At 72.4% G+C, this 53,264-nt stretch carries 51 protein-coding genes, 3 tRNA genes and 2 pseudogenes (1 of these 56 only partly in view); 27 read left to right on the top strand and 29 right to left on the bottom strand.

Annotation, left to right across the window (positions count from 1 at the left end; all coding sequences use genetic code 11):
* Positions 1-1,231 carry the 5' portion of a HAMP domain-containing sensor histidine kinase gene (locus ACZ5Y0_RS03125; RefSeq protein WP_469126893.1) on the bottom strand. Its footprint begins 170 nt before the window's first position, so the window shows 1,231 of its 1,401 coding nt (coding positions 1-1,231); it begins with the start codon at positions 1,229-1,231; its stop codon lies off the left edge, out of view.
* Positions 1,228-1,959: a response regulator transcription factor gene (locus ACZ5Y0_RS03130; RefSeq protein WP_469126894.1), complete on the bottom strand. Its 732-nt coding sequence runs from the start codon at positions 1,957-1,959 to the stop codon at positions 1,228-1,230. Before ACZ5Y0_RS03130 ends, ACZ5Y0_RS03125 begins: the two co-directional genes overlap by 4 nt.
* A gap of 144 nt (positions 1,960-2,103) precedes the next feature.
* Here ACZ5Y0_RS03130 and ACZ5Y0_RS03135 point away from each other — a divergent pair, with 144 nt between their 5' ends.
* Positions 2,104-2,622 carry a hypothetical protein gene (locus ACZ5Y0_RS03135; protein WP_469126895.1) on the top strand — a complete coding sequence of 173 codons (519 nt, stop codon included), beginning with the start codon at positions 2,104-2,106 and terminating at the stop codon, positions 2,620-2,622.
* A 7-nt stretch (positions 2,623-2,629) separates the two neighbouring features.
* Here ACZ5Y0_RS03135 and ACZ5Y0_RS03140 read toward each other — a convergent pair whose 3' ends face one another.
* Together ACZ5Y0_RS03140 and ACZ5Y0_RS03145 are read right to left on the bottom strand one after the other, a co-directional pair.
* Positions 2,630-3,499 (bottom strand): spermidine synthase, encoded by an 870-nt coding sequence (locus ACZ5Y0_RS03140; protein ID WP_469126896.1) that lies wholly within the window; start codon positions 3,497-3,499, stop codon positions 2,630-2,632.
* A 65-nt stretch (positions 3,500-3,564) separates the two neighbouring features.
* Positions 3,565-3,951, bottom strand: a complete 387-nt coding sequence (locus tag ACZ5Y0_RS03145; RefSeq protein ID WP_469126897.1) for a hypothetical protein — start codon at positions 3,949-3,951, stop codon at positions 3,565-3,567.
* A 266-nt stretch (positions 3,952-4,217) separates the two neighbouring features.
* Between ACZ5Y0_RS03145 and ACZ5Y0_RS03150 the strand changes: the two genes are divergently transcribed.
* The gene (locus tag ACZ5Y0_RS03150; protein WP_469126898.1) at positions 4,218-5,678 is read left to right on the top strand and encodes a hypothetical protein; all 1,461 of its coding nucleotides are present in this window, start codon (positions 4,218-4,220) and stop codon (positions 5,676-5,678) included.
* Positions 5,679-5,889: 211 nt separating this feature from the next.
* On the opposite strand, the gene ACZ5Y0_RS03155 is transcribed toward ACZ5Y0_RS03150, so the two are convergent.
* Positions 5,890-6,486, bottom strand: coding sequence for a histidine phosphatase family protein (locus ACZ5Y0_RS03155; protein WP_469126899.1), 597 nt, complete (start codon positions 6,484-6,486; stop codon positions 5,890-5,892).
* A gap of 189 nt (positions 6,487-6,675) precedes the next feature.
* On the opposite strand from ACZ5Y0_RS03155, the gene ACZ5Y0_RS03160 reads away from it, so the two are divergent.
* The 7 genes from ACZ5Y0_RS03160 to ACZ5Y0_RS03190 all read left to right on the top strand — a co-directional run bounded on the left by ACZ5Y0_RS03160 (position 6,676) and on the right by ACZ5Y0_RS03190 (position 13,203).
* Complete coding sequence (locus ACZ5Y0_RS03160; RefSeq protein ID WP_469126900.1) at positions 6,676-7,629, top strand: phosphatase PAP2 family protein; 954 nt, start codon at positions 6,676-6,678, stop codon at positions 7,627-7,629.
* Positions 7,580-8,701, top strand: a complete 1,122-nt coding sequence (locus tag ACZ5Y0_RS03165; RefSeq protein WP_469126901.1) for a hypothetical protein — start codon at positions 7,580-7,582, stop codon at positions 8,699-8,701. The genes ACZ5Y0_RS03160 and ACZ5Y0_RS03165 overlap by 50 nt, the downstream gene beginning before the upstream one ends.
* Positions 8,692-10,344 carry a hypothetical protein gene (locus ACZ5Y0_RS03170; protein ID WP_469126902.1) on the top strand — a complete coding sequence of 551 codons (1,653 nt, stop codon included), beginning with the start codon at positions 8,692-8,694 and terminating at the stop codon, positions 10,342-10,344. Before ACZ5Y0_RS03165 ends, ACZ5Y0_RS03170 begins: the two co-directional genes overlap by 10 nt.
* Positions 10,341-11,681: an AAA domain-containing protein gene (locus tag ACZ5Y0_RS03175; protein ID WP_469126903.1), complete on the top strand. Its 1,341-nt coding sequence runs from the start codon at positions 10,341-10,343 to the stop codon at positions 11,679-11,681. The genes ACZ5Y0_RS03170 and ACZ5Y0_RS03175 overlap by 4 nt, the downstream gene beginning before the upstream one ends.
* Before the next feature lie 334 nt (positions 11,682-12,015).
* On the top strand, positions 12,016-12,384 hold the full coding sequence (locus ACZ5Y0_RS03180; RefSeq protein ID WP_469126904.1) for a hypothetical protein: 369 nt from the start codon (positions 12,016-12,018) through the stop codon (positions 12,382-12,384).
* Positions 12,385-12,527: 143 nt separating this feature from the next.
* The gene (locus tag ACZ5Y0_RS03185) at positions 12,528-13,139 is read left to right on the top strand and encodes a bifunctional DNA primase/polymerase (protein WP_469126905.1); all 612 of its coding nucleotides are present in this window, start codon (positions 12,528-12,530) and stop codon (positions 13,137-13,139) included.
* Positions 13,130-13,203, top strand: a tRNA-Lys gene (locus tag ACZ5Y0_RS03190). The genes ACZ5Y0_RS03185 and ACZ5Y0_RS03190 overlap by 10 nt, the downstream gene beginning before the upstream one ends.
* 53 nt (positions 13,204-13,256) lie before the next feature.
* On the opposite strand, the gene ACZ5Y0_RS03195 is transcribed toward ACZ5Y0_RS03190, so the two are convergent.
* Positions 13,257-14,513 (bottom strand): M6 family metalloprotease domain-containing protein, encoded by a 1,257-nt coding sequence (locus ACZ5Y0_RS03195; protein WP_469126906.1) that lies wholly within the window; start codon positions 14,511-14,513, stop codon positions 13,257-13,259.
* 316 nt (positions 14,514-14,829) lie between these two features.
* On the opposite strand from ACZ5Y0_RS03195, the gene ACZ5Y0_RS03200 reads away from it, so the two are divergent.
* The gene (locus ACZ5Y0_RS03200) at positions 14,830-16,677 is read left to right on the top strand and encodes a putative bifunctional diguanylate cyclase/phosphodiesterase (RefSeq protein WP_469126907.1); all 1,848 of its coding nucleotides are present in this window, start codon (positions 14,830-14,832) and stop codon (positions 16,675-16,677) included.
* Here the strand turns inward: ACZ5Y0_RS03200 and ACZ5Y0_RS03205 are convergent.
* Together ACZ5Y0_RS03205 and ACZ5Y0_RS03210 are read right to left on the bottom strand one after the other, a co-directional pair.
* A complete protein-coding gene (locus ACZ5Y0_RS03205) occupies positions 16,656-17,804 on the bottom strand; it encodes an LLM class flavin-dependent oxidoreductase (protein WP_469126908.1) in 1,149 nt (382 codons plus the stop codon). The genes ACZ5Y0_RS03200 and ACZ5Y0_RS03205 overlap by 22 nt on opposite strands.
* A gap of 143 nt (positions 17,805-17,947) precedes the next feature.
* Entirely contained in the window at positions 17,948-18,679 is a 732-nt protein-coding gene (locus ACZ5Y0_RS03210) for a maleate cis-trans isomerase family protein (protein ID WP_469126909.1), read from the bottom strand.
* 775 nt (positions 18,680-19,454) lie between these two features.
* Here ACZ5Y0_RS03210 and ACZ5Y0_RS03215 point away from each other — a divergent pair.
* The 4 genes from ACZ5Y0_RS03215 to ACZ5Y0_RS03230 all read left to right on the top strand — a co-directional run bounded on the left by ACZ5Y0_RS03215 (position 19,455) and on the right by ACZ5Y0_RS03230 (position 23,214).
* Positions 19,455-20,405 (top strand): D-2-hydroxyacid dehydrogenase, encoded by a 951-nt coding sequence (locus ACZ5Y0_RS03215; protein ID WP_469126910.1) that lies wholly within the window; start codon positions 19,455-19,457, stop codon positions 20,403-20,405.
* Between the two features lie 17 nt (positions 20,406-20,422).
* Complete coding sequence (locus ACZ5Y0_RS03220; RefSeq protein WP_469126911.1) at positions 20,423-21,814, top strand: amidase; 1,392 nt, start codon at positions 20,423-20,425, stop codon at positions 21,812-21,814.
* A 470-nt stretch (positions 21,815-22,284) separates the two neighbouring features.
* Positions 22,285-23,043, top strand: a complete 759-nt coding sequence (locus ACZ5Y0_RS03225) for an IclR family transcriptional regulator (protein WP_469126912.1) — start codon at positions 22,285-22,287, stop codon at positions 23,041-23,043.
* A 94-nt stretch (positions 23,044-23,137) separates the two neighbouring features.
* A tRNA-Lys gene (locus ACZ5Y0_RS03230) sits at positions 23,138-23,214 on the top strand.
* 356 nt (positions 23,215-23,570) lie between these two features.
* Here ACZ5Y0_RS03230 and ACZ5Y0_RS03235 read toward each other — a convergent pair.
* From ACZ5Y0_RS03235 to ACZ5Y0_RS03245, 3 genes are all read right to left on the bottom strand, one after another.
* Complete coding sequence (locus ACZ5Y0_RS03235; RefSeq protein WP_469126913.1) at positions 23,571-24,176, bottom strand: lytic polysaccharide monooxygenase auxiliary activity family 9 protein; 606 nt, start codon at positions 24,174-24,176, stop codon at positions 23,571-23,573.
* A 120-nt stretch (positions 24,177-24,296) separates the two neighbouring features.
* Positions 24,297-25,409: an SPFH domain-containing protein gene (locus ACZ5Y0_RS03240; protein ID WP_469126914.1), complete on the bottom strand. Its 1,113-nt coding sequence runs from the start codon at positions 25,407-25,409 to the stop codon at positions 24,297-24,299.
* A gap of 259 nt (positions 25,410-25,668) precedes the next feature.
* Positions 25,669-27,024, bottom strand: a complete 1,356-nt coding sequence (locus ACZ5Y0_RS03245) for a peptidoglycan-binding protein (RefSeq protein ID WP_469126915.1) — start codon at positions 27,022-27,024, stop codon at positions 25,669-25,671.
* Positions 27,025-27,212: 188 nt separating this feature from the next.
* On the opposite strand from ACZ5Y0_RS03245, the gene ACZ5Y0_RS03250 reads away from it, so the two are divergent.
* Positions 27,213-27,286: transfer RNA gene (locus tag ACZ5Y0_RS03250), tRNA-Lys, on the top strand.
* Positions 27,287-27,356: 70 nt separating this feature from the next.
* Here ACZ5Y0_RS03250 and ACZ5Y0_RS03255 read toward each other — a convergent pair.
* From ACZ5Y0_RS03255 to ACZ5Y0_RS03275, 5 genes are all read right to left on the bottom strand, one after another.
* Positions 27,357-28,016 carry a class F sortase gene (locus ACZ5Y0_RS03255; RefSeq protein WP_469126916.1) on the bottom strand — a complete coding sequence of 220 codons (660 nt, stop codon included), beginning with the start codon at positions 28,014-28,016 and terminating at the stop codon, positions 27,357-27,359.
* 2 nt (positions 28,017-28,018) lie between these two features.
* Positions 28,019-28,555 (bottom strand): hypothetical protein, encoded by a 537-nt coding sequence (locus tag ACZ5Y0_RS03260; RefSeq protein WP_469126917.1) that lies wholly within the window; start codon positions 28,553-28,555, stop codon positions 28,019-28,021.
* Positions 28,556-28,657: 102 nt separating this feature from the next.
* Positions 28,658-29,437, bottom strand: coding sequence for an HAD-IIA family hydrolase (locus ACZ5Y0_RS03265; RefSeq protein WP_469126918.1), 780 nt, complete (start codon positions 29,435-29,437; stop codon positions 28,658-28,660).
* A gap of 360 nt (positions 29,438-29,797) precedes the next feature.
* A complete protein-coding gene (locus tag ACZ5Y0_RS03270; protein WP_469126919.1) occupies positions 29,798-30,640 on the bottom strand; it encodes a hypothetical protein in 843 nt (280 codons plus the stop codon).
* A gap of 122 nt (positions 30,641-30,762) precedes the next feature.
* Positions 30,763-31,905: an ROK family transcriptional regulator gene (locus tag ACZ5Y0_RS03275; RefSeq protein ID WP_469126920.1), complete on the bottom strand. Its 1,143-nt coding sequence runs from the start codon at positions 31,903-31,905 to the stop codon at positions 30,763-30,765.
* 48 nt (positions 31,906-31,953) lie between these two features.
* Between ACZ5Y0_RS03275 and ACZ5Y0_RS03280 the strand changes: the two genes are divergently transcribed.
* Entirely contained in the window at positions 31,954-33,021 is a 1,068-nt protein-coding gene (locus ACZ5Y0_RS03280; RefSeq protein ID WP_469126921.1) for a Gfo/Idh/MocA family protein, read from the top strand.
* A complete protein-coding gene (locus ACZ5Y0_RS03285) occupies positions 33,018-33,530 on the top strand; it encodes a heme-degrading domain-containing protein (protein ID WP_469126922.1) in 513 nt (170 codons plus the stop codon). The genes ACZ5Y0_RS03280 and ACZ5Y0_RS03285 overlap by 4 nt, the downstream gene beginning before the upstream one ends.
* A gap of 250 nt (positions 33,531-33,780) precedes the next feature.
* Here the strand turns inward: ACZ5Y0_RS03285 and ACZ5Y0_RS03290 are convergent, their stop codons facing one another.
* The 4 genes from ACZ5Y0_RS03290 to ACZ5Y0_RS03305 all read right to left on the bottom strand — a co-directional run bounded on the left by ACZ5Y0_RS03290 (position 33,781) and on the right by ACZ5Y0_RS03305 (position 36,814).
* Positions 33,781-34,638, bottom strand: coding sequence for a fumarylacetoacetate hydrolase family protein (locus ACZ5Y0_RS03290; protein ID WP_469126923.1), 858 nt, complete (start codon positions 34,636-34,638; stop codon positions 33,781-33,783).
* Between the two features lie 138 nt (positions 34,639-34,776).
* Positions 34,777-35,490, bottom strand: coding sequence for a YidC/Oxa1 family membrane protein insertase (locus ACZ5Y0_RS03295; RefSeq protein WP_469126924.1), 714 nt, complete (start codon positions 35,488-35,490; stop codon positions 34,777-34,779).
* A 97-nt stretch (positions 35,491-35,587) separates the two neighbouring features.
* Positions 35,588-35,902 (bottom strand): DUF6412 domain-containing protein, encoded by a 315-nt coding sequence (locus tag ACZ5Y0_RS03300; RefSeq protein ID WP_469126960.1) that lies wholly within the window; start codon positions 35,900-35,902, stop codon positions 35,588-35,590.
* A gap of 114 nt (positions 35,903-36,016) precedes the next feature.
* Positions 36,017-36,814, bottom strand: coding sequence for a class E sortase (locus ACZ5Y0_RS03305; RefSeq protein WP_469126925.1), 798 nt, complete (start codon positions 36,812-36,814; stop codon positions 36,017-36,019).
* Positions 36,815-37,145: 331 nt separating this feature from the next.
* Here ACZ5Y0_RS03305 and ACZ5Y0_RS03310 point away from each other — a divergent pair, with 331 nt between their 5' ends.
* The 3 genes from ACZ5Y0_RS03310 (at position 37,146) to ACZ5Y0_RS03320 (ending at position 41,324) form a co-directional block, all read left to right on the top strand.
* Entirely contained in the window at positions 37,146-38,621 is a 1,476-nt protein-coding gene (locus ACZ5Y0_RS03310; RefSeq protein WP_469126926.1) for a glycoside hydrolase, read from the top strand.
* A 134-nt stretch (positions 38,622-38,755) separates the two neighbouring features.
* Positions 38,756-39,766 (top strand): SEC-C domain-containing protein, encoded by a 1,011-nt coding sequence (locus ACZ5Y0_RS03315; protein WP_469126927.1) that lies wholly within the window; start codon positions 38,756-38,758, stop codon positions 39,764-39,766.
* 226 nt (positions 39,767-39,992) lie between these two features.
* Positions 39,993-41,324, top strand: a complete 1,332-nt coding sequence (locus ACZ5Y0_RS03320; RefSeq protein WP_469126928.1) for a DNA cytosine methyltransferase — start codon at positions 39,993-39,995, stop codon at positions 41,322-41,324.
* Here ACZ5Y0_RS03320 and ACZ5Y0_RS03325 read toward each other — a convergent pair.
* Genes ACZ5Y0_RS03325 through ACZ5Y0_RS03340 form a run of 4 tightly spaced genes read right to left on the bottom strand, consistent with a single transcriptional unit; the run spans position 41,250 to position 45,722 of the window.
* Positions 41,250-41,717 carry a very short patch repair endonuclease gene (locus ACZ5Y0_RS03325; RefSeq protein ID WP_469126929.1) on the bottom strand — a complete coding sequence of 156 codons (468 nt, stop codon included), beginning with the start codon at positions 41,715-41,717 and terminating at the stop codon, positions 41,250-41,252. The genes ACZ5Y0_RS03320 and ACZ5Y0_RS03325 overlap by 75 nt on opposite strands.
* A 44-nt stretch (positions 41,718-41,761) precedes the next feature.
* Positions 41,762-43,579: a DEAD/DEAH box helicase gene (locus ACZ5Y0_RS03330; RefSeq protein WP_469126930.1), complete on the bottom strand. Its 1,818-nt coding sequence runs from the start codon at positions 43,577-43,579 to the stop codon at positions 41,762-41,764.
* Positions 43,576-44,994, bottom strand: coding sequence for a ParB N-terminal domain-containing protein (locus ACZ5Y0_RS03335; RefSeq protein ID WP_469126931.1), 1,419 nt, complete (start codon positions 44,992-44,994; stop codon positions 43,576-43,578). Before ACZ5Y0_RS03335 ends, ACZ5Y0_RS03330 begins: the two co-directional genes overlap by 4 nt.
* Before the next feature lie 17 nt (positions 44,995-45,011).
* Positions 45,012-45,722, bottom strand: a complete 711-nt coding sequence (locus tag ACZ5Y0_RS03340; RefSeq protein WP_469126932.1) for a hypothetical protein — start codon at positions 45,720-45,722, stop codon at positions 45,012-45,014.
* A 243-nt stretch (positions 45,723-45,965) separates the two neighbouring features.
* Between ACZ5Y0_RS03340 and ACZ5Y0_RS03345 the strand changes: the two genes are divergently transcribed.
* Positions 45,966-47,045: a hypothetical protein gene (locus tag ACZ5Y0_RS03345; protein ID WP_469126933.1), complete on the top strand. Its 1,080-nt coding sequence runs from the start codon at positions 45,966-45,968 to the stop codon at positions 47,043-47,045.
* On the opposite strand, the gene ACZ5Y0_RS03350 is transcribed toward ACZ5Y0_RS03345, so the two are convergent.
* Entirely contained in the window at positions 47,042-47,680 is a 639-nt protein-coding gene (locus tag ACZ5Y0_RS03350; RefSeq protein WP_469126934.1) for an ATP-binding protein, read from the bottom strand. The genes ACZ5Y0_RS03345 and ACZ5Y0_RS03350 overlap by 4 nt on opposite strands.
* A 220-nt stretch (positions 47,681-47,900) precedes the next feature.
* Here ACZ5Y0_RS03350 and ACZ5Y0_RS03355 point away from each other — a divergent pair, with 220 nt between their 5' ends.
* From ACZ5Y0_RS03355 to ACZ5Y0_RS03370, 4 genes and pseudogenes are all read left to right on the top strand, one after another.
* Positions 47,901-48,746, top strand: a complete 846-nt coding sequence (locus ACZ5Y0_RS03355; protein ID WP_469126935.1) for a helix-turn-helix domain-containing protein — start codon at positions 47,901-47,903, stop codon at positions 48,744-48,746.
* Entirely contained in the window at positions 48,746-48,958 is a 213-nt protein-coding gene (locus tag ACZ5Y0_RS03360) for a DUF397 domain-containing protein (protein WP_469126936.1), read from the top strand. Before ACZ5Y0_RS03355 ends, ACZ5Y0_RS03360 begins: the two co-directional genes overlap by 1 nt.
* 15 nt (positions 48,959-48,973) lie before the next feature.
* Positions 48,974-49,159, top strand: a pseudogene (locus tag ACZ5Y0_RS03365) (Scr1 family TA system antitoxin-like transcriptional regulator); the annotation flags it as partial.
* Positions 49,156-49,368 carry a DUF397 domain-containing protein gene (locus tag ACZ5Y0_RS03370; RefSeq protein WP_469126937.1) on the top strand — a complete coding sequence of 71 codons (213 nt, stop codon included), beginning with the start codon at positions 49,156-49,158 and terminating at the stop codon, positions 49,366-49,368. The pseudogene ACZ5Y0_RS03365 and the gene ACZ5Y0_RS03370, both read left to right, overlap by 4 nt.
* 67 nt (positions 49,369-49,435) lie before the next feature.
* On the opposite strand, the gene ACZ5Y0_RS03375 is transcribed toward ACZ5Y0_RS03370, so the two are convergent.
* The 3 genes from ACZ5Y0_RS03375 to ACZ5Y0_RS03385 all read right to left on the bottom strand — a co-directional run bounded on the left by ACZ5Y0_RS03375 (position 49,436) and on the right by ACZ5Y0_RS03385 (position 50,984).
* Positions 49,436-49,798, bottom strand: a complete 363-nt coding sequence (locus ACZ5Y0_RS03375) for a hypothetical protein (RefSeq protein WP_469126938.1) — start codon at positions 49,796-49,798, stop codon at positions 49,436-49,438.
* Between the two features lie 121 nt (positions 49,799-49,919).
* On the bottom strand, positions 49,920-50,426 hold the full coding sequence (locus tag ACZ5Y0_RS03380; RefSeq protein ID WP_469126939.1) for a DUF2267 domain-containing protein: 507 nt from the start codon (positions 50,424-50,426) through the stop codon (positions 49,920-49,922).
* Positions 50,427-50,540: 114 nt separating this feature from the next.
* Positions 50,541-50,984 (bottom strand): Hsp20/alpha crystallin family protein, encoded by a 444-nt coding sequence (locus ACZ5Y0_RS03385; protein ID WP_469126940.1) that lies wholly within the window; start codon positions 50,982-50,984, stop codon positions 50,541-50,543.
* Between the two features lie 159 nt (positions 50,985-51,143).
* Here ACZ5Y0_RS03385 and ACZ5Y0_RS03390 point away from each other — a divergent pair, with 159 nt between their 5' ends.
* Positions 51,144-51,446 (top strand): hypothetical protein, encoded by a 303-nt coding sequence (locus ACZ5Y0_RS03390; RefSeq protein WP_469126941.1) that lies wholly within the window; start codon positions 51,144-51,146, stop codon positions 51,444-51,446.
* 160 nt (positions 51,447-51,606) lie between these two features.
* Here ACZ5Y0_RS03390 and ACZ5Y0_RS03395 read toward each other — a convergent pair whose 3' ends face one another.
* Positions 51,607-52,575: a GlxA family transcriptional regulator gene (locus ACZ5Y0_RS03395; RefSeq protein WP_469126942.1), complete on the bottom strand. Its 969-nt coding sequence runs from the start codon at positions 52,573-52,575 to the stop codon at positions 51,607-51,609.
* Between the two features lie 162 nt (positions 52,576-52,737).
* Between ACZ5Y0_RS03395 and ACZ5Y0_RS03400 the strand changes: the two are divergent.
* Positions 52,738-53,175, top strand: a pseudogene (locus tag ACZ5Y0_RS03400) (hypothetical protein); the annotation flags it as partial.
* Positions 53,176-53,264 lie beyond the last annotated feature (89 nt).

Below are 53,264 nucleotides of genomic sequence, written 5' to 3' on the forward strand. Positions count from 1 at the left end.
TCGACTCGGCGAGCCGGCGCACGATGTCCAGCCCCAGCCCGGTCGACCCGGCGCTCCCGGAGCCCCGGCCGCGGGCCATCGCCGCCTCGGGGTCGGGGATGCCGGGGCCCGCGTCCGAGACCAGCACGATCACCGCGTCATCGCCGTTGTGCAGGTCGACCGCGAAGGCCGTGCCCTCGGGGGTGTGCCGGAAGACGTTGCCGAGCAGCGCGTCCAGGGCGGCGACCAGGTCGGCGCGGGCCACGGGGATGCGCACCGGCCGGTCCGCTCCGGCCACCCGCACCCTGCGGCCCTCGTCCTCCGCGAGCGCCGACCAGAACGCCATCCGCTCCCGGACGACCGCGGCGGCGTCGCATCCGGCTCCCGGTCCGGCGGCCGCGGTCTGCGGCTTGGCCTCGCGGGCGGTACGGATGATGGTGTCGACCTCGCGCTCCAGCTGGGCGACCGCGGCGCGGGTCTGCTCGGCGGCCGGGGAGTCGCCCAGCGAGGCCGCGTTGAGCCGCAGCACGGTCAACGGGGTGCGCAGCCGGTGGGAGAGGTCGGCGGCCAGTTCCCGCTCGTTGGCCAGGAGCTGGACGACCTGGTCGGCCATGGAGTTGAACGCGGCCGCCGCGAAACGCAGTTCGTTGGGCCCGTCCTCCGGGACGCGGGCGCCCAGTTTCCCCTCGCCCAGTTGGTGCGCCCCCTCGGCCAGTCGCTGGGCGGGCCGCACCATGCGCACGCCCAGCCGGTCGGCGACGGCCACCGAGCCGACGACGAGTGCGGCGCCGACCGCTGCGAGCACCGCCCAGGCCGTCGCCACCCCGTTGCTGACCTCGGACTCGGGGACGTAGACCTCGACGACGACGGTGCCGAAGCTCAGTGCGACGGGTTGGAGCAGCGCGGAGCCGCCGGGCACCTCGGCGGTGGAGGCGCGGCCCAGCTCGCGGACGGCCGCGATGTCGGCGCCGGTGGCGCGCCGCCGGCCGAGGTCGAGGGCCTGCCGGCCGTCGGCGGCCGGCAGGTGCACGGCCATGCCGTCGTCGGAGCCCGCGGAGGCAACGACCCGCTCCAGCTGGTCGCGGTCGGTGGTGATGGACAGCGCGGGGACGACGACGGCGGCCTCCCGCTCGGCGTTGGAGAAGGCGCGGTCGCGGGCCATCTCCTTGATGACCAGACCGAGTGGCACGGCGAAAGCGACCACGACCATCGTGGTGACCGCCAGACAGACCTTGACCAGGGCCCATCTCATCGTGGCTCCCCGGAACGCGAAGGCGGAGCGGCGGGCGGCGCGGCGGGCGGCTCCAGCTTCACGCCGACGCCCCGCAGGGTGTGCAGATAGCGCGGGCGGGCCGCCGTCTCGCCCAGTTTGCGGCGCAGCCACGAGAGATGGACGTCGATGGTCTGGTCGTCGCCGTAGGACTGCTGCCAGACCTCGGCGAGCAGCTCGCGACGCGGAACGACGACGCCGGGGCGGCCGGCGAGGAAGGCGAGCAGGTCGAACTCGCGGCGGGTCAGGTCGAGGGGGACGCCGTCCAGTTCGGCCTGGCGGCGCAGCGGGTCGACGGTCAGTCCGCCGACGCGCAGCACGCTGGACGGCGGTGCCGCACCGGCGCCGGAGCGGGAGCGGCGCAGGACGGCCGCCATGCGCGCGGAGAGGTGTTCCACCGAGAACGGCTTCGTCAGATAGTCGTCCGCGCCCGCGTTGAGCAGCCGGACGATCTCCGTCTCGTCGTCGCGGGCGGTGGCGATGATGACGGGTACGTCCGTGATGCCGCGCAGCATCTTCAGCGCCTCGGAGCCGTCCAGGTCCGGCAGGCCGAGGTCCAGCACGACCACGTCGAAGCGGAGATGGGCGACCTCGCGCAGCGCCTCCAGTGCCGTGCCGACGCTGCGCACGGTGTGCGCGGCGTCGGTGAGGTGCCGGATGAGCGCCGAGCGGACGAACTGGTCGTCCTCGACCACGAGCACACTTGCCATGCGCCGCAACCTACGCCATGCGGCCGGGGCCCAGCCGGGCCTGTGGACGACTCCGTTCCTGTGGACAACCGCCGGATCAGGGGCGGGGCTCGGAGTGGACATCCGTGCGACACGGGTCCGGCGGGTGAGGCAGGATGGCCCGCGATGCGCAGAGGACTCGTACACGTACTGGCCTGGACGCTCGCCACGGGCGCGGCGGTCACCCTGTCGTGGTGGGGTGTCCACACGGTCATGGCGGGCACGGCGTACGACCCGCCGCGTGCCCTGCCGTTGACGGCGGGCGACGTGCCCGTCCAGGAGTCGAGGCCACCGACGGCCTCGGCCACCGGACACCCGGCGCCGCGGCCGTCCCCGCCGCCCGCCTCGCCGTCTGCGCCCCGCACCCCCGACCGTCCGGCGGCCTCGTCCCCCTCCGGGCCGACGGCTTCGCCCAGCCCTTCCGGCCGGGTCAGGAGCTACGACACCGACGGGGGGCTGGCGGTCTTCGATCTGGGGAAGGCCTCGGCCTCGCTCGTCTCCGCGACGCCGGGCGCGGGCTGGTCGATGCAGGTGTGGAAGACGGAGTCCTGGATCCGGGTGGAGTTCGCCTCGGGTGCGGACCGCGTGTCGGTGTTCTGCACCTGGCACGACGGGCCGCCGCGCGTGGAGGTCGGTACCTACTGAGCGGGCCCTAGCGGAAGACCGACGGCGGCGGGGCCGGTGACGCCACCGCCGAGGCGTCGACGACCGGTACGGCCCCGCCGGTGAAGTCGGTGAGGCCCTTGCCGTGCTCGACGCGGCCGGGGTGCGGGTCGGAGGCGGCCCTGCGGGTCAGTTCGGCGGTCGGCAGCGGCAGGTCGGAGGCGACGAGGACGGCGTTGCCGAACCGTCGGCCCCGCAGCACCGTGGGGTCGGCGACCAGCGCGAGTTCCGGGAAGCGGGCGGCGGCGGTGGCGATCTGGCCGCGCAGATGCGCGAGCGGCGGGCCGTCGGCCAGGTTGGCGGCGTAGAGACCGGTGGGCTTGAGGGCCCTGCGGACCTCGTCGAGAAACTCGGTCGAGGTCAGGTGCGCGGGGGTGCGGGCCCCGCTGAACACGTCGGCGATGACGAGGTCGGCCCAGCCGTCCGGCACTTTGCCGAGCCCCTCCCGCGCGTCCGTGGACCGGATCCGGATCCGGGCGCCGGGGTCCAGGGGCAGTTCGCGGCGGACCAGTTGGACGAGGCGCGCGTCCCGCTCGACGATCTGCTGGGTGGAGCGGGGGCGGGTGGCGGCGACGTACCGGGCGAGGGTGAAGGCACCGCCGCCGAGGTGCAGCACGTGCAGCGGCCGGCCGGCCGGGGCGGCGAGGTCGATGACGTGGCCGAGCCGCCGCTGGTACTCGAAGGAGAGGTACCCGGGGTCGTCGAGGTCCACGTGCGACTGGGGCGCACCGTCGATGAGCAGCGTCCAGGCCCGCGGCCGGTCGCGGTCCGGGACGAGCTGGGCGACCCCGCCGTCGACGGCCTCGCTGACGGTCGCGTCGCTGTCGCGTCCGCGCCGGGAGTTCCTGGACCTCGCCATGAAGGCATTTTCGCAGGGTGGCGAGCCGGGTCGCGCACCGGCAGCCGCTCGGGGACACCCGCCGGCTAACGGCAGCTGTCCGCCGCCTTGATGAGCCGTGCCGCTTCGCCCAACGCCCGCTGGAGCACGGCCGGGTCCGTCGCGAGGTCGGTCTCGCCGGGCGGGAGCAGCCAGTGCGAGCCCTCGCCGGGCGGTTCGGGGGCGAGGCTCAGTCCCCGTCCGTCGGTCTCCGTGCAGGTGCTGCCGGGGACGTCCCAGGCGGCGGCGGTGCCCGGCGGCACCAGGAAGGCGAGGGTGTCGTGTCCGTCGTCGTGGAGTACGGGTCCCACGGCGTCGGCTGCTCCGCGACGCAGGATGTCGACCGCCTCCAGCCCCTGCCGGGTCGGCACCGTCACCAGATCGCATGCCGTCTCCGACGACACGAGGGGATCGTTGCTCCGGCTGGTCTCCACTCCCGGCCTCCCTCACGAAGTCACTGTGCAAGTCCACCGGGTTCAACGCGGCGGACCGTCAACGGCTACGCGGAAGTCCGCCGTAAAGGATGGCAGTTCATGGCAGATCGTGGAGGAGATATCCGGTTTGTAGCCAAACACTGCGTGGCGGGCCGGTCACAGAAGGTACGTTCATGCCCGCCGGAAACAGGGTGATCACGCCGATGGGTCGGTCAACGCACACCGCTTCCGGCATGGTTCGACGGTTCGCACGAGAGGACCCGGCCATGGCGTCGTCACCGGTGACCCCACCTCGGCCCGACCGGCCGGCACGGCCCAACATCGCCTTCCGGCGGCTGCGCGGACAGCGCTCGCCGGCCGAGTTCGCCGCGCTGGTGCGGCGGGCCGCGCGCGAGATCGGGGAGCGGGTGAGCTGCGACGCGCGCTATGTCGGCCGCGTCGAGGCGGGGGAGATCCGCTGCCCCAACTACGCGTACGAGCGGGTGTTCCTGCACATGTTCCCCGGCCGCACGCTCACCGATCTGGGGTTCGCCCCCCGCTCGTCCGTCCGCGGACGGGGGGCGCGCGAGCCTGAGGACGCGCCGGACACACGCACCACGATCCGACAGCTCACCACGCATGACGCGCCGGACACCGGTGAGACGTGCGGGGCGTACGAGCCGTATGACACGCAGGACCCGTACGACACGCACGACAACGACGAGGAGAGCGACGTGCTGCGTCGCGCATTCATGACCGGCGGAGGCGCCACGGTGGCCGCCGCCTCGATGGGCCCCCTGGCACTCGCCCTGGACGCGTCGGCGGCGGAACGCCCGGTACGGCGCGCCGGGACGGGCGAGGCCGGCGCCCTGGAAGAAGCGGTCCGCCAGATCCGGCTGCTGGACGACCGGCACGGCGCCGACGGGCTCTACCGGCGCGCGGCGACACCACTGCGCGCCGCGTACGCGCTGCTGGACGCCGGAGCGGTACGGCAGGCGACCGCCGACCGGCTCCACTCGGGGGCGGGCGAACTGGCCATCTCGGTGGGCTGGCTGGCACACGACTCGGGCCGGTTCGACGACGCCCGCTCGCACTACGCAGAGGCGCTGGCGACCGCCCGCATGACCGGCGACCAGGCTCTGGAGGCGCACGCCTTCTGCAACACCGCGTTCCTCGCGCGGGACGCGGGCCGCCCGCGCGAGGCCGTCCGGGCGGCGCAGGCCGCACAGCGCGTCGCCCGCCCGCTGGGCTCCGCCCGGCTGATGTCGCTGCTCGCGCTGCGCGAGGCGGGCGGCTGGGCCGGACTCGCCGACCGCACCGGCTGCGAGCAGGCACTCGCGCGTGCCCGCGCCCTGTACGAACGAGGCCCCTCGGACGCCGACCCCGAATGGATGAGCTTCTACGGCGAGGCCGAGCTGGAGGGCCTGGAGGCGCAGTGCTGGTCCACGCTCGGGGACTGGCCGCGGGCGGCCCGGCACGCGCGGCGGGCGGCGCGACTCCAGGATCCCCACTTCGCGCGGAACATCGCGTTGTACACCGCCGAGCTGGCGGACGACCTCGCGCGCGGGGGGCGGCCCGACGAGGCGGCGACGGCCGGGATGCGGGTGCTGGACCTGCTGGACCAGGTGCAGTCCTCGCGGATCCGGACGATGATCGCGGGGACGGCGCGGGTGCTGCTGCCCCACCGGCGCGCCTCGGGCGTGTCGGAGTTCCTGGAACGGCACGCCTCGGCGCCGCGCGAGGCGTGACCGCCACCGGCGCCCCGGTCACACGCCGGACAGGGTCCGTCGTGCGGAATCCGGGCCGGCTCGGAGAGCGGGGTCCGTGGCCGGGGACACCCCCGCGCCTTCGCGGCAGGGGGGGTCGTGCGGGCGGGGAGCCGGGGGTCCTGACGACCGGCGACGGCACGGCGAGGCGCCGTGCCGTGATCCGCGAGTCCGGCGATCCGGACGGGGAGTCCTAGCCGGCCAGGTGACCCAGGTCGTTCCAGCTCTCGATCGCCGGTTCGCCGTACGCCCAGCCCAGTACGGACAGCGACGTCGGGTTGAGGCGGATACGGGCGGCGAAGTCCAGCGGGAGGCCCAGCCACCGCGCTCCGATCGAGCGCAGGATGTGCCCGTGGGCGAACACCAGCACGTCCCGGTCGGCGGACCGGGCCCACGCGACGACCTCGTCCGCGCGCGCGGTGACCTCCGCGAGGCTCTCGCCCTCCGGGACCCCGTCGCGCCAGATGAGCCACCCCGGCCGGGCGGCCTGGATCTCCGCGGGGGTCAGGCCCTCGTAGGCCCCGTAGTGGAACTCCATGAGCGTGTCCCACGGCGTGGCCCGCTCGCCGAAGCCGGCGAGTTCGCAGGTCTCACGCGCGCGTGCCAGCGGGCTGGTGCGGACCTCGGCGTCGGCAAGACCGTCGAACGGCGCCCGGTGCAGCCGCTCGCCCAGCAGCTTGGCGCCACGCCGGCCCTCCTCCAGCAGGGGCACGTCGGTCCTGCCGGTGTGCTTGCCGGACAGCGACCACTCCGTCTGTCCGTGCCGGGCCAGCAGGATGCGCGGTGCCATGGAGAACCCTTCCGGGAGAGTGCGGGGGTGGAACACCTCCATCATCGCGCACCCTGAACAGGGGCAACCTGGCGGGCGGTCCCAGCGTCTTTGAGTGCCGGGGGCACCCGGAAGGGGGCGCCCGCACAGGCCGTAAAGTGGCACCTCCGTGCCATGGGCGCCGCAGCGACAGAAGGGGGAGGCGATCGGATGCCGCAGACCGAGACACCAGGCACCGAGGCGGCCTCGCCGGTCAGGCTGCGCTGGTGGACGGAACTGCCCCTGATCGTGCTGGTGTACGCCTGCTACTCCGCGGGCCGGCTCCTCGCGCGCGGCGACGTCACCAGTGCCGTGGACCACGGCCTGGCGATCCTGCGGATCGAGAAGTTCCTGCACATCAACGCCGAGCACCCACTGAACCGGCTGTTCCGGACCGAGCCGTGGATCGGGGTGCCGGCCGACTTCTGGTACGCCTCGCTGCACTACGTGGTCACCCCGGTGATCCTGGTCTGGCTGTTCCGCTCCCGCACGGTGCACTACCGGGCGGCCCGCACCTGGCTGATGACGTCGACGTTCATCGGTCTGATCGGCTTCACCCTGCTGCCCACCTGTCCGCCCCGGCTGCTGTCGGCGGACCACGGTTTCGTGGACACGATGGCCCAGTACAGCTCGTACGGCTGGTGGGGCGGCGAGGCGAGCGCCCCGCGCGGCCTGGGCGGCATGACCAACCAGTACGCGGCCATGCCGAGCCTGCACGTCGGCTGGGCGCTGTGGTGCGGGGTGATGCTGTGGCGGCACGGAGGCACCCGCGCGGCGAAGATCGCCGGCGTGGTCTACCCGCTGGTGACGACGATCGTGGTCATGGGGACCGCGAACCACTACTTCCTCGACGCGGTCGCCGGCGCGGCCGTGATGGGCGCTGGACTGCTGCTGGCGCCGCTGGTGACGCGCCGCGCGGACCGCGTCGCGGGCTGGGCGGCGGGACGGTTCCGGCACGTCCCGGTGGCCGCTCGGAGCACGGAGACCTCGATTGTCAGTGGCGGATGCCAGACTTCCCCGGGTGAGCGAATTCCACGGCAGCGCGAGTCACGGTTCGGGCCCGGAGCCGAGCCGGGTGCCACCCCCTCGGACGCGGGGGACGGCGCTCCGGCGGCGGCTCGCTGACCTGCGCGGTCCCGACGTACCCGCCAAGGCGCTGGACGCCCGCGCCCTGGCGGCACTCGCCGCGAACCCGGGATGCAGCCGACGCGCGATCCTCGATGGCGCCGGGGTGGACAAGGCGGCGCTCGCCGACGCGCTCGGCTCGCCCTCGGCGTTCGGCCAGTCCCAGTTCGCCCTGACGCGCGGCAACGCGTTCGAGGCGAAGGTGAAGGCCGACGGCGGCGCCGACCTGCTGCGCCTGGTGCACGAGAAGCTCGACCCGCGCGCGGAGCCGCCCACCGGGGCCAGCGTCCCGGATCTGTCCGCGATCGGTCCCGAGGGCCGTACGGCGCGGACCGCGCTGGCGCTGCGCGAGGCCGGCCAGGCGGCCGGCGCCTGGACCCTGCTCGACCATCCGATGCTCGCGCTGGACGTCGCCGGCTCCCCGGCCTTCCTGGAGCCGGACGCGGTCGTGGTGCACCCGGACGGCAGCTGGACGGTCGTGGAGATCAAGTCGTTCCCCCTGCTGGACGGCTCCGCGGACCCCGCGAAGGTCGGCGCCGCCGCCCGGCAGGCCGCGGTGTACGTGCTGGCCCTGGAGGCGGTCGCCGCCCGGCTCGACCCCGCGCCGCGGGTGCGTCACCGCGTCCTGCTGGTGTGCCCCAAGGATTTCTCCAACCTGCCCGCCGCGTCCGCCGTGGACATCCGCAAGCAGCGCGCGGTGACCCGACGTCAGCTGGCCCGGCTCACCCGCATCGAGGACATCGCCACCGCCCTTCCCGAGGGCACCTGCTTCTCGCCCGAGCTGCCGCCCGAGCAGCTCACGGCGGCCGTCGAGGCCGTCCCGGCGGCGTACGCGCCCGAGTGCCTGGCCGCCTGCGAGCTGGCGTTCCACTGCCGGGACCGCTCCCGCGCGGCCGGCGCGGTCACCACCCTCGGCCGCCCCGTCCGTGCCGAGCTGGGCGGCCTGACCACGGTCGAGGACGTGTTGGCCGCCGCGCGCGGAGAGGCCGGCGATCCGGACGACCCGGCGGTGGCGGCCCTGCGCCGCGCGGCCGTGCTGCGCGACGAGGCCCTGGGGGCGATGTGTCGCTGATCGCCACGCTGGCCCGCCTGGAGGCCGTCGCCACCGGCCGCGCCCAGCCCGCCGCCACCGTCCGCCACCGGCATCTGTCCGAGCGGCCGCTGGTGTTCGTGCCGCTGACCACCGCGGGTGAGGCCGGCGCCCCGCTCGGCGCACTCGTCGGCACCGACCGGGACGCGCCCCGGCTGCTCGTCGTACCGCAGCCGCGCGACCGCGACCTGAGGTTCGCGTTCCTCGCCGAGCTGGCCGACGTCGTGCTGCCGTACATCGACTCGTACGCCGACGACGTCGAGGCCGCCGAGCGCAACGAGAGCGACCCGGAGACCGGAAAGCGCGTCAAGGTCGAGGTCGAGCTGTGCTCCGACGCGCCCCAGCTGATCGTCCCGAGCCGCGCGGGCGTGGAGTACGTCCGCCTCCTGGGCCGCTCCATGCGCTTCCGCCGCACGGCGGAGCAGGACCCGGAGACGCCGTATCCCGCGCCGCCGCGCGTGCCGTTGCTCGGGCGGTGGCTGACGCACTTCGGGGAGCGGTCCCGGGTGCCCGGCTCCTCGCTGCTGCTCGCACTCACGGAGGTCCTGGGCCGGCACTGGGCGACCGGCCAGTCCAGCCTGGAGGACCAGCACCTGGGGGCGCTGCTCGCCTGGATCTCCCCACCCCCGCCCCCGGCTCCGCCCGAGCGGGGGGACCCCCAGCGGGCGCGGACCGGCGCCGAGGCCGCGCTGCGCGCCGAGCTGGCCCGCGACGGCACCGGCCAGCTGCTGTGTCCGCCGGCCGGTCCGGCGACCGACCCGGCGTTCGACAACAAGCTGCTCGCCCCGGCCATCGAGCGCTACGACCGCGCGCGTACCGCCCTGGCGGCCGCCGAGGACGGCCTGGAGGCCGACGACCGGCTGGGCGAGCTGACCGCCGCCGAGCGGGCGGTCCGCGAACTCGTGCTGAGCCGGACCCTGCCCACCTGGGAGAAGGTGTGGCAGGGCATCGACCTGCTGCGGGAGCTGCCCGAGGGGGCGCATGTCGAGGGGCGGTGGACGCGCGACCGCTGGTCGTTCACCGGCCACCGCGACCGGGTCGTGGCGGGCGAGCCCCCGCAGCCCCGCCGCGACGACGCGGTCACCGCCGCCAACAAGCTGGCCACGCGGGAGCGGGAACAGGCCCGACTGGAAGCGCAGGAGGCCCTCGACGACCCGCTGGTGATGGCGGGGCGGCGGCTGGCCGGGGAGGCGTTCGCGGGCGAGGTCGTCGACGTGGTCATGGCGTACAGCGAGGGCAAGCGCCCCAGCCCGCGCCCGCTCGTCACCGTCCGCACGGACGACCGGCCGCACCTCGGGGAGCGGGTGAAGGTGTTCCGGTCGCTGGGCGGGAAGCCGCAGGCGGCGGAGTTCGTGCGGCGGGACCGCCCGGACGGGCCCGACGGCCCCGAGGACGAGGGTCTGCTCGTGCTGCGGATCGTCGACAGGATGGGCCGCGGCAAGGAGCCGGAGGCAGGGTCCGTGCCCGAGAAGGGCGACCGGCTGTGCTTCACCCTGTTCGAGCACGAGCAGCGCGGCGGCGCCAAGCTGCCCGACCCGGAGGACACGCCGTGGACGCACGGCGGGCCGCCCGGGGAGCCGCTGCCGGAAGCCGCCGATTCCGTCACCGAGGAGGACACGCTGTGACCACCGAGGCCGTCGTCGACCCCGGGACCGCCGCCGCCCGCGCCACCGACGCGATCCTGCGCGACACGTTGCACGGCACCGCGCGCGGGGTCGTCGTCGACTCCCCGCCGGGCGCCGGCAAGTCCACGCTCGTCGTCCGCGCGGCGCTGGAACTGGCGGACGCGGGACGCCCGCTGATGGTGGTCGCGCAGACCAACGCGCAGGTCGACGACCTGGTGCTGCGGCTCGCCGAGAAGAACCCCGAGCTGCCCGTGGGCCGCCTGCACAGCAGTGACGCCGACGCGTACGACAAGGCGCTGGACGGCCTGGCGAACGTTCGGAAGTCGGCGAAGGCCGGTGACCTGGCCGGGCTGCCGGTCGTCATCTCCACGGCGGCGAAGTGGGCACATGTGAAGGCCGACGAGCCGTGGCGGCACGCGATCGTGGACGAGGCCTACCAGATGCGCTCGGACGGACTCCTCGCCGTGGCCGGCCTGTTCGAGCGGGCGCTGTTCGTGGGCGACCCCGGGCAGCTTGACCCGTTCGCGATCGTGGGCAGTGAGCAGTGGGCCGGCCTGTCCTACGACCCGTCGGCCTCGGCGGTGTCGACGCTGCTGGCGCACAACCCCGATCTGCCGCAGCACCGGCTGCCGGTGTCCTGGCGGCTGCCGGCGTCGGCGGCCCCGCTGGTCTCGGACGCCTTCTACCCGTACACGCCGTTCCGCAGCGGCACGGACCGCGGCGACCGCGCGCTGTCCTTCGGCGTCGTCTCCGACGGCTCCGGGCCCGACCGGGTGATCGACGAGGCGGCCGAGTCAGGCTGGGGCCTGTTGGAGCTGCCCGCCCGGCACACGCCCCGCACCGACCCGGAGGCGGTCCGCGCGGTCGCCACGGTCGTGCGGCGCCTCCTCGACCGGGGCGGCGCGGCCACCTCCGAGCGCTCCCCCGTCCCCACCGCCCTGACCGCCGACCGGATCGCCGTCGGCACCGCCCACCGCGACCAGGCGGCGGCCGTCCGCGCGGCACTGGCCGAGCTGGGCGTCACGGACGTCACCGTCGACACGGCGAACCGGCTCCAGGGCCGGGAGTACGACGTCACGGTGATCCTGCACCCCTTGTCCGGCCGCCCCGACGCCACCGCCTTCCACCTGGAGACGGGCCGCCTGTGCGTCCTGGCCTCCCGCCACCGCCACGCCTGCGTCGTCGTCTGCCGGGCAGGAGTCCCCGACCTCCTGGACGCCTACCCGTCGACGGAACCGGTCCAACTGGGAACGATCGTGAAGTTCCCGGACGGCTGGGAGGCGAACCACGCGGTGCTGGCACACCTGGCGGAACACCGGGTGACCTGGACGCCCTGAGGGGCCCACACGCCGCCCGGCCCACCCTCGGACCGGGTCCGGAACACCGCCGGAGGCGGCCGACGCACACGGCCCCGACGGCCGAAGGCCGACCACGCGCCGCCGGCGCACCCGGCGGACCACAGGTGACTCGGGCCGGGTGAGAGGGCGGTTCGCCGGCTGGGCGCATCTTGCCCTGCGCCAGGTGGCTTGGAAGTGCCGGTGACTGGGGAACATCGCCGGGGGCGAACGGCTTGAGAAGGCCGGGGCCCCGGCCCCCTTGCGTCATCGGGGGACAATGGAGGGTGGTCCGCTTGCCGGTGGTGCCATCACGACCGTACGAGGAGGAGAAGACATGGCGGAGCCCACGCCGGGTCGGAACGAACCGCGGCTACGCCCCGCGCCCCTGCTCTTCGAGCCCGCCGAGGCGGCCGGTGACCCGGAGCACTTCTTCGACCTGGAGTCGATAGACGATCCCGGGGCGCTGCTGACGCGGGCCACGGAGCTGACCCAGGCCTTCCGCGCGGCGGCCGACCGGGCGATGGAGTTCCAGGCCGTGGCGGCGGCACAGCTCGCCGACCCGCGCCGGTTCGACCGGCTGACGACGGCGGACATCGCGGACCGGGCCGAGTGGACCGAGGACTACGCGAAGAAGATGGTCGAGTTCGGGCGGGACCTGATGCGGGGCGACATCGAGGGACTCGGGCACGCCGACCCCGTCTGACGGGCCGCGGGACCGGCACCGATCACACCGCGTCAGGCTTCGGCATATGCCAGGCGGGCAAGATACTCCCTCCCCGCACGTCTCGTCCCGGATTCCCGCAACCCTCCGGGATCACCCGCTCACACCCGGTAGACCTTGGTGGCATGAGCAGCGCATGGGACGCCCCTGACACCGACCGCCGTGACACCCGCGGAGCCACCCCGGACGGCGCCGCCTGGCTGGCGTCCGCCGGCCCGTTCCCCCGCAGCACGCTCGCCCTGTGGCAGGAGCGTCCGCACGCCCCGGTCGTGCTGCCCTGCGGTTCCGTCTTCGACGTGGTGAGCGCGCCCGCGATGTTCGGGCGGCTGATGCTGGACCGGCTGTGGGACGAGGGGCCGGGCGCCGGGCCGGTGGCCGCGTTCCGCGGGCGGATGCTGCTGTTCGCCGCTCCCGGCACCGCCCAGCGGCTGCCCTCCCTCCTGGAGTGGGAGGAGTGGAGCGCCCACGGCCGCCAGGACGGCCGTACCGCGACCGTGCCGCCGCTGCTGTGCCACGGCAACGGGGACGCGATCACCGTGCCGGCCCCGCTCGCCGCGGAGGTGACCGGCACCTCCGCCCGCTGGGTCACCGCGCCGGACACCCGGCACCCCTGGCTGCCGGGCCCGGAGACCCTGCTCTGGGCGGCCGTCCGGGCGGCCCGTACCGCCGTGCGGATATCGATTTCTCACGCCTCGGATGCGGATGCTAAGGTCTACGACGTCAGCAGGCGCCGCTAGCTCAGTTGGTTAGAGCAGCTGACTCTTAATCAGCGGGTCCGGGGTTCGAGTCCCTGGCGGCGCACAGACAGCAAGGCCCCTCGCGCAAGCGAGGGGCCTTTCGCGTGCCGCCGGTGGCTACGCAGTGATCCGTACCGTCCACGCCCCCGCCGCCGTGCGCCCCTCCACCTCCACCCGGACGCCCTCCTCCGGGACCGTGAAGCTCTCGCCGGCGCCGACCGGGGCGTCGGCGAGGGGCGGGTAGACCGAGTCGCCCCAGCAGGCGTCGGTGCCCGGGTGGGCGTCGACCACCTCGACCGGACCGCGGCCGGACTCGGCGCCGCTCTGGACGCGGTAGACGAGCACGCCGGAGCGGCAGGACGCGCGGTCGTTGCCGATCCGGCCGCGGGCCTCGAAGGCGAGCGCGCTGTGGGCGCCGGTGCGTACGACCGCGAGTTTGGTGCCGTTGCCGAGTCCGAAGGCCGGCGAACCGGACGCCCGGCTCACCGGTACGCCCGGTCCCGCGCCCAGCGGCTCCAGCGTCAGCCGCGTCGCCGTCCCCCGCGGCACGCACACCACCTGGCGCGGTTCCAGCCAGCCCAGCTTCCACTTGTGCCAGGCGAACAGGTCCGGAGCGAGGCCGAACTGGCTGCCCATCAGGTCCCAGTCGCCGACGTGCGTGTCCCAGTCGCCCTTGCCGTCCGTGGGGCGGTGGTAGAGGTCGGGCAGGTCGAACACGTGCCCGGTCTCGTGGGCGAGGACGAGCCGGTCCGGCGGATGCTGCTCGAAGACGGTGACGACGCGCCGGATGTCGGTGCCGTCGGCGTGCAACGGATGGTCCATGTTGACGACCTTGGTGGCGTCGGAGTCCACACCGGGGGCGTCCGGGTCGGCGACGAAGTAGACGACGTCGTAGCGGGAGAAGTCGACCTGGCGGTCGGCCGCGGCGAGGGCGTCACGCAGGTAGGCGCCGCGGTGATCGGCGTTCCAGTCCCGCCGTATGGCGTACGCGGTGGACGGCTTCGGCATCCGGATCCAGCGTTTCAGGTGGTGCGGGCGCAGGGTGAACCTGCCGTAGGAGGCCTGCTGGAAGTAGCGGCTGGTGGCCGGGAAGTGATCCGCGGCGAGTTCGGCCGGGGGAATCATCGGCACCCAGTCCGGGAACGACAGGAAGATCATCACCGCGTCGAGGGCGCGGGCGGGCCGTGGGTAGGCGGCGTTCCAGGTGTCCAGCCCCTCGGAGTGGTGGGCGTCCGTGCGCTTCAGGGCGCAAGGGGTGGCCGAGAAGGGTTCCGCGGCGGGGGCGCTGATGAGGCAGGTCGCGGCGAGTGCTGTCAGGGTGGTGAACATGGCCGCGGTGCTGCGCAGTCGGGGGCGCGGGAGCTGTCGCGGCACAGAGACCTCCGGGGGCGGTTCACGGGGCACCGCCACCCAGCCTCTGAGAATTTGTCGCATTACGCCCTGTTTGCCTGCCCCAGACGAGTGAGGGCGGGAAAACGGGGGCATCATTGCCGACACCCCCGGAATACTCACGGAACGTCACAAGCGGTCGGCCGCCCGCAGAACCGGTCCACCTGGGGGCAGAAACGATCTGTCAGAAACGCCGGTTGTTCCGGGACACTGGGCAGTGGCTGCGCACGTCCGGGACAGCCTCTATGATCGGCAGACTTTCCTGCGCGGACAGAGATCGAGTGCACTGCGGGAGCGAGCGGTGAGCGGAACGTCCGAAGGGCCGACGCCCGCGGCAGACCTCGACCGGTCGGCCGTCACGGTGAGTGACATCAAGGCATCTCCTGGTGGAGGTGCCGCCGAGAGCGGCGACGGTGGGCCACCGGCCTACCGTTCCGTCTTCGCGGCCGCCCCCCTGGCCATGGCCGTCGTGGACCGGGAGGGCCGGGTCACCGACGCCAACGGGGCCCTCGGGGCGCTGCTCGGCGGCGGGTCCGCGGGGCTGGTCGGGCGGTCCGCCGCCGACCTGCTGGACCTGGCCTCCGACGCGCGCACCTGGCACGCCTACCAGGAGGTGCTCCGCGGCCGCCAGGCGAAACTACGCTGCACACGGCGACTGAAACGGCCCGACGGGCGCTCGCTGTGGGCGCAGGTCACGGTGGCCCCGCTGGACGGCGGTCCGGGCGGCGTGCTGCTGTCGGTCACCGACGTCAGCGGTCAGCGGGAGTTGCAGGCCCGGCTTCGGCACCTCCAGATGCACGATCCGGTGACCCGGCTGCCCAACCGCGCGCTGTTCTTCGAGCGGGTGACGGGCGCGCTGGAGGCGGAGTCGTACGAGCAGAGCGGGACCGGCCGGATCGGGCTGTGCTATCTGGACCTGGACGGCTTCAAGGCGGTCAACGACACGCTCGGCCACCGGGTCGGCGACCGGCTGCTGGCCGCGGTCGCCGAGCGGCTGACCACGTGCGCGGAGGTTGCCGGGCGGGCCCGGCCGAGCGTGCCGCTGGTGGCGCGGCTCGGCGGGGACGAGTTCGCGCTGCTGGTGGAGGACTCCACGGGCACCGAACAGCTCGCGGATCTCGCCGAGTCCGTGCGGAAGGCGCTGCACGCGCCGTTCGACCTCTCCGGGCAGCGGCTGAACGTGTCCGCGTCGATCGGGGTCGTCGAGCGGCACGCGGCCGGCACCACGGCCACCGGACTGATGCAGGCCGCCGACACCACGCTCTACTGGGCGAAGGTGGACGGCAAAAACCGCTGGACGCTGTTCGACCCGGAACGCAACGCGCATCTGATGACCCGACAGGCGCTGGCCTCCACCCTGCGGCCGGCCATCGAGCGGGGCGAGTTCCGGCTCGACTACCAGCCCCTGGTGGGGATGTCGGACGGCCGGCTGCGGGGGGTGGAGGCGCTGGTGCGCTGGGACCACCCCCGTTTCGGTCTGCTGTCGCCGAATCGGTTCGTCGCGCTGGCCGAGGAGGACGGCTCGATCGTGCCGTTGGGCCGTTGGGTGCTGGCCACCGCCTGCCGGCAGGCGCGTGACTGGCAGTTGGCGCACCCGGACGACCCACCGCTGTTCGTGAGCGTCAATGTGGCGGTGCGTCAGGTGTGGGACTCGGACCTGGTGGCTGATGTGGCGGAGATCCTCGCCGAGACGCAACTTGACCCGGAACTCCTTCAGTTGGAGCTGACGGAGTCCGCGGTGATGGGCTCGGCGGGGCGGCCGTTGCAGGCTCTCCAGGCGCTGAGCGACATGGGTGTGAACATCGCGATCGACGACTTCGGCACCGGCTACTCCAACCTGGCCTATCTGAGCCGGCTGCCGGTGTCGGTGCTCAAGCTCGACGGGTCGTTCGTGCGGGGCTTCCAGTACGAGGGCACGGAGGCGTCGCCCAATCCGGCCGACGAGGTCGTCGTCGAGGCGATGATCGACCTCGCGCACCGGCTCGGGCTGACGGTGACCGCGGAGTGCGTGGAGACGTCCGCGCAGGCCACCCGGCTGCGCCGGATCGGCTGCGACACCGGACAGGGGTGGCTGTACTCCCGCCCGGTGCCGCCGGACCGTATCTCCGAGCTGATGGCCGGAGCGTCCTACGCCGTCGGCAACCCGTAGGCGTCCGCGACGAGTTCGTAGGAGCGCAGGCGCAGGTCGCCTCGGTGGGCGTGGCTGGTGAGCATCAGCTCGTCGGCGCCGGTGCGCTTGTGCAGGCCGTCGAGCCCGGAGCGGACCTCGTCTGGTGTGCCGTGAATGATGTTCGCGGTCCAGGAGTCGACGAACTCCTTCTCCAGCGGGGTGAACTCGTGGGCCTCCGCCTCCTGCGGGGAGGGGAACAGGCCGGGCCGGCCGCCGCGCAGCCGGACCATGTTCAGGCCGGTGGCCAGGACCTGGCGGCGCGCCTCGCGCTCGTCGTCGGCGGCGAGCACCGACACACCGATGAGGGCGTACGGCTCGTCGAGGACCGCCGACGGACGGAAGGACTCCCGGTAGAGGTCGAGGGCCGGGACGGTGTTCTGCGCGGAGAAGTGGTGCGCGAAGGCGAACGGCAGGCCCAGCAGGCCGGCCAGCCGGGCGCTGAAGCCGGAGGAGCCGAGCAGCCAGACCGGCGGGCGGTGCCGCGACTGCACGCCGCCGGGGGAGGTGGCCTGGACCGGCCCCGGGACCGCGTGGATGCGACGGTAGGGGTGGCCGTCGGGGAAGTCGTCGTCGAGGAACCGGGTCAGCTCGGCGAGCTGCTCGGGGAAGTCGTCCGCACCCTCGTTCAGCCGGTCGGTGCGGCGCAGGGCGGCGGCGGTGGCGCCGTCGGTGCCGGGGGCGCGGCCGAGGCCGAGGTCGACGCGTCCGGGGGCCAGGGCCTCCAGGGTGCCGAACTGCTCGGCGATCACCAGCGGGGCGTGGTTGGGCAGCATGACGCCGCCCGAACCGAGCCGGATGCGGTCGGTGTGGGCGGCGAGATGGGCGAGGATCACGGCGGGCGAGGAGGAGGCGACGCCCGGCATGGAGTGGTGCTCGGCGACCCAGTAGCGGTGGAAGCCGCGGGCCTCGGCGAGCCGGGCGAGACCGACGCTGGTGCGCAGGGCGTCGGTGGCGGTGTGCCCGGAACCGACGGTGACCAGGTCCAGAACGGAGAGGGGGACGGGTGCGGTGCCGTGCGTCGCGCCGCGGATCCCGTCGGCCGACGGGTCCCCGGGCGTCGTTCCACCCGCCCTGTTCTCGCCTGCCGCCGTCTCGTCTGCCGCCACGGGTTCCTCCTGCGTCTGTGCCTGCGCTGTCCTCCGGACGCTAACAGGAGGGTGTCCCCGGTTATTCCCGGCCGGTCGCGGGCGGGTGTTCCGGGCCCCGCCCGCTCAGGCCGGCACGATCGGCTCACGCCGGCACGATCGGCTCACGCCTGCACGATCGGCTCCCGAGTGAACAGCGCTCCCAGGCCGGGCGCGTTGACCCGCCGGTCCGTCAGCCGCAGCGCCTCCCAGACGGTGACCTGGCTGGCGGTGAGGACCGGTTTGCCCAGGTCCTTCTCCAGGTCGGGGAGGTAGGCCGCCGTGCGCAGGGCGGTGTCGGGGAGAAGGACCGCCTCCGCGTTCGGGGTGTCGGCCTCGCGGGCCAGGGCGAACACCTCCGCCTCGCCCCAGGTACCGACCTCGGCGGCCGTGACGGGGGCGGCGCCGCGCAGTGCCGTGACCTCGACCCCGCCCGCCCGAAGGAACTCGGCGAAGAGTGCGGCGACGTCGTCGGGGTAGGTCGCCCCGACCGCGACCCGGGCCGCGCCCAGCTCGTTGGCCGCGTGGACGAAGCCGAAGGAGGTGGAGGAGGCGGGCGTCCCGGCGCTGCGGGCCAGCGCGCGCACCTGCTCGTGGGCGCCCTCCCAGCCGTGCACGAAGCCGCCACTGGCGCAGGCCCACACGATCGCCTCCGCGCCGGACAGCCGCAGCTGTTCCACGCCGGCCGCGAGGCGCTCGGGCGCGCCCAGCTGCCGCAGGGCGTCGAGGCGGTGCGCGTCCTCGTCGATGTCCGTGTGGGAGATGTCCACCCGGATGTCACTGCCCAGGAGCTGCTCGATGCGGGGGTAGTCGTCCTCGGCGGAGTGGCCCGGGTAGAGGAATCCGAGTGTGGTCATGTCCAGCCTTCCTGCTGTCTTCCGGCAGAGCGGGGGCCGGTTCCGCGCCCCCTCGTCCAGCAGGGCCGGTACGGCCCCACGGCTCGGGTACCCAATCGGCGCAGCGCCGCCCACCCGGTCACCTGGATGGCCGAGATGACGGGTATGCGTCATTCCGCCTCGCTCCGGGGGATGGCGCCACCTGTCGGGAGGCGGGTGCGGAAGACGAACAGCGCTTCGGCGACCGTGCCGCTCGGGAGGCGGTGACCCGGAGGCCTGCCTCCCGCCCACGGTTCCGCCCGTCGCCACCGTCCGCCTCGCACAGCGCCCCCTTCCCGGCGCCCGCGCCGCCGGAGCTGCCGCGGGCGCGGGCGACTGGCGCGACGGCGATCAGGGTGCGGGACGGCGTCGCCGAGCGTGTCGTGCTCGCCGACCCGGCGGGCCGGGTGCGGACCCGCCTCGACGGGCACGTACGGCCGGCATGGGCGTCAGGCGGAGGGGACGTGGTCGGGCACCCGGCGCCGCGGCGCACGGTCCAGGCGAAGCCGGACGGCGCGACCACGCCGAGGCCGCACCGGCCCGGGGCCGCCGAGAAGGGTGACCTCCACGGCCGCCGCCCCCGCCGGGAGGCAGGGCGGCGCAACGGGCCGGGCGGACGGCCGTGTTGACGACGGTGGGTTCGGGTGCCAACGTGGTCAATCCGCGCACGTCGGACCCTTGGTCACGACCGGGGAACGAGGCCCTTGCCACGGCCGGGGAATCGGACTTTTCGGCCCGGCCGGGGAAGGGGCATCGGATGACCGCGCTTCCCACCCTCCTCGTCCTCGACGCCGAGCCTCCGCCCCGCCTGGGCCGGCTCACCGGGCGGGCGCGGGTGGTGCGCACCGACGGGGCGGGGCTGGCCGGCCGACTGCCCGAGGCCGACGTCCTGCTGGTGTGGGACTTCGCCTCGCACGCGGTGCGCGCCGCCTGGCCCGGCGAGGGTCCGCGGCCCCGCTGGGTGCACACCGCGAGCGCGGGCGTGGACCATCTGCTGTGCCCGGAGCTGGTCGCGTCGGACACCGTGGTGACGAACGCCCGCGGAATCTTCGACGCGCCGATCGCGGAGTACGTCGCCGCCCTGGTGCTGGCGATGGCGAAGGACCTGCCGCGCACCTGGGAACTCCAGCGGGAGCGCGAGTGGCGGCACCGGGAGAGCCGGCGGGTGGCCGGGACGCGCGCGGTCGTCGTCGGTTCGGGGCCGATCGGCCGGGAGATCGCCCGCACCCTGAAGGCACTCCGCGTCACCGCGGCGGTGGTCGGCCGGGTTCCGCGCACCGGTATCCACGGCCCCGAGGACCTGGACCGGCTGCTCGCCCGCGCCGACTGGGTGATCGCCGCGGCTCCGCTGACGGAGCAGACGCAGGGCATGTTCGACCTGCGCCGGTTCGGCGTGATGCAGCCGTCGGCGTGCTTCGTGAACGTCGGCCGGGGGCAGCTCGTCGTCGAGGACGCGCTCGTGCGGGCGCTGGAGAGGCGGTGGATCGCGGGGGCAGCGCTGGACGTCCTCACCACCGAACCCCTGGCCGCCGGCAGCCCGTTGTGGCGGGTGCCGGGGCTGCTGGTCTCCCCGCACATGAGCGGGGACACGGTCGGCTGGCGGGACGAACTCGGCGCGCAGTTCGTGGAGTTGTTCGAGCGGTGGGCGGCGGGCCGGCCGCTGCCGAACGTGGTCGACAAGCGGCGCGGGTACGTGCCCGGACACTGACATCCTCTGGAGGGTGCATGACGGACCTGACCACCTTGACCGCGGGACGGCTCCTGGACGGCTACCGCAAGGGCGAGTTCGGCCCGGTGGAGGCGACCCGTGCGGCCCTGGAGCGGGCCGAGCGGGTCCAGCCGGAGGTGAACGCGTTCGTGCGGATCCTGGCCGAGGAGGCTCTCGCGCAGGCCCGTGACGCGCAGGAGCGGTGGCGGCGCGGGGAGCCGCGGGGCGCCCTGGACGGGGTACCGGTCACGGTGAAGGACATCCTGCTGCTGAAGGGCCATCCCACCCTGCGCGGCTCGACGTCGGTCGATCCGGGCGGGCGTTGGGAGGAGGACGCGCCGTCCGTGGCCCGGCTGCGGGAGGCGGGCGCGGTGTTCCTCGGCAAGACGACGACCCCCGAGTACGGCTGGAAGGGCGTCACCGACTCGCCGCTCACCGGCGTCACCCGCAACCCGCACGACCCGACCCGTACGGCGGGCGGTTCCAGCGGGGGCAGCGCGGCCGCCGTGGCGCTCGGCGCGGGCCCGCTGTCCCTGGGCACGGACGGCGGGGGCAGTGTGCGCATCCCGGCCGCCTTCTGCGGGATCTTCGCGCTGAAACCGACGTACGGCCGGGTCCCGCTCTATCCGGCCAGCGCCTTCGGGACGCTCGCGCACGTCGGTCCGATGACGCGGGACGCGGCGGACGCGGCGCTGCTGCTGGACGTGATCGGGGTGCCCGACTCCCGCGACTGGTCGGCGCTGGGCCCGGCCGGCGGGTCGTTCACGGCGGCGCTGGGCGGGGGTGTGCGCGGGCTGCGGGTGGCGTACTCGCCGTCGCTCGGCGGCCAGGTCGCCGTGCGCCCCGCGGTCGCGGCGGCGGTCCGGCGGGCGGTGGAGCGGCTGGCCGCGCTCGGCGCGTACGTCGAGGAGGCCGACCCGGACTTCACCGACCCGGTGGACGCCTTCCACACCCTGTGGTTCGCGGGGGCGGCCCGGGCGACGCAGCGTCTCGGGCCGTACCAGCGCGAGTCGCTGGATCCGGGGTTGCGCGTGATCAGCGCGCAGGGAGCCCGGTTCAGCGCCCTGGACTACCTGGCCGCGGTGGACGTCCGCATGGACCTGGGCCGCCGCATGGGCCGCTTCCACGACTCCTACGACCTGTTGCTCACCCCGACCCTGCCGGTCACGGCGTTCGAGGCGGGAGTGGAGGTGCCGAAGGGGTCGGGGCATCGGCGCTGGACGGGCTGGACGCCGTTCACCTACCCGTTCAACCTCACCCAGCAGCCTGCCGCGACCGTCCCCGTGGGCACGGACGGGGACGGGCTGCCGGTGGGCCTCCAGATCGTGGCCGCGCGCCACCGTGACGACCTGGTGCTGCGGGCGGCGCACGCGCTCCACGAGACGGGGGCCACGTGCGGCGCGAACTGAGCGTCTCCCCCGCCGCCCCGCACCGCCCCGTCCGCCACGGCTGGTCGCAGGCCCCCGCCATCACCGCCGGGCGCTCGCCGGGCCGCGGCCGGACGATGCCCGCAACCCCACCGACGTCGCCGTTCAGCGGCAGGCCGTCGCGCTCGTGGAAGGGAGCCGGGTCGGCGGCAGGGGTACCGGCGCGAACCTGGCGGCCGTAGCCGTAGGCACAGGAGCGGCGGAGCCAGGGAATTTCTCGGCGCCGTGTCGTGAGAGCCGTCGCGGCTACGGCCCGTGACCGCCCGATCACCGCAGGCCCCGGCTCCGGGGAATGCCTGCGGCATATGCCATTGGGTCGGAGTCGCAGTTGAGGGCAATGGGGGCCGCGCCGCAATCTCATCAACACCCTCTCCCCGGCGGCTACCCGCCGGTTATCGTGGTCGTGATTCACCGTCCGGATCACGGCCAGGAAAAGCGACCGGGGGGAAACCGTGGCGCTGAAGCACGAGCCGAAAACTCCGCACCACCCGGCCCAGGACGCCCTGCGCGTCCTGGAGACGGTGGCCCGGCACACCACAGGCGTCACCGACGCCGAACTCACCCGCGAGACCGGCCTCGGCACGGAGCGACTGACCCCGCTCCTGCGGATGCTGCGCCGCGAGGGATACGTCGAGCAGGTCGCCGACGGCGCGTACGTCACCGGCGACGCCCTGACCCGCCTGGCGTCCGCGCACCATCACGAGGAGGCACTCCGGGACCAGCTCCAGCAGACCCTGGACCGGCTGCGCGACGTTGTCGGCGCCGCCGTCTACTTCAGCCGCTACGTCGACGGCGAGGTCACCGTCACCCAGTACTCCGAGGGCCCGGCCACGCCCGCGGTCAACGAGTGGGTGGACTTCCGCTCCTGCGCCCACGCCACCGCGGTCGGCAAGAGCCTTCTCGGCCAGCTCGACCACAACGGCCGGCGCGACCACCTCTCCCGCCACAAGATGGCCCGCCTCACCTCGCGCACCATCACCAGCGACAGACTGCTCCTCTCCCGCCTGGAGTCCCAGCCGGCCACGGTGCCGGTGCTCGACCTCCAGGAGTACGCCGTCGGCACGGTCTGCGCGGCCGTCCCGATCACGGCCGGCTCCACCGCGGGCTCCCTGGCCCTGTCCCTGCCCGTCGAACGCGCCCACCGGCTGCGTCAGGCCGCCGACACCCTGAACAGGAGCGCGACGCGGGTCCTGCTCTCGATGGCCCTCTAGAAGAGCGGCCCTCACTACCTGGTCCCGAGCACCCTCGCGGACCAGGTAGTATTTTCTTCGTCGCCGGCCGCCGAAGGCGGAGGGCGGGAGTCATGCGCCGCTAGCTCAGTTGGTTAGAGCAGCTGACTCTTAATCAGCGGGTCCGGGGTTCGAGTCCCTGGCGGCGCACCATGACGATGGGGGCCTTGTTCGCGGAAACGCGAACAAGGCCCCCATCGTCATGTCAGCGTGGAGGACATCGCCACGCGCACCGGGCTCTCCCCCGCTCGCGGCCACGACCGCCTTGCGGCTTCGCCGCGCGCTGCGGGGGCCCGTCGGCCGTGCTCCGAACCGCCTCGCGAACGCCGCAGCGTCCCCCACCCCCGCCTCGGTGCCTGAGCCGAGCCGCAGCCCGTGGTCCCGGTCGTCCGGGCCGCCGGGTCGGTGGCCGACACGCGCCCGCCCCGTCACGAGGTGCGAGGCGAGCGCGTGCGCCCGTGCCGGTGGTCCCGGCCCCGGCGCACGCCGCCCGCCCCGCTCCGCGGCACTCAGAAGGTGACGTCGGAACAGGCGTAGAACGCGTTCGCCGTGTCGGCGATCGTCCACACCGCGACGATCACGTGGTGTCCGCTCAGCCCGGACGGCAGGGTGCCGCTGTGGGAGAGGGTCTGCGGCGGGCGCTGACCGCCGTAGGGCACCGTGAGGAACGGCGTCAGGTTGAGGTCGGAGCGCGCCAGGTTGTGGTTCTGGTTCCAGCCCGGCTTGGTGACGTAGTACTTGAAGTCGGTCGTGGCGTGCATGGCGGTGAACTGCCAGCGAAACGAGTAGGACTGCCCGCCCGTCACCCTGGTGGTCGGCCAGGCTCCGCCCGAGGGGGTCTTCGGGCTGTCGAGCTGGGCGAACGGGGCGTTGTTCGCCGAACAGATCCGCCCGTCGGCGGGGCCGGCGGCCGGGAAGCCCTTGGGGCCCTCGACGCTCTGCGGCTCCCACTGGATGTTGCCGCAGTTGGTGACGGAGCCGTTCTGGCAGAGCTTCTGCCTGCTGACGGGTAGGTCGGTGTAGCCGTGTCCGCTCGCGCCTCCGGCGGTGAGCACGAAGGCTCCCGCCGTGGTGAGGCCGAGCGCGGCGGCGTACCACTTGGTCTTTTTGCGCATGCTGCCGCTCCTGGAGAACGTGGGGAGATTCCGTGAGCCGTGCAGGTCTAGACCAAGTTCGAGATTATTGCCGATGGTTGAACATGTCCATACCAACGTGGGGACATGTTCGACGGGCCGTCAGGGCGGCTGCTCCCCCCGCCCCGAGCAGAACGCCACCGTCAGGTCCTTCACCAGCGCCTTGCGTTCGTAGTCGTCGAGTTCGACCAGCCCGCGCATGGTCAGCCGGGTCACCGTGTCCTCCACCGAGTCCACCACCGAGGTCAGCACCGAGGCCCGCTGCTGGGCGTCCAGCGCGGCGATCCGGCGCCGGTGCATCGCGGCGGCCACCTCCGGGGCGTACTCGACGCGCAGCGGTTGCACCGAGAACACCTCCAGGCCGATGGCGCCGGCGTCCCCCGCCACCCGCCGGGTCAGCGCCTCCCCGGCCGCCGCGACCGCACCCCGCCCGGCCCCCGGCGTCTCCACCGGGACGCGGGCGAGCGCCGCCTCGACGCACTCGCGCAGATACGTCTCGTGGTCCTCCACACCGAGGGTGGCCCGCGCGGTGTCCCGCACCCGCCACACCACGAGCGCCACCACCCGCAGCGCGACCCCGTTGCCGTCGGCCGCGGGCATCGCCTCGCTGCGCCAGTGCCGCAGCCGTACGTCGACCCGGCGGCGCAGCAGCAGCGGGTTCACCCACAGCAGGCCGGTCCGCCGGACCGTCCCCCGGTAACGACCGAACAGGCCGAGCACCCAGGCCCGCCCGGTCCGGCCGCGCGCCAGCCCCCCGAAGCCGAACAGGCCGAGGGCGCCCGCCCCCGCGTACGCCGCCCACTGCACCGGTCCGAGCCCCGCGCCGGCCGACGCGGGCAGTGCGAACGCCTCCACCGCCACCGGTGGCAGAACACCCGCCCACCAGGAGGTGGCGGCGCAGCCCGCCACCCCGCCCACCCCGGCGGCCACCCCCACCGCGCCGGGCAGCACACGGGCGGGCCGCTCGACGAGCGCGGGGTCGACCTGCGCCACCGGCCGGGCCTTCGCCGGAGTCGGCCGGCGAAACCTCGGCTGCTCGCCCGTGCCCGCCCGGCTGCCCACCACGGTGGGCCCCAGCGGCACCGGCCTCGGCTCGGCTTCGTCGCGGAACAGCAGATGGACGGGGATCTCGGTGGTCGCCTCGTTGTGGATCAGCCGGGCGGGCCGTGCCGGCCCTCCCTCCGATTCGGGCGTCTGAGAAGTGGTCGTGCTCATGCGTGCCTCCAGCCTCCGCGCCAGATACGCCATGTCAGTGGATGGGGACGACCGGGGTCGCCGGGAGTGGTCGGGACGACCGGGGTCGCCGGGGGCGGTCCGGTCGACGGGGGTCGCCGGGAGTGGTCGGGACGGGACGGCCAGGGGCGGTCCGGCGACCGGGGCCGCCGCGCGGTCCGGACGACCGGAGCGGTCAGGACTGCCCGACCGACCGGAGCCGCCGGGCAGCCCGGACGTTCGAGGTCGTCGAGCGTCCGGGCTACGAGAACAGCCGGCGCCAGGTCTCCGGCCCCGGATAGCCGTCGGCCGCCCCGCCGCGCCAGCCCTGGGCGCGTTGGAAGGCCTCGACGCCCCGCCGGTCCGCCTCGCCCCAGCGTGGTCCGGGTCCCTTCGTGTAGTACCTGCCGAACCCCTTCTTCACCAGCTGCCTCCCCAGCTGGGTGACGTGGGCGTTGTCCGCGCCGGGCCGGAACACGGCCCGGCCGGGATAGGCGGGGACACGCGGGGCGGGGGCGGGCGTGCCCGTCGCTCCGGACGCGATGTCCCTGCCCTTGCCGGTGGTCAGCAGCGACCAGGTCGACGGGCCGGGCAGCCCGTCGGCGTCGGCGCCGCGCCAGCCCTGGGCCAGCTGGAAAGCCTGAGTGGCCCGCCGATCGGCGTCCGTCCAGCGCGGGCCGGGGCCCGAGGTGTAGAACCGCTTCGCGCCGCGCTCGGCGAGGAGGCGGCCGAGCCGGGTGACGTGCTCGTTGTCGGCGCCGGGTCCGAAGGCCGCCGGTCCGGGATACGGGGGCGCCTCGGCGCCGGATCCCGGGTTGGCACCGTCCCCGCCGCCTCCCTTCCCCGGTGGCACCTCCGGCACGCCCGGAGCCGCCGGATCAGGGAGCAGGCCCTTGTGGCGGTAGGGGACGTACCGGCTGGAATTGGTCCAGTAGGCGTAGGGGGTGGCGAGCCGGCGGGTGGCCGGGCGGGTCTGCTCGTAGGCGATGTAGTAGCCGTGCGTGTGGTCCGTCCAGCCGCCGAAGAGGACGACGTGGGAGCCGTTGGTCGGATCGGCCGGGTTGTGGAACAGCAGCATGTCGCCGGGCTGGAGCTCCGCCTTGGTGATCCGGGTCGCGAACGTGGGAAGACTGCCCGTCCACTCGTTGCCCGGCAGGCTCCAGGCCATGGAGACGAAGCCCGAGCAGTCCTGCCGGTACCCGTCCGACCAGTACGCGCTCATGCTGTACGGCACCTTCGCCGCGACCCACCTTTTGGCGCGGTTGACGATCTCCGTTCGGGTGGTCGTCGGCAGCCTGACCGTGTCGGCGGGCTTGCCGCCGGGCCCGTGCAGCGGTGCCTTGCCGCCCTGCGGAGTCTCGGGTCCGTCGTCCGCGGGGGCGCCCGGCCGGTCGGGGGCCTGCTGAAGGGCGGCCGGGGCGGGGGCCGCGTGACCGGCTCCAGCTCCGGCTCCGAGGGCCGCGGAGGCCGCGGCCGCGATGACGACGGTGCGCCGGGCGGCCGGATGGCCGCCGATTCCGCCAGCCGGGAAAGCCGCTGCGACTCGCCTCCGGGCGACACATCCGGGGCATTCGCAGTCGCTCGCGGGATCGAATTCCTCGAACACCGGAGCCGCCATGCGATTCCCCTCACACTCCCCATGAAAATGTCCGCGACTGTGCACGTTCGCCAGTCTTCACCAACCACTTTGCGGACGCGCCTGCTGACGGTCCGAATGATGTACGCGGGCCCCTCCCGGGGGGTGCGGGGCAGGTCCGGGGGTCGGAAGCACCTCCCCAGGTCATGTAGAGTTACCGTCGTCAGCAGGCGCCGCTAGCTCAGTTGGTTAGAGCAGCTGACTCTTAATCAGCGGGTCCGGGGTTCGAGTCCCTGGCGGCGCACAGACACGGAGAAGCCCCTCGCGCGAGCGAGGGGCTTCTCCGCTGTTCCGGGCAGCCGCCCGGGGGGCCGTCACCGCGTGGTGCCGGTCAGGTACGCCGAGACGATCACGTTGGCCGTGTAGCTGCGGCTCGCCCGGTCGAAGGTGCCGGCGCAGGTGATCAGCCGCAGCTCGGCCCGGCCGGACTCGCGGGTGCCGTAGGCCCGGCGGGCGTCGAAGGCGTCGCGCTGGACCACCTCCACGTCGTCGACGGTGAACTCGGCGACCCTGCCGTCGGCGCGGACCACGCGGATCGTCTCGCCCGCCACGAGGGTGCTCAGCCGGTAGAAGACGCCGGGGCGGGTCTCGGTGTCGACATGGCCGACCATCAGCGCGGTACCGGCGGCTCCGGGCTTCGCACCGGCCGCGTACCAGCCGACGACGCCCGCCTGGTCGTAGGGCGGAGCGGCGATCCCGCCCTGGGCGTCCAGGCCGCGGGCCACCACCGGGGCCTGCACGCCCAGCCGCGGGATGTCCACGCGCTGCGGCAGCGCGGCGCCCAGCGGTCTGGCGGCGGGCGGCAGCTCGGTGTCGGCGGGCCGGCCCACGGCGGCCATGTCACCCGTGGCGGTGCCGGACACGCCGGGTGGTACGTCGGTCAGCTCCCGTCCCCACAGCCACAGGCCCGAGAGCAGGAGTGCCCAGGCCAGGAAGATCAGGAGACGGCCGGAGGAACGTTGCCGTTCGGACATGGTCATTCCGTCCCACGGCGCCGCCGCGTCCCGCGCAGCACCACGGCGACGGCGGCGGCGCCCACCAGGAGCAGACCGGTGACCGCGTGGGCGAGACCGGGGCCTGCCACGCCCGGCTCGTCGACGGCGGCCAGCGGCGCCGCACCTCCGCCGCCCGCCAGGACCGGCGCGACCGGGGACGCGGGCGTGGCGGGCCGGGCCGTGGCCGCGACGACCTTGAGCGCACCCTTGACCTCGAAGTCGGCGCAGGTGATCGTCACGCCGTAGGAGCCGGGGTCGATCGAGGTGCGGACGCGGGTCTCACCGGACAGCGAGCCGCCCGAGCCGACCAGGTAGGCGTCGGAGACGAACGCCTCGGACTCCGCGGTGACCTTCTCGCCCGAGCAGCCGGTGACCTCGAGCGCGACCTCGTCGCCGGGGGCCGGGACCGCCGGGAGCACCGAGACCCCGCCCGCCGGGTGCGCGGCGGACGCCGTCGGGGTGAGCGTCGCGGCGACGGCCGCGACACCCGCACAGATCGTGACTTTCAGTGAACCCATCGTGAACCTCCCGTACCTGGAGGCTCCCTCTCGCGCCGGTGCCCCGCATCTCCAGCGGGGCACCGCTGCTCCGTTCGGGTCACTGTTCCCCGGCGGCAGGTTTCAGATCCGGTCGACGAGGTCCGCGATCGAGTCGACCACCTTCGACGGGCGGTACGGGAAGCCGTCCACGTCCTCGGGCCGGGTCAGTCCGGTGAGCACCAGGAACGTCTGCATCCCGGCCTCCATCCCGGCCAGTACGTCGGTGTCCATGCGGTCGCCGATCATCGCGCTGGTCTCGGAGTGGGCGCCGATCGCGTTCAGCCCGGTGCGCATCATCAGCGGGTTGGGCTTGCCCGCGAAGTAGGGCTGCTTGCCTGTCGCCTTGGTGATCAGCGCGGCCACCGCGCCGGTCGCGGGCAGCGGGCCCTCGGTGGAGGGGCCGGTCTCGTCCGGGTTGGTGCAGATGAAACGGGCACCGCCGTTGATCAGCCGTACCGCCTTCGTCATCGCCTCGAAGGAGTAGGTGCGGGTCTCGCCGAGGACGACGTAGTCCGGCTCGTGGTCGGTGAGGATGTAGCCGATGTCGTGCAGCGCCGTGGTCAGGCCGGCCTCGCCGATGACGTACGCCGAACCGTCGGGCCGCTGGTCGTCCAGGAACTGGGCGGTGGCCAGGGCCGAGGTCCAGATGTTCTCGATCGGCACCTCGAGGCCCATGCGGCGCAGGCGGGCGTGCAGATCGCGCGGGGTGTAGATCGAGTTGTTCGTCAGCACGAGGAAGGGCCGCCCCGACTCGCGCAGCTTCTTCAGGAAGGAGTCTGCGCCGGGGATCGGGACCCCCTCGTGGATGAGCACCCCGTCCATGTCGGTGAGCCACGACTCGATGGGCTTGCGGTCTGCCATGTGGTGCGTCTCCTGGCGTGCGTACGGGCGGTGCGGGGCGCCGGAACCACGGCGTACCGACGCCCCCAGCCTAATCAGGACCGCGTGATCCGGAACCGGTCGATCACCGGTGAATGAGGCGGTGGGCTCGGTGTTCTCCCCGGAGAGCCGTCGCAGGGCGGGGACACGGGTCGCCGCGGGGCAGTCGTCGAGGCCCGCGGCGGAGGATTCGTAGAGGCCCGCAGCGGGGTCACCATGGCAGCCGCGAGGCAGTCGCGAGCCGCCGCGGACCAGTCGCGGGAGCGCCGTACCGCGCCGGAGAGCCTCGGAGAGGCTCAGCGGCGCTTGCCGTCAGCCGCGCTCGCCGTCAGCCGCGTGCCGTCAGCGGCGCTTCCGGGCCACCACCAGGGCGACGCCCGCGGCGAGGAGAGCGGCGGTGACGGCGAGAACACCGGCCGGTGAGGAGAGACCGGTCAGGGCCAGCTCCTGGGCCTCGTCGGCCAGGGAGGGCGGGGCGGAGGGGGAAGCGTCGGGGGTGGGGGTGGGAGCGGTGGCGGTCGACCGGGGGGCGGACTCGGAGTCGCGCTCGCTCTCTCCCTCCGTTTCGGGCTCCGTACCCGTTTCGGACTTCGCCTCGACGGCGAAGCGGTAGTCGTTGGACTGTCCGACCCATTCGCCGTCCTCGCCCTGTCGCTGGACCACCGCCGCGTTGGCGGTGACCTGGTTGGGCACGGCGTCCGAGGTGAGCGACAGGCGCAGCTTCACGGTGAGGGTCCGGCCCGGGGGCACGGTGAAACCGGGGAAGGCGGTGGGTCCCTCCGAGGGCTCGGAGGATTCCCCCGGTTCGCCGGGGGCGTCCGCGAGGGCTCCGACGAGTTCGTCCTCGTCGGTCGTCTCGAAGCGGACGGGGCGCGGGTGGCCGTCGTCGGCGTAGAACTCCAGCTGGGGCTGGGACGGCTTCAGGGCGTGCGCGGAGTCGACGAGGACGACGACCGGATGCACGCCGGCGCAGGTACGGGGGGTGGTGTTGGTGAGGTCGAGGAACCAGGTGCCGTAGCCGCCCCCGGCACGGTAGGAGGCGGGGCCGCCGTGGAGGCGGGTGGTGAGCGGAAAGTCCCCCGCGTCCGACGCGGCACAACGCGGCCCGGCTTCCGCGTGGGCGGGCACGGGCAGCAGAACGGCGGCTGCGGCGAGGCAGAGGGAGACGGGTGTGCACAGTCGCATGAACACGTGAGCCTGCCGGAGGGACCGGCCGAGCGCGGGTTGCCGCACCGTACGGCCGTGCGAATGCATCCGTTCGGCGGGGCGTCGGCTCCCCCGGCGGAGTCTTCTGCCGCACGTTCGTGTCACACGTCCGTGCGCCCGAACACCCGCCCCAGCAGCAGGTGGGCCGCGCCCTTTGCCACCTCGCCGGGCGCGAGCCGTACCGGCACGGCGGGCTCCGGAGAGCCCTCTCGGGCGGCTCGGGCGGCGAGGACCGCCGCGACTCCGCGGACGAAGGGATCCGGGGTGGCGGTGATCGTGCGGCCGCCGAGGAGGATCTGGTCGATGTCGAGCAGACCGGCGAGGTTCGCGGCCGCCGCGCCCAGTACACGGGCCGCCTCGGTCACGTCGCCCCGGCCGATGGCGGCGAGGCACAGTGCCTCCACGCAGCCGCGGTCGCCGCAGGGGCAGGGCGGGCCGTCCAGCTGGATGACCTGGTGGCCGAACTCCCCCGCGCCGGTGCGGGTACCGCGGTGCACCCTGCCGCCGATGACCAGGCCGGCGCCGAGCCCCGTACCGAGGTGGAGGTAGGCGAAGGAGCCGGGTTCACCGCCGACGGCGAGGCCGAGGGCGGCGGCGTTGGTGTCCTTGTCGACGACGACCGGCACGCCGAGCCGCCGCGCGAGCGCGTCCCGCAGGGGGAAGCCGTCCCACTCCGGGAAGCCGGTGACGCGGTGCAGGACGCCGTGGGTGTGGTCGAGCGGGCCGGGCAGGGCGACCCCGACCCCGAGCAGCCTGGAGACGGCCGCGGACCCCACCTCGCCGACCCCGCGTTCCACCGCCCCCAGCACGGCTTCCGCCCCGGCCCCCAGGTCCAGTGGGCCCCGCCGCTCCCTCACCACGCTCCCGTCGAGGTCGGCGAGGACGATCCGCAGTTCGTCGCGGTCGAGGTGGACGCCGATCGCGTGGGCGGCTCCGGGCACCAGCCGCAGCACCGTGCGCGGCTTGCCCCCCGTGGAGGCGCGGCGGCCGGCCTCCGCGGCGAGGCCCTCCTCCCGCAGCCGGGCGGTGATCTTGCTGACGGCCTGCGGGGTGAGGCCGGTGCGCTCGGCGAGTTCGAGCCGGCTGATGCCGTCCGGTCCGGCCGTGCGCAGCAGGTCGAGCACGAGCGCGGCGTTGTGACTGCGCACGGCGAGGAGATTCGCGCCGACGGCGCCGCCCGCCCCGCCACTGGCGCCGTCCGTGCCGTTTGCCGTGCCGCCGTTCGTCCTGTTCACGCGCCCCATTCTGCCCCGCGCTTGCACTTTGGCAACAGCGTTGCGAAAGTAGGTCGCATGACTGGTACCCCCCTCCGCGTGGGCCTGATCGGCTACGGCCTCGCGGGCTCCGTCTTCCATGCCCCGCTGATCGCCGCCACCGAGGGCCTCGCCCTCGACACGGTGGTCACCTCGAACCCCGAGCGGCAGGAGCAGGCCCGCGCCGAGTTCCCGGACGTGCGCGTCGCCGGCACCCCCGACGAGCTGTTCGCCCGTTCCGGGGACCTGGACCTGATCGTCATCGCGTCCCCGAACAGGACGCATGTGCCGCTCGCCCGGACCGCCCTCGAAGCGGGCCTCGCGGTCGTCGTCGACAAGCCGGTCGCCGGTACGGCAGCCGAGGCGCGGGAGCTGGCAGGCCTCGCCGAGAAGCGCGGACTGTTCCTCTCCGTCTTCCAGAACCGTCGCTGGGACAACGACTTCCTCACCCTGCGCGGCCTCCTCGCGGAGGACGCGCTGGGCGACGTGTGGCGTTTCGAGTCGCGGTTCGAGCGGTGGCGGCCGCAGCCCAAGGGCGGCTGGCGGGAGTCCGGCGATCCGGCGGAGATCGGAGGTCTGCTGTACGACCTCGGCAGCCATGTCGTCGACCAGGCGCTGGTCCTCTTCGGTCCGGTCACGCGGGTCTACGCCGAGTCGGTCGTCCGTCGGGCCGGCGCGGAGACCGACGACGACACGTTCCTCGCGCTCACCCACGCGAACGGCGTCCGCTCCCACCTCTACGCCTCGGCGACGACCGCGCAGCTCGGCCCGCGCTTCCGGGTGCTGGGCTCGAAGGCCGGCTATGTGAAGTACGGCCTGGACCCGCAGGAGGCGGCGCTGCGGGACGGCGAGCGGCCCGGCGCCGGCTGGGGCACGGAGCCCGAGGAACTGTGGGGGCGCCTCGGCTCGGGCGAGTCCCCGCTGACCGGCGGCGGACGACCCGTACGGACCCTGCCCGGCGACTACCCGGCCTACTACGCTGCGGTGGCGAAGGCACTGATCGACGGCGGTCCCAACCCGGTGACCGCCGCGGAGGCGGCCGCCGCGCTCGACGTCCTGGAGGCGGCCCGCCGTTCGGCACGAGACGGAGTGGCGGTGTCGCTGTGACCCACGAGATCACCCCCAGGTTCACCCCCGAGATCGCGCCGACCCTGGAGGAGTTGCAGGCGCAGGAGAGGCGCCTGGTCTTCCGCCGGTTCACCTTCGACGACGCCTGGGCGCTCGGCTCGCTGCTGGTGGAGCTGGCTCGGGAACGGCAGGCCCCGGTGGCCATCGACATCCACCGGGCAGGCCAGCAGCTCTTCCACGCGGCCCTCCCCGGCTCGGCCCCCGACAACGACGCCTGGATCGCGCGCAAGCGCCGGGTGGTGGAGCGCTACGGCGCCTCGTCCTACCTGGTGGGCTCGCGCCACCGCGCCAAGGGCACCACGTTCGAGGAGTCCTCGCGCCTGGACCCGGACGAGTACGCGGCCCACGGGGGCTCCTTCCCGATCAACGTCGAGGGCGTCGGCGTGATCGGCGCGGTGACGGTGTCGGGCCTGCCGCAACTGGAGGACCACCGGTTCGTGGTGGAGGCCCTGGAACAGTTCCTGGAGAAGGACGGGGACGGGCGCTGAGGCGCCCCTGAGCGCACCTCGGTTGCCTTGACCGCCCCACCCGGCCGGGCGCGGTGCCGCGCCGAACCGCGGCCCCGCGCCGGGGGCGCCACCGGCCACCCACGGTGCCGACGCCCCGCAGCCGACACACGACCGCAACCGACCACCCCGGGGCGCGGGCACGGCGCGACCAACCACGCACGGCCCGCATCCGACGGACGACCGCGGCCACCCACCCACCGCGAGTGCGCCCGCCCTCCCCAGCGGAGCGTCACGCCGGTTCGAGTTCCTGCCGCTGCCGCCCCAGCCCCTCGATCTCCAGCTCGACCACGTCCCCCGCCCGCAGGTACGGCTTCGGCTCGGGCTGCCCGAAGGCGACCCCCGCCGGTGTCCCGGTGTTGATGACGTCACCGGGGTGGAGGACCATGAACCGGCTCACGTAGCGCACGACCTCGCCCACGGGGAAGATCTGCTCGGCGGTGGTGCCGTGCTGCTTCAGTTCGCCGTTGACCCACAGCCGTAGGCCCAGGGTCTGCGGGTCGGGCACCTCGTCGGCCGTCACGAGCCACGGGCCGAGCGGGTTGAACGTCTCGCAGTTCTTCCCCTTGTCCCACGTGCCGCCCCGGTCCATCTGGAACTCCCGCTCGGAGACGTCGTGCGCGACGGCGTACCCGGCGACATGCGCGAGCCCCTCCCGCGCCGACTCCAGGTAGCGGGCGGTACGGCCGATGACGACCGCCAGCTCCACCTCCCAGTCGGTCCTGGTGGACCCGCGGGGCACGAGCACGGTGTCGTACGGCCCGACGACCGTGTCCGCCGCCTTCAGGAAGACGACGGGCTCGGCGGGCGCCTGGGACCCCGTCTCGCGGGCGTGGTCGTGATAGTTCAGCCCGATGCACACGACCTTGCCGATCCGGCCGACCGGCGGACCCACGCGCAGCCCGGCCTCGTCCAGCGCGGGCAGTTCGCCGGACTCCCCGGCGGCGCGGATCCGACCGAGCGCCTCGTCGTCGGCGAGCAGCGCGCCGTCGATGTCGTCCACGAGTCCCGACAGGTCCCGCAGGGTCCCCCGGGCGTCGAGCAGCGCGGGACGCTCCGCGCCCACCGTACCGACTCGCAGCAGCTTCATGATCACAATCTCCCTCGGTCGCGGGGCGCCCGCCGACGGGTGCGGCCGTCGGAGGGCGGGTCGATCGTCCAAGCTGAGCGTCCACTCCACAAGACCTGGTTCACGTACTGGACCGTCGCCACGCCTGCCACGGCCGTGTCACCTGTAGAGCACCGCCCGCTCGACGACGCTCCAGGCCGTGCTGGTGACGACGTACAGCGCGGCGGCCAGCGGCACGACGGCGACGGTGACCAGGGTGAAGAAGGACAAAAACGGCATGACCCTGGTGACCGCGCCCATGCCGGGCACCTCCTCGCCGCCGACCGCCGGGTTCATGGTGATCACGCGCCGGGAGAGCCGGTACCCGACGGTGGCGACGGCCGTGACGACGGCGAACAGCACGAGGTAGACGAGCCCGGCCCCGCCGAACACCCCGCCGGCGGCGAGGGCGTCGGTCCAGTGGTCGCCGAGGGGCGCGTCGAGGAGCTGGTGGGTGAGCAGACCGTTGGTCTCTCCGCCGATCGTGGAGTGCGAGAAGACGTAGTAGAGGAGGAGGAAGGCGGGCGCCTGGAGCAGGCTGGGCAGGCAGCCGGACAGCGGGGACACCTTCTCCCGCGCGTGCAGTTCCAGCACGGCCCGCTGGAGCTTCTCCGGGTCGCGGGCGTGCTTGCCGCGCAGTTCGGCGATCCGCGGCTGGAGGGCGGCGCGTGCCTTCTGGCCGCGTGCGGCGGCCCGTGACAGGGGATGGACGAGCAGCCGTACGAACGCGGTGAACAGGATGATCGCGGCGGCGGCCGCGGAGGCGTGGAAGAGGGGTTCGAGCAGCTCGGCGAACCGCTCGACGAGATGGACGAAGACAGCGAAGACGGACATGGGTGAGGAGCCCTCCGGGGGTCTCGTCGTGCCGGGGAAGTGGATACGGCGGCATGACGGCCCGCGCGGGGGCAGGAGGGTGTCGTTACCCGTTGCCCTACGCGACGGCCGTCGGGAGGGCGTGTCCGGGTGCCCGGGGCCTGGGCCGTCCGGAGGCGTCGGGATCACGTTGCGCGAGGAAGGCCGTACGGCGGTCACGATCGCGGATGGCCGTCCGCACCCGGGTGCGCGGCACGGCGGGGGCGCAGCGCGCGGTGACGAGCGAGCAGAGCGCGAGGGCGGCACCGGCCGCGGCGGTCGCGGCGAGCGCGACGGTCGCGGAGAGGCTGCCCGCGTCGAGCAGGGCGAGCCCGAGGACGGTGAGGACCAGGGCGACTCCGGGCCGGAGTCGAGGCAGGGGGGTGCGGAGCATGGTGCCGATCACTGCGGCCCCTCCCCCTTCCCCCGTTCACACGGCCGTGTGCCGCTGTCGCTGTGCTTGTTCGGTTATACCCGAACCGGGCGGGGCGTGGGAGAAGGGCCCGCCCTACGCCGCCCGATCGCGCACCCCCACCAGCTTCCCCCACACCACCAGGCGGTAGCGGGAGGTGTATTCGGGGGTGCAGGTGGTGAGGGTGAGGTAGTGGCCGGGGTCGTCGTAGCCGTGACCGGGGACGGCGAGGGAGCGGGGGACCGGCCCGATCACGCCGGTGTCGCGGGGTGAGGTCCGGGCCAGGACGACGTCGACGGCGTACGTGTAGGTCGCGTCGGCCGTCTCGACGACGACCGTGTCCCGGGGCCTGAGCCGGTCGAGGTGGCGGAAGGGCTCGCCGTGGGTGTTGCGGTGTCCGGCGAGGGCGAAGTTGCCCTCCTGGCCGGGCTGTTGCGTGTGGGCGTAGTGGCCGGCGTAACCCTTGTCGAGCACCTCCCGCTTGCTGGTGCCCTCCGCGACGGGGGCGCGGACATGGAGACGGGGGATGACGAGGACGGCGTACGCCTGGGAGGGCGAGGGCGCGGCCACGGGGGGTGGCGGGCCGGAGGTGACGCGGGACGACGGATCCTGCGGCTGTCCGGTGACCCGCTCCGCAGGAACGGCTCGGGGCACCGTCCCTGCGTGGTCACCACCGGCACTCCCGCCCCACCGCCGCTCCAGGGCCAGCACTCTCCGCTCGGCGCCCGCACGGGCCTCGCGGTTGGTCCACCACAGCTGGTGGACGACGAGCAGCAGCCCCAGCAGGCCCGCTGTGACCAGCAGTTCGGCTCCGGTCCACAGGGCCCGCCGGCGCCGTACGCGACGCTGCTCGCGCCGCCGCCGTACGCCGTGGTGCACGACGGGTTCCCGCACGGGGCACCTCCTTCGCCGGGGCCGCCCGCACCATAGGCGCACGGCCGCGAGGACTCCAGACCCGTGCGCGTCCGGCCCCGCGACCAACCCCTCACGAGGTCCTTCTGTTCGCCTCCTCGAACCTTCCTCCACAGGTTTGAGAAAGGGCTGTCGGAACTCTCGACAACACCGGGCTGCGCCCCCGATGCTTCGTGACGCGCTCACGCGTTCTCGTCCCCGCACGAACCACGAGTGACGGGCCCCGGCCGGGACGGCCGGCCCTGTCCTCGGTTCACGGACACCGCCGGTCGGGACGGCCGGCCCGTCCTCAGTCGAGTGAAGCGGAGAAGTCATGATCCGACGCAGAACCCTGCTGGCGGCCACCGGTGGCGCCCTCCTCGGTACCGGCCTGGCGGCCGGCACGGCCCACGCCGACGCGACGATCGGCGTCAACCCGTCGACGACCTACGGCAGCTGGGAGGGCTGGGGCACCTCGCTCGCCTGGTGGGCGAACGTCTTCGGCGACCGCGACGACTTCGCCGACATCTTCTTCACCACCAAGTCGGTGGCGTACGGCGGCAGGACGCTCCCCGGCCTCGGGATGAACATCGCCCGCTACAACCTGGGCGCGTGCAGCTGGAACAGCGTGGGCGGCCAGTCGATGGCGGTCTCCCCCAACATCCCCGCGTTCAAGCAGATCGAGGGCTTCTGGCAGGACTGGAACAACGAGGACCCCACCTCCTCGGCGTGGAAGTGGTCCGCGGACGCCAGGCAGCGGGCGATGCTCACGAAGGCGACCGCACGGGGCGCGACGACCGAACTGTTCGCCAACTCCCCCATGTGGTGGATGTGCCTGAACCACAACCCCTCGGGCGCGGCGGACGGCGGCAACAACCTCCAGTCCTGGAACTACCGCCAACACGCCTCCCACCTGGCCGCCGTCGCCCTGTACGCCAAGAACAACTGGGGCGTGAACTTCGCGACGGTCGACCCCTTCAACGAGCCCTCCTCGTCCTGGTGGACGGCGACCGGCACGCAGGAGGGCTGCCACATGGACGCCACGGTCCAGGCGGCCGTACTGCCCCACCTGCGCGGCGAGTTGGACAAGCGCGGCCTGAGCGGCACCCGTATCACCGCCTCGGACGAGACGAGTTACGACCTGGCGCGCACGACGTGGAACTCCTTCGGTTCGTCCACGAAGGCCCTGGTGAACAGGGTCAACGTGCACGGCTACCAGGGCTCGGGCGGCCGCCGCGACCTGCTGTACACGGACGTGGTGACGACGTCCGGCAAGGCCCTGTGGAACTCCGAGACCGGCGACAAGGACGGCACCGGCCTCTCCATGGCGAGCAACCTGCTCTACGACTTCCGCTGGCTGCACCCGACGGCCTGGGTGTACTGGCAGGTCATGGACCCGACGACGAACTGGGCGATGATCGCGTACGACGCGGCCACCCTCCAGCCCGGCGCGGTCACCACGAAGTACTACGTCATGGCCCAGTTCAGCCGACACATCCGCCCCGGCATGACGATCCTCGACACCGGCGTCAGCTACGCCGTGGCCGCGCTGGACAAGGCCGCACGGCGTCTGGTCATCGTCGCCGCGAACACGTCGACGTCGGCCCAGACCCTGACCTTCGACCTCTCCCGCTTCTCCACCGTGACCGGCGGCTCGGGCGGCCTGGTCCCGCGCTGGAACACGGTGACCTCGGGCGGCGGCGACCTCTACACGGCCCGTTCGGACACGTACCTGTCCGGCAAGACGGTGCGGGTGCCGTTCGCGGCGGGCGCGGTGCAGACGTTGCAGGTGGACGGGGTGACGGTCTAGGGACACGCCGGGAGACACCTCCAGGGACGCCCCCACCGGGCGCTCCGGACCGCAGGCCGGCCCTCCCCTCCCCGTCGATCCCCTGGCCTGCGGCTATCTCCTCTTCGTCACCGGTCGGCAGTACCGTGTCCCCCATGCGCCCCGACACGCCTGCCGAGAACGTCGACCACACCGCCGAAGCGGCACGCCTTGAGCGGACCGCCGGCCTGTATCCCGAGGACGCCGAGGCCCTGCTCGTCCAGGCCGCGGCCCACCTGGAACTGTCCGGCGACCGCCCCGCCGCGACGGCCCTCTACGACCGCCTGCTGTCGTCCCCGGCCGGCCTGGACGCCCCGCACCTGGTCCGCGCCCTCAAGGCCTCCAACCTGTGGGAGTACGGCCACGAGGCCGAGGCCCGCGCCATCATCGACGGCATCCGCGCGGCCGCCCCGCGGGACCCGGCCCCCTGGGTGATCGTCGCGGAGTCCCTGGAGTCCCACGACGAACTGGAGGCGGCGGAGGCGACGTTCACGGAGGCGGCCCGGCTGCTGCTGACGGACGTACCGGAGCCGCCCTACGCCACACACCCGCTCCTCTTCGGCCGCCACCGCGTCCGCCGCATGCTGGGCGCGGCCCACGACGACTGGGACCTGCTCGCCGACACCCTGCACCCGTCGCCGATCTCCCTGGACGAACTCCACGACCCCAAACGCGTCTGGTCCCTCGGCTCCGAGAACCCGGCGGAACTGGAGGCCGAGATCTCCCGCCTCCGCGCCGAACTGGGCACCTTCCGAGAGGCCCTCTCCCGCCCCTTCCCGGTGGCCGTCCTCCACTGGCCGGCGGGCGAACTGGCGGAGCTGGTGTCGGCCTACCCCGCCCTGGCGGACGAGTACCCCTCCCACGAGACCCACCTCGCGGTGATAGAGGCGTCCCTGCGAGAGCTGGCCGCCTCCGGCACGCCCAACCTGGGCGTCGTGACCGGCACGGTCCCGTCGTACGAGGCCTTCGCGGCCTCGGAGGGCGCGTCTCCGGGGGACTCCGACCTGCTGCCGCAGTACGCGACGACACTGGCGGCGAGGGGGAAGGCCGTGGCCTGGCCGCCGCAGCGGGGGGCTTCTTGTTGGTGTGGGTCGGGGGCGGCTTATGGGGAGTGTCACGGCAACTGACAGTGCCCTAGCCGACCGAAGCCTCGCGCGAGGCCGATGCGAGTGATCGGCCATACGGAGCACATGTTTGCCCGCGTATGGCAAAATCGAGCGTCAGTTCTACGACAGGCGACCGGCCTGTCGCCAGCGCTCGGATGAATCTGGCGGGAAGTGCGAGACTCTTGGTGCTGGGGAGCAGTTGCTGATCACTGCTCCCGACTTGAACTTGATCACCAGGAGGAGCTGCATGCCCCGCAGCGGCCAGAAGCGACCGCAGTTCGCCTCGCCATTGACCTCAATCGAGATCTGCGCGGGCGCCGGCGGGCAAGCCGTCGGGCTGCACAACGCCGGATTCGACCACCGCGCGCTCGTGGAGTGGGACCCGTACGCCGTGGCCACGCTGCGTGCCAACGTGGGCGACTGGCCCGGCTGGGACCAGCAGAAGGCTGACGCCATCAGCCCGATGGACGTGAAGGAGTTTCTTGACTCCGACGTCCGGAGGAATCTTGGCCTGGAACCTGGAGACCTTGATCTGCTCGCCGGCGGCGTGCCGTGCCCTCCGTTCTCCCTGGCGGGACACCGGCTCGGTCCTGACGATGAGCGCGACCTGTTTCCGGCAGCGCTTGACATCGTCGAGGCTTTGCTGCCTAAGGCAGTGATGATCGAGAATGTGCGGGGGATCCTGGAACCTCCAGAGCTCTTTATAGAGTACCGGATCTCGCTCCTCGAGAGGCTTCGCGAGTTGGGCTATCTGGTCCCCACGATTGATCGAAATCTTTCTGCGACCGAGCAGGACATCATGATGCGTTCGGTCTGGCGACGTCTCGACGCAAGCTATTTCGGGGTTCCACAGCTTCGCCCGCGCGCAATTTTGGTGGCAATTCACGAGAGCGCAGTGAGTTCAGGCACCAGGTTCAGATGGCCCACAGAGATCAAGGGCGACCCGGTAACGGTCTATGGAGAACTCCATAAAAGCATGAAGGCGCGCTGTAAGAAGTTCTGGGAAAAGAACGTTCACGGTCAGCCCGCAGGGCCTGGAGAGAAAACGGGAAGGCAAATCTACGAGAAGTGGGAAGATACCACTGTCGGTAAGACAGTCGCCCCCACCCTCGTAGGCGGCTCGAAGAAGCACGGCGGTGCCGACCTAGGTCCCACACGAGCCAAGCGTGCTTGGCGAGACCTGGGAGTAGACGGCATGGGGATCGCGAACGACCCCGAGCACTGCGTTCCGGAGCGCGACCTGTTCCGCCCTGACGGCCCCATGCTCACCGTCGCTCAGGCCGCAATCATTCAGGGTTTCCCGGACTATTGGAAGTTCCAAGGCCGCAAGACCGCCCGCTACCGCCAGGTCGGGAACGCCTTCCCGCCCCCGGTAGCGGAAGCCGTTGGCCGGGCTATTGCCGCCGTTCTGCGTCCCGAGCAGCACGAGGAACTTCTCGCTGAGTATAAAATGGAACCGGCTGGGGCGCTGCCCGTCCAAGACGTCCCGCGGCAACTGGAACTTTCAGTCGCCGCCGCCCGCGCTCCTCTTTCGCCGCTGCAAGATCGTAAAGGCGATTTCGTCGGCACAGGCGTTTGATGGCTCATGCTCCCAGAAGCGGAGCACGAGCCACCCGGCTTCCTTCAACTTCTGGTCGGTGTCCCGGTCCCGCTGCACGTTCCGGAGCACTTTTTCTGACCAGTAACCTGAATTAGTCCTCGGCGGCACATAATGCTCGGGGCAACCGTGCCAGTAGCAGCCGTCTATGAAGACAGCGACTTTCGCCGGACGGAAGACCAAGTCCGCCGTCCGGCGGAGATCAGGCAGGGGCCGCGCCGCGACGCGGTAGCGTAGACCCATTGCGTGGACCAGCCTCCGGATGAGCCGCTCGGGCTTCGTGTCACGGCTGCGGATCGCCTGCATGTTGCGGCGGCGTGCTGCGGACGAAGCCCAGGAACCTTCCGGGGCTACCCATTCGGCATCGTTGGACACACCGCACAGGGTAGTCCCGCGCGGCTCGCAGCACGCAGCCAGTCCTAGTGCCCTCCCATGTGACCGAGCAGTGCCTCCATGTCACTCGGCGCGAGACCAGCCGCCACCGAGGGCTCTTCCTCCAGGTCGGCGAGCTGCTGGACCGTGGGGTCGTCCAGGATGCGCCCCATAAAGTCCAGCTTCCGTTCCAGGCGCTCGGCCACCACCTCGTCGATGGAGTTCCGCACCGCCAGGACGGTCACCCGGGTCTCGGTGTCGGGGGCCAGCCCGAGGCGGTGGATACGATCGAGGCTCTGAAGGAAGCGGCCGGCCATGAAGTCGCGGTCCACGTAGACGGCGTCGTGGCAGACGTGGTGGAGGCTTATCCCTTCTCCCAGGGTCGCCGGGTTCGAGATGAGCACCATGCACGCCGGGTCCTCCCGAAACCGACGAAGTTGCTCTTCCCGGTCCGCGGTGCCGCCGTAGACGGCAGCCGGGCTGTACTTCTCCAGCAGGCGTTCCAGCGTGGTGAGGCTCCTGACGAACGTCGTCCAGACCAGCGTCTTGCGGCCCTGGGCGGCGTTCTCCGCGATGATCGCGATTGCTTCCTGGTACTTGGGCGACAGCTCGTAGTCGGGGAGGTTTTGCATGAGCGAGTACAGCGAGCTGCCCTCGGGAACGTCCAGCGGGGGCAGTTGGTACGCGAGCGGCTCGTAGCGGCTGCCCGCCTCTAGGAGCAGGGCGGGGCTCGTGGCCGCCATGAGAAGACGCAGGGCCGTTTTGCCCAGGCTGCTCAGGTCCTCGCGCGCGGCACCGTTCTTCTCTCCGCCGACGAGGGCCGTGTAGATTTCGTCGTGCAGGGGCGGCATGTCGACGAAGCGCAGCCCCAACTGAACCGGCGGAAGACCGAGTTCCTGCTTGGTCGTACGCGTAAACAGCGGCCGGAGGACCGAGCTGGCGTGCGCCAGGTCACCGCCAGCCACCGCCTGGACGACCGTCCGCTGACCGTGCCCCGGCCAGACGAAGCCCAGCAGGTTCTCCAGGTCCCGGGACCCGTTCGGGGCAGGCGTACCGGTCAGGATCAGCCGACGCGTGGCCAGCGGCCCCAACGCCATGCAAGCCGCCCCGTACGTCCCCCTGGCACCGAGCTTCATCCGGTGCGCCTCGTCCAGGATGATCATGGAGGGGCCCGCTTTCAGCCAGCCGGCCAGCATGGGCAGCGACCGGTCGAGACGTTCGTAGTTCACCACCAGCACCTCGGCCCACTCGTCCCGCGAGCCGTCCAGAACGTTGATCCGCAGCGGGTGGATGAGACACTCGGCGGTCTCGTAACGCCAGGACTCGTAGGCCGACTTGGGGCAGACAACCAGCAGTCGGCTCACCTTGCCGGCAGCCTTCTGCGCGGCGTACACCGCGAGGGCGACGCGGGTCTTGCCGGCTCCGGGCACGCTGAAGTTCGCACCGTGCTGCAGCGAGAGAAGCTTCGCGATGTCGCGGCGCTGAAACTCGCTGAGTTCGCCCTTCCAGGTGTCGCCTAGGAGGGAAAGCACGTCGTCGGGAGCGGCCTCGTCGGGCACCTCCCGCCCAGCGAGCCGCTGCTGCACGGTGTGCGCGTCCCGGACTACACCAGAGACCAGCTCCCGCAGGTCATCCGCCCACTCCACGCCGGCCGGGTCGGACCAGGTGCCGAGGAGACCGAGGTCCGCGAGCAGCTCGTCCAGGGAGACGGAGGCGCTCAGGCGGCCGAGCTGGCCGCCGGTGCGGAACCGGGCGGCCAGCTGTACGAGTTCCTGCTGGAACGATTCGGTGGTACGCAGAACCACCCGGGTCCGGGTCTCATCGAATCCGAGACGCAGCGACTTCTCGCCGACGGGACTGGTCACCGGGAACCCTCCGCCGCGACCGCCTCCAGCAGCCAGGCCACGCCGTCTCCCGGCTGCGGCAGCCCTCGGCCGGCCTGCTGCGCGAGCTTGAGGAGACTGCCCCGCAGCTTGACCACCGCGTCATCGAAGGCTTCCTCGTCCAGGCTGCGGGAGGTCCGTGCCTGCACCAGGTCGCTCACGCACTGGTCGATGCTCGCGCAGGCTTCCGCCAGCCGGGCCGGGGCGAGCTGCTTGCGCCTGCGGAGCCTGGCGCTGCGACCCGCCGCCTCGATCGCCTCGTCGAACGCGTTCTTCGTGCTGTCCCAGGTGTCCTGCGCGGCGGCCTTCTGCCCGTCCCCGAGATCCGACGCTCCGTTCCGCACCACTGCGGCGGCGCGGAGGATTTCGTCGTTCATCGCCCTGGCCTCCGCGACGGCGGAGGAGGCGGCAGGCACTTCCAGGCCCAAGCCGGGGATGGACACCGACTGCGGCTGCGCAGCCGTGCCACCCATGGGCAACTGCCGCTCAAGCCCGGCCTTCAGAAAGTCCTCGTCGATATGACGGACATCCGTCTTGGAGAAGTTTAGGAGGATCGCGGCCAAGCGCAGCTCCTTCAGGATCTCGGCCTGGTCACGGTCCACCGTTTCCAGCTTCACGTACAGCCGGTGAAGCTCCCTGAGCCGCTCCGTCGCGCCCTCCCAGTCCACCAGGCGCAGGCCGTTGCCGCCGCCGGTGCGGCTGCGCTCGTTCAGCTCGCGGATCGTGCTGAGGATCCACCGCTCTTGGTGGTAGGTGCGCACCTGGATCCGGAAGTCCTTGGCAATCTGTTCCGGCGTACGGCCCAGCGCCGCCTGCTCCTCCATGGCGATGAGGCGGTTGATGAAGGAGTAGTCACGCCGGTGGTCCTTGCGGAGCTGCAAGGCCAGTTCGACGGCGTTGACGTCGGCCCAGGTGAACGACGCCGGCAGCACGCCCACGCGCATCGACTGCGCGCGGAGTTCGCGAAGCGCGGCGGCTCGGGTGTTGCCGTTGACCAGCACCCCGTGCCGGGTCACGAGCCCGGGGTCGTTCTGCCCGAACTGGTCAAGGCTGTCCTTCAGGACATCGAAGTCCTTGTCCCGCACACTCGTGTTCTCGGGATCCGCCTTGAGCAGGAAGCCGAGGTAGTCCTGGCTCTCTGCACTCCAAGGGTCCTTGTCCAGCGCCGTGTCCCGCTCGGCGTCGTGGCTGCGCTGGGCCCGAATCCGGTGGGTGCTGGGGTTGTAGTAAAGGCTGCTCAGCGGCAGGTCGATCACTTCGACATGGGCCTGCTGCCCATTCCAGTCGACGGTCACCGTCTCCCGCGTACCGCCGGCCGCCTTGGCCTCCTCGACCTTCTTACTGACCAGTTCGCTGAACTCGGCCGCCCTCGGCGGCGCCGGAAACTCGCGCATCATCGTCATCCCGTCCTGTCTCAGTCGTCCGTACCGTCGAGCTTGCCGAGCACGGCCTTGCGTGCGTCTTCGGGCAGGGTCCGGTATCTCCCCCACAGCTTCTCCAGCGTGCTGTGGCTACGGCGGTCCGCCGCGATCCACCCGCGGATCACCCGCCGCTCCAGCGGGGCCAGCGACTCGATCTCCGCCAGGACATCCGCCATGTCCACGGTCCGGTCCAGGTTGCCGCGACCGCAGCGCTGGCACTCCGTGACCAGCTGGTGCTCGACATTGCCGTCCGGCTGGATGACCGGCCGACGAGCCACGTTCAGCACGGCCTGCTCCAGTCCCCCGTCCCTGTACGTCTCGCCACCCGCCACACCGCAGGTCCGGCAGAGGTAACCGTCGTCCTGGAACACCTTCGCTCGCTGGGCGTTGGTGATGCTGCCCTTGTGCACGGGCGCCTTCGCCTGGCCCGGGATCCAGACGTCAGCACCCCTGGTGCGGAAGCGGTGCTCCTGCTGCTGCAAGGTCGGGTCCTCGCGGCTCGTGGCAATCTCCCAGCCATGGTCACGCAGGTCGCGCATGCGCCGGTCGATCTGGGCCACGTCCGGGAACGCGGCCCGCAGGTCGGCCTTGGTGAAGGTGCCGTTCTCCTTCACTTCCTGAATCAGCCACAGCGCGACACGCGCCTTCGTTCCGAGCTTGCTGGTCCCGTAGGTCGTGTCCCGCCAAGACGGCAGCGTGGTCATCCGTTCCCCTCCCATGTGGGAATCACCTGAATCTGGCCCAAAGGCGCGCACTACTGCACAACGGGCAGGAGAACTGCCGTCTCTGCACAGGCGTTCGCCTTTCGACCACCCCCCGCTTCAAGAGCGGCTGACCTCCAGTGAACACCACGAGTATCGAGTTTCAATCCCTTTTGAACACTTGCCTGCCACAAAGCAAGCCTTGCTCATCAAAAGCAAGCACAAGTCCGTCACCGCTACGGCAGAATGAGCGCGAACCTGGGCAACAAGCCTGCTGGCAAGTCGAGTTGCCGGAAACTGGGAGGCCTGAGAAGCGTGCCGTACAGCAGAAACAGCCGCCCTCCATACGCGTGGGCGAAGAAACCCTTCGGAAGCGACGTTTCGCCAGCACGGCGTGAACTCGCCGCCACTCTTCAGAGCCTTTGCCCTCTCCTGCTCATCGTGCCGAAGGGTGGCGACGCGCCAGCTCATAACCCGACACAGGGCGAGGTCGCCGACCGGCTCAAAATGTGCGAAAGCGCCCTTTCGAGGGCGCTCAGTGGAAAGGTGCTGCCCCAGCGGCGCTCGGTGGAGATCCTCTTCAAGGCGGCGAGCGCTGACGCCGCGAGGCGAGACATAGAGGTCGGCGTCACGCTGACGGACTTGTACCAGTTGCACGCGAAGGCGACGGCCGAACAGAACGGTGAAATCGCCTCGCAACTGAGCACGGAACTGGAGTCAGCGGCCAGCCGATTGCGCGCGGCCAAGGACGAGAATGAGCAGCTCAGAGGGGCATACGAGGAGTTGCACACGGAACATGAGGAGCTGCGGAAGCGAGCTTCACTGAAGGCCGACAGCCTGCGGGCCCTTCAGCGGAAGTACAAGGTGCTGCGGCGGGAAGCCGCCTCATTGCGCGAACGGGTCAGCCTCCTCAAAGCCGGCTCACCCGCCGTTTCGCCTCACGCTCCCGTCGTCGCTCCGCTGCCGGTCCCCCGTCTGGCAGGGGACCGGCAGCGGACTGAACTCGATACGGCGGCCGCCCGCAACGTCGCCAGGCGAGCGGAATCTCTGTACGACGGCGGCCGGCAAGCGGATGAGGTGCTGGCGCTTCTGCGGCACACAACGGACGCCTACAGCCCGGCGGAGACAGCCTTGCTGGTCGTCCTGTTGACTCAGGAAGGCCAGGAGGATCTGGTCAGGGACCTTCTCCACATCTATGGACGGGACAAGCCCGACCGTGAAGTCCTTCGCACCGCACTGGAGCTCCTCAGGGCCGGTGCCTCAACCTCCGCTGAAGCTCTGCTGCTGGCCACCACGGAAGCGCGTCGGCCACACCAGAGTCCTTAGGCAGCCGCCTCGGTCTCAGCTTCAAAGTGCATCTGGGCCTGATCGAGAATGTCGTCTGGGTCATGACCGTTCGCCGTCGTCCAGTGGAGCAGATCGGCGATCAGCTCCACCGCCGACTCCTTCAAGGCCACCTCGTCTCTCCTGGCGTGCGTGGACAGGGTGGCGTCGTTGACGCCCTGGTACGACCGCAGCGTGTGGACCGCCCGTTCCACCCGATAGCAGGCACGTCCCGCAGGCGCGGCGATCTCACACCACACCGACTTGCCGACCGCGGTGAGCACAGTCCCCCAGTCCGCGGCGAGCGCCGTGAGCAGGTGCAGGCCGCGTCCGCACTCGTCCTCACAGCTAGTAGCCGGGAGAGTCGGCATTGAGGGGTTCTTGTCATGCATCTCCACGCGCAGCCGCTCCCGGTCCCATTCCAGGATCAGTGTGGCGGACACCCCCTCGCCCACGTGCTTGATGACGTTGGTGGCCAGCTCAGTGACCACAAGTTCTGCTTCCGCCACGGAGTGGGGTACGCCCCAGTGTCCCAACTGGGCGGCCACAGACCGACGCAGCAGCCGGACCTCGGCCGGCGCCGCCTCGAAAGGCAGAACAGACCGGTGCCGGTACTCCCCCTTGGTATTGCCGGACATGTGCACTCCTCCCTGCCGGGCCACGCGCATGCTGCGCCCGCCGATGTCCACCCGGCTGCAATGCGTAGCGCTCCGTCACTGAGAATGACACAGAGAAGTCTCACCATGTAACTTCTCACGGGAATCCATCGAGTGAATCTGATGGTCGGGCCTCCTGCCGCTGCCTAGCCTGATGGGGATCTCCGGGCCTCTACCACCCGGCGCATGGCAAAGGAGCCGCATGTCCGACAGGACTACTACCCGCCGCCGTCAACTAGGCGCGATGATGCGTAAGTTGCGTGCTCGTGCAGGGCTCACCCTTGAGGAGGCCGGAGGTCTCGTCGGCGTATCCAAAGCTACGGTCAGCCGGTATGAGACGCAGGCCGGTCCGGTCAAGTGGCTCGTAGTCGACGCCCTCTGCCGCGAGTATGACGCAACCGAAGCCGAGCGCCGGGCCGTTGTCGCCATCGCCAAGAACGCCAAGCAGCAAGGCTGGTGGAATTCCTTCTCCGACTCCGTCCCGGAGAGCATGAACCTGTTGCTGACGCTGGAAGACGAGGCCGTACGCGAGAACCACTTCGCCTGTGTCTACGTCCCCGGGCTCTTGCAAACCCGCGCCTACAGCACTGCCCTGCAGAAGGCCAACGAGATCCCTCTGGAGGCATCGGAGATCGACCGCTTGGTCGACATCCGCATGAAGAGGCAGGAGATCCTCACCCGCCCGAAGCCACTTCGTATGTGGGCGATCCTCGATGAGTCGGTGATCCGGCGAGTGGTCGGCTCACCGGAGACCATGCGGGACCAGCTCGACCGGCTGCTGGAGGCGAACGAGTCCCCTCACATCACGCTCCAGGTACTGCCCTTCTCCAAGGGAGCCCACGGCGCGGCGCTGGGAAGTTTCGTCATCATCGGCGGTGTCGAACCAACCCTCGACGTGGTCTACGTCGACTTCCACACGGGCTCGCTCTTTCTGGAGAATGACGAGGAACTTGAGCGATACAGACTTGCATTCGAGTACCTCCAGGCACAAGCGTTGGACATGGAGGCCTCCTCGTCCCTGATCCACCGCGCCCGCAAGGAGCTGTGATGTCCGTCGGCCCTCAGCCTTCATCCGAGCCTGCCTGGTTCAAGTCCTCGTACAGCGGCGCCAACTCGACGGAATGCGTGGAGATGGCATTCCTGCCGGCAGGCGTACTCGTACGGGACTCCAAATCTGCTGACGGTCCTCATGTCGCGGTGTCAGTTGAGGCCTGGCGAAGGTTCGTGGTTGTCTCCGTGCGGGGCAAGGCTGGATCGTAGACAAGGGTTGCGTCGGGCTTCCCGGCTCCTGAGGACCCCGACATCGTCTACCGAGACGGCATCACCGATGCGGTCTACCTGGAGGGCGAGCATCATGTACGGGAGTACACCCGGGCGTTCGACGGCCTGCGGGCCGCAGCCCTGAGTCCTCGGCGTTCGACGCAGTTGATCGAGTCGATTTCGAAGGAGTTCGCAACGTGAGCAGTGCACTCCCCGGCGACGACGGCCGTCCGATGTGGTTCACGTCCTCTTACAGCAACGGGGCGGGGGGCGAGTGCGTCGAGTGTGCCGTGAGTGGACGCGGGGCGCTCGTGCGGGACTCGAAGAGGGCGGGGGAACTCGTCGTCGGCTTCGGGAGCGGGGCATGGCGCTCGTTCCTACGGGCCGTGCGGGAGGGCACCCGGGACTGAGAGAGAGCAGGAGGGGTGACAGGTGGGGGAAGCGGGCGGGCGCGCGGAACCCGGCCCGCGCCGCACCTCAGAGCCAGCCGGAGGCGGTGGACAGGGGTGCCGGGTTCCAGGGGTGGGGCGTGGCGGTGGTGAGGGTGTGGAGATACGTCCACTCCTCCAGGCGGGTGACGAGGAAGGGGGGCGGGGTCGGTCCCAGGGCCTCCCTCATGGCGGCCGCCCACTTCTGCCAGGTCGCGGGCGGGCAACGGTGCAGGGTCTCGCCCCTTCGGTCCATGTGGCGGACCACCGCCGCGCAGGCCATCTGACGGTCCGGGTCGGTGAGGATCCGGCGTACCGGCGCCGCCTCCTGCGCGGGCGGGACCTGGCCGAGGGCACGGAGGTACTCGGCGTACCTCGCGTGCTCCGCGGGCTCGGGTTCGGTCGTCTCCAAGGGGCAACTCCAGGCCTGTCCGGTCGCTCGGTGGACCCCTAGCCTCTCCCCCGTCCCGCTGCGGCCGCCAACGGATTCGGCGTACGTCGGCGGCGGCCGGCGGATCGAAGGGGGCCAGCGGTCAGACCGGGCGGCACGCCAGTTCCGCTCGACCGAACAACAGCGCGTAGCCGGGCGGGAGTTGGGCCAGGAGGTCGTCGGTCAGGGCGTCACCGATCCGGGGCGGCAGGACGCCGAGGACGGAGCTGACGTCCCAGCGGGCCGTGGCGGGGGTGGCTCCCTCGACGAGGGTCGCGACCATGTCGACGAACTCCCGTGCCGTCCGGGGGCGGGTCGCCGGGATCTGCGACGCGATCACCCTGGCCGCCTCCCTCGGGAGCGCGCGGGCCAGGGCCACGCGTTCGTCGCCGGTCACCTGACCGCCCAGGGCGGAGAGGACGGTGCGGGTCACGCGTTCGGCCTCGGCGGTGCTCGGGTACTGGCCCGACTTCCGTACCGCCGCGATCAGCTCGCTCCAGCCTCTCCCGCCGTCGTCTTCCGTCGCTGCTGCGCGGACGGGCCGCTGCGGGGCCGGGATCACCGTCCTCGGCGTCTGCGGCCACGTCCGGGTCCGCGCGGTCGTCGTCATCCTTCGGGCTCCTCCTTCGGGTCCGGGTCGGTCCGGTCCGGTGCGGTGGGGCAGGGGTGGGGCGCGTCCGTGGCCCCGAGGGTGAAGCTCGGGGCCACGCACGGGTGCGGGGCGTCAGCCGCTGATCTGCCTGCGGCCTCCGTCGCCGCCGGAGATCTGGATGCGGCGCGGCTTGGCCTGCTCGGCCACGGGAATGCGCAGGGTCAGGACGCCGGCCTCGTACGAGGCGTCGATGCGCTCCGTGTCCAGGGTGTCGCCGAGGAAGAGCTGGCGGGTGAAGGTGCCCGTCGGGCGCTCGGCGACGATCAGCTCCGCGCCCTCGGGGGCGGGGGTGCGGCGCTCGGCGCGCACGTTGAGGACGTTGCGCTCGACGTCCAGCTCGATCGTCTCGGGGTCGATGCCGGGAAGGTCGAAGTGGACGAGGAAGTCGTCCCCGGCCCGGTAGGCGTCCATCGGCATGGCGGCGGGACGTGCGTCGGTACCGGGGCCGGCGGCTGTGCCGAAGACCTGCTGCGCGAGTCGGTCGAATTCGCGGAACGGGTCGGTACGCATGAGCATCACAGTCCACTCCTCTCGTCAGACCTGTCGGTGCGATGCCCTACGACTTCTTATATAGCTCGAAGGAGGAAACTTGACAAGCCTCGACTCAGGTCAGGGAGGATGCCTGGTCACCGGATTAACCTCAGACGACTTCGGGGCGACTTCGAGGAGGCAACGATGGCAGAGGTGCCCAGTTCCGTGATCGCCGCGGGCGGACTCGTCGGCGGGTACGGCGTGGCCCGGTGGACGGGGAAGCGGCAGCTCGGCGGGACCGTTCTCGCCGTGGCGGGGGCGGCGGCCGCGCAGCGGTGGCGGCGGCGCGCGGGCGGGAGGGCCGCGGGCGCCCTGACCGTCGCGTACGTCGCGGCGTTCGCGGGGTCCCACCCGCTGGCCAAGAAGGTGGGCGCCTGGCCGTCGGTCGTCGGGGTCGCGGGCGCCGTGGCGCTGGCCTCCTGGGCGGTCGCGGACCGTCGAGGCTGACCCCCCCGGCCGAGGACCCGGCGCCATCGCGTCGGCCTCCGAGGCGGTCACGGACCGTCGAGGCTGACCCACCGGCCGCCGTCGCTCCGGCCTCCGAGGCGGTCACGGACCGCCGGGGCTGACCCTGCCGGCTGAGGGGCCCCTGCCCCGCAGGGGCCCCTCAGCCCACCCGCACCCCCTCCCCCGACCGGAAGGCCCTCCGATACCCCTGCGGGCTGGTGCCCACCACCCTGCGGAACCGTTCCCGGAACGCCGTCGGGGAGCCGAAGCCCGTCTGGGCCGCGATCCGTTCCACCGGGTGCGCGGTCGTCTCCAGCAGGTACTGCGCCCGCCGCACCCGCGCCCGGTGCAGCCATTGCAGGGGCGTCGTGCCGGCCTGTTCGCGGAAGCGGCGGTTGAGGGTGCGGGTGCTCATGCCCGCGTGGGTCGCGATCTCGTCCAGGGTGAGATCGCGGGCACAGTGCTCCTCCATCCAGCGCAGGAGGGGTTCCAGGGTGGCCCCGGACGGCGCGGGCGGCACGTCGTGCACGATGAACTGGGCCTGGCCCCCCTCGCGTTCGAGGGGCATGACCGACATGCGGGCGGCCTGCGCGGCGACGGCCGAGCCGTGGTCCCGGCGGATCATGTGCAGGCACATGTCCAGGGCAGCGGCGGCACCCGCCGACGTCAGGAACTGGCCGTTGTCGACGTAGAGGACGTTCGCGTCGACCGTGATCCGCGGGTGACGCTCGGCCAGCTCGCGGGCGGCGATCCAGTGGGTCGTCGCGCGCAGGCCGTCCAGCAGGCCGGTCGCGGCGAACAGGAACGCGCCGACGCAGATCGACGCGATGCGCGTGCCGTTCTCCGCCGCCGCGCGCAGCGCCTCCGTGACACCGTCCGGCAGCCGCTCCGGCGGCTCCTGGACACCGGGCAGGATGATCGTGTCCGCCTCCGCCAGGGCTTCCAGGCCGTACGGCGCCCGCACCGTGAACGCCCCGGCGCTCACTTCGCCCGACGGGTACGGCGAGCAGACCCGCACCCGGTACGCCTCGCGGCCGTCGGGCAGCCGGGCCCAGCCGAAGGCGTCGATCGGGGCGGACAGGTCGAAGGGGATGACCCCTTCCAGGGCCAGGACGGCGACGGTGTGCATGGCGAGAGCGTAGGCATACCACGGGATTTCGCCAAGCGGTCCGAAGGGATGGTGACTGGGCCACGCCCACCGTCACCCGCTTTGATCCGCTTGGCGAGAATCCGTCGACCCATGGCACTTCCGCCACTTCCGCGAGATCGGGCGGGTGCCTACCGTCGGCCCGTGACCAAGTTCCTCCTCGCCGTCCACGTCCTCGCCGCGATCATCGCGATCGGTCCCGTCACCGTCGCCGCGAGCATGTTCCCGCCCGCCGCGCGCCGGGCCCTGGCCGCGCCGGACGACGCCCGCGCGGCGGAGACCGTACGGCTGCTGCACCGGATCTGCCAGGTGTACGCCGCCGTCGGGATCGCTGTTCCGGTGTTCGGGTTCTTCACGGCGGGCGCGATGGGTGTGCTCGGCGACGCCTGGCTGATCGTGTCCATCGTGCTGACCGTCCTGGCCGCGCTCGTTCTCGTCGTGCTCGTCCTGCCCCGGCAGGAGGTCCTCGCCGAGGGCACCGGGGCGCGTGAGGCGACCGTCCGGCTGGCCATGTTCACCGGCGTCTTCAACCTGCTGTGGGCGACGGTGACGGTCCTGATGATCGTCCGGCCGAAGGGCACGCCACGTCGGCTCACAGCTCCCGCCACGCTGTTCCACACCATGCCACACCAACTAACGCCGCGGCGCCCGCCGGGGTCGACGGTCGACCC

It is taken from the genome of Streptomyces sp. NPDC033216, from assembly GCF_055577115.1.

Coding starts and splice junctions, on each gene's coding strand:
- ACZ5Y0_RS03130 (WP_469126894.1), bottom strand. CDS start 1,959: ATGGCAAGTGTGCTCGTGGTCGAGGACGACCAGTTCGTCCGCTCGGCG.
- ACZ5Y0_RS03135 (WP_469126895.1), top strand. CDS start 2,104: ATGCGCAGAGGACTCGTACACGTACTGGCCTGGACGCTCGCCACGGGC.
- ACZ5Y0_RS03140 (WP_469126896.1), bottom strand. CDS start 3,499: ATGGCGAGGTCCAGGAACTCCCGGCGCGGACGCGACAGCGACGCGACC.
- ACZ5Y0_RS03150 (WP_469126898.1), top strand. CDS start 4,218: ATGGCGTCGTCACCGGTGACCCCACCTCGGCCCGACCGGCCGGCACGG.
- ACZ5Y0_RS03155 (WP_469126899.1), bottom strand. CDS start 6,486: ATGGCACCGCGCATCCTGCTGGCCCGGCACGGACAGACGGAGTGGTCG.
- ACZ5Y0_RS03160 (WP_469126900.1), top strand. CDS start 6,676: ATGCCGCAGACCGAGACACCAGGCACCGAGGCGGCCTCGCCGGTCAGG.
- ACZ5Y0_RS03180 (WP_469126904.1), top strand. CDS start 12,016: ATGGCGGAGCCCACGCCGGGTCGGAACGAACCGCGGCTACGCCCCGCG.
- ACZ5Y0_RS03185 (WP_469126905.1), top strand. CDS start 12,528: ATGAGCAGCGCATGGGACGCCCCTGACACCGACCGCCGTGACACCCGC.
- ACZ5Y0_RS03210 (WP_469126909.1), bottom strand. CDS start 18,679: ATGACCACACTCGGATTCCTCTACCCGGGCCACTCCGCCGAGGACGAC.
- ACZ5Y0_RS03215 (WP_469126910.1), top strand. CDS start 19,455: ATGACCGCGCTTCCCACCCTCCTCGTCCTCGACGCCGAGCCTCCGCCC.
- ACZ5Y0_RS03220 (WP_469126911.1), top strand. CDS start 20,423: ATGACGGACCTGACCACCTTGACCGCGGGACGGCTCCTGGACGGCTAC.
- ACZ5Y0_RS03235 (WP_469126913.1), bottom strand. CDS start 24,176: ATGCGCAAAAAGACCAAGTGGTACGCCGCCGCGCTCGGCCTCACCACG.
- ACZ5Y0_RS03240 (WP_469126914.1), bottom strand. CDS start 25,409: ATGAGCACGACCACTTCTCAGACGCCCGAATCGGAGGGAGGGCCGGCA.
- ACZ5Y0_RS03245 (WP_469126915.1), bottom strand. CDS start 27,024: ATGGCGGCTCCGGTGTTCGAGGAATTCGATCCCGCGAGCGACTGCGAA.
- ACZ5Y0_RS03255 (WP_469126916.1), bottom strand. CDS start 28,016: ATGTCCGAACGGCAACGTTCCTCCGGCCGTCTCCTGATCTTCCTGGCC.
- ACZ5Y0_RS03260 (WP_469126917.1), bottom strand. CDS start 28,555: ATGGGTTCACTGAAAGTCACGATCTGTGCGGGTGTCGCGGCCGTCGCC.
- ACZ5Y0_RS03265 (WP_469126918.1), bottom strand. CDS start 29,437: ATGGCAGACCGCAAGCCCATCGAGTCGTGGCTCACCGACATGGACGGG.
- ACZ5Y0_RS03270 (WP_469126919.1), bottom strand. CDS start 30,640: ATGCGACTGTGCACACCCGTCTCCCTCTGCCTCGCCGCAGCCGCCGTT.
- ACZ5Y0_RS03275 (WP_469126920.1), bottom strand. CDS start 31,905: ATGGGGCGCGTGAACAGGACGAACGGCGGCACGGCAAACGGCACGGAC.
- ACZ5Y0_RS03280 (WP_469126921.1), top strand. CDS start 31,954: ATGACTGGTACCCCCCTCCGCGTGGGCCTGATCGGCTACGGCCTCGCG.
- ACZ5Y0_RS03290 (WP_469126923.1), bottom strand. CDS start 34,638: ATGAAGCTGCTGCGAGTCGGTACGGTGGGCGCGGAGCGTCCCGCGCTG.
- ACZ5Y0_RS03295 (WP_469126924.1), bottom strand. CDS start 35,490: ATGTCCGTCTTCGCTGTCTTCGTCCATCTCGTCGAGCGGTTCGCCGAG.
- ACZ5Y0_RS03300 (WP_469126960.1), bottom strand. CDS start 35,902: ATGCTCCGCACCCCCCTGCCTCGACTCCGGCCCGGAGTCGCCCTGGTC.
- ACZ5Y0_RS03310 (WP_469126926.1), top strand. CDS start 37,146: ATGATCCGACGCAGAACCCTGCTGGCGGCCACCGGTGGCGCCCTCCTC.
- ACZ5Y0_RS03315 (WP_469126927.1), top strand. CDS start 38,756: ATGCGCCCCGACACGCCTGCCGAGAACGTCGACCACACCGCCGAAGCG.
- ACZ5Y0_RS03320 (WP_469126928.1), top strand. CDS start 39,993: ATGCCCCGCAGCGGCCAGAAGCGACCGCAGTTCGCCTCGCCATTGACC.
- ACZ5Y0_RS03335 (WP_469126931.1), bottom strand. CDS start 44,994: ATGATGCGCGAGTTTCCGGCGCCGCCGAGGGCGGCCGAGTTCAGCGAA.
- ACZ5Y0_RS03340 (WP_469126932.1), bottom strand. CDS start 45,722: ATGACCACGCTGCCGTCTTGGCGGGACACGACCTACGGGACCAGCAAG.
- ACZ5Y0_RS03345 (WP_469126933.1), top strand. CDS start 45,966: ATGAGCGCGAACCTGGGCAACAAGCCTGCTGGCAAGTCGAGTTGCCGG.
- ACZ5Y0_RS03350 (WP_469126934.1), bottom strand. CDS start 47,680: ATGTCCGGCAATACCAAGGGGGAGTACCGGCACCGGTCTGTTCTGCCT.
- ACZ5Y0_RS03355 (WP_469126935.1), top strand. CDS start 47,901: ATGTCCGACAGGACTACTACCCGCCGCCGTCAACTAGGCGCGATGATG.
- ACZ5Y0_RS03360 (WP_469126936.1), top strand. CDS start 48,746: ATGTCCGTCGGCCCTCAGCCTTCATCCGAGCCTGCCTGGTTCAAGTCC.
- ACZ5Y0_RS03380 (WP_469126939.1), bottom strand. CDS start 50,426: ATGACGACGACCGCGCGGACCCGGACGTGGCCGCAGACGCCGAGGACG.
- ACZ5Y0_RS03385 (WP_469126940.1), bottom strand. CDS start 50,984: ATGCTCATGCGTACCGACCCGTTCCGCGAATTCGACCGACTCGCGCAG.
- ACZ5Y0_RS03390 (WP_469126941.1), top strand. CDS start 51,144: ATGGCAGAGGTGCCCAGTTCCGTGATCGCCGCGGGCGGACTCGTCGGC.
- ACZ5Y0_RS03395 (WP_469126942.1), bottom strand. CDS start 52,575: ATGCACACCGTCGCCGTCCTGGCCCTGGAAGGGGTCATCCCCTTCGAC.